The sequence below is a fragment of the Brevibacillus choshinensis genome (assembly GCF_001420695.1).
Taxonomy (GTDB): Bacteria; Bacillota; Bacilli; order Brevibacillales; family Brevibacillaceae; genus Brevibacillus; species Brevibacillus choshinensis.
This window is the reverse complement of the sequence record NZ_LJJB01000007.1, coordinates 1,281,814-1,338,686: the sequence shown is the minus strand read 5'-3', so window position 1 is coordinate 1,338,686 and position 56,873 is coordinate 1,281,814. Positions and strand designations below refer to the sequence as shown.

The window sequence follows — 56,873 nt, the reverse complement described above, 5'->3', positions numbered from 1 at the left end:
GTGCTTGGTTTGAGTCAAATCCCAAGTTGCCATTTGTTCTTTCCTCCTTTAAACTATTAAAACGTAATAATTACGATTTATGTACATGCTTACTATATCTTGCCAGGAAAGCGTTGTCCATAGAGCAATTAACAATTCCCAGACTCTTTTGTTTCTGCTAGAATATATGTTCGTATACACTTCACTTGATTGGTGGTGCTAGCATGTCCGTGACCAAGCAGCGCGACGCTCTGCAGCTTTTGCAATCCATCGGTGCCTATCCATGGTACGTAGAAAAATTCATCGATCATAAAAAGACGAAAAAAAATTCGCCGTCCACGCTGCTCGGCTACTTGCGTGATTTCTCCTTTTTCTTTCGCTGGATGATGACCGAGGGATTGACAGCCACAACCGATATGCGAGATATCCCTTTGTCAGATCTGAACGAGCTCAAGAAGGAAACCGTAGAAAGTTACATCCTATACCTACAAGAGTCGCATCTCTACGAGCGTGCAGCCTTATTGACCAATCCAACCAAAAGCTCTCGAAAAGAATACAGCGACCGGACAATCAGCCGCAAAATATCCAGTCTGAAGTCGTTGTTTCATTATTTGGCTGCCCTTGCAGAAGACGAACATGGCGAATCGTATCTGACACGCAATGTACTCGCCAAAATCGAAGTAGAAACGACAGAGATGACGCCACTTGCCCGCGCTCATGCGATACGTGCAAAAATTTTGATCGATGATGAGATTTACCAGTTTGTCGATTTCGTTTACAACGGGTACCTCTCCCACTGTCACACGACCAAAAAGCAACAATACCATATGCAAAACCGGGATCGAGATACTGCTATCGTCGCCATGATTTTATCTGGAGGCTTTCGTGTATCCGAGATCGTCAGTCTCAATTTATCCGACATCGTACTGGAAAAGAACCAGTTGAAAATGATCCGGAAAGGCAAAAAAGAAGATGCCCCTTTTTTCAGTGACTGGGGAAAAGAGTACCTCGGACGCTATTTGCAGCTGCGTGACAAGTACCACCCCGCCTCGCAGGAGGATGCCGTCTTTCTCGCGATTTCTCCTGCCAATCCCAACGGACACAGAATCGAGGTCCGCTCCGTACAGAAGCTGGTCAAAAAATACGCCAAAGCCTTTGGGATACCTGACCTGTCCGTGCATAAGCTACGACACAGCTTTGCCACCCAATTTTTGCGCATGAATCCCGACCCGCATCAATTGCAAGCACAGCTTGGGCACTCAAAAATCGAGACGACGATGCAGTATGCACACGTCTTGGAAGATGCTTTGAGTAAGGCCGTCAATCGGACTACTTAATCCCGAACCATGCGACTACCCTAACAGTGGGGTAGTTTTTGTATTCGTGCATCTTTTTGAGCAGATTGGCTTATCTTTTGTTGGGATCACAATCCGCTGCATTCTATCTGCACGTATTTCTTCTATGAGACAACCTCCTTCATTCTTTCTTCCTTTTTCGCTAAACAAAGAAAACTTCCCTGCCTGCTGTCAGAGAAGTTTTCGTGAATTACGATGCGGGTGTCAGAGTTCGTTCCGTTGCCACCGTGTCCGTCTGTGCTTGCTGCTTTTGCGCTTGCGTAATCACTCCCAGTTCAACCATGCGCCCAAGTACAACAGCTTGACGCTGCTTTGCTTTTTGCCAATTATTCAATGGTGAGTAGGTTTCCGGTGCCTTCGGGAGGGAGGCTAGGATTGCGGCTTCTCCCAACGTGATGGCTGTAGAGGCGGTCCCGTTCATTTCTTTCCCAAAATACAGCTGAGAGGCAGATCCGATCCCATTGCGCCCATGACCAAAGTAAATAACATTCAGGTAAATCTCCAGCAGTTCTTTTTTGCTATAACGCTGTTCTAGCTGATAAGCGATCGCGATTTCTTTTGCTTTTCGCATGACCGTCTTATCCTGCGTCAAAAAAAGGTTACGCGCGAGCTGCATGGTAATGGTGCTGCCCCCTTGCACGTAGGAGCCTGCCTGAACATCTGTCCAAATAGCGCGAGCGAATGCCACGAAGTCGACTCCATGATGCTTCCAGAACCTGTGATCCTCAATCGAAACAAAGGATTGCCACACGTAGTCCGGCATCTCATCGAGCTTTACATAAGCGCCAGATGCCAATTGTTCGACATGGTCCAGCTTCTTTTGGTCGATCCACAAGTTCCCCGCCCACCCTACCAGGACCGGTATCGAGAGAGCTGCGACGAGCATGAGGATGACGAAGGACAGGAACTGTCTTTTCCACGTTCGCTTTGCTTTTTTAGCTATATCAGTAGATTTGATTTCAATGAGAGGTTCGGCTTTCCGAACAGCCGACGCTGAAAAGTGATTCATGCTGCATTCCCCCTACCTTACTTCTGACACTCATTGTAGGGGAAATACAGGCATGCTCCCATCGAATCCACTTACAGCAACCTTACATTTCCGTAAGGGTGTTGATCAAGAGCGCAGCTGCTCTTTTTCTGCTTGACGCAGTTCGATTCTGCGGATCTTACCGGACGTAGTTTTTGGCAGTTCTTCGACAAACTCGATTTTTCGCGGGTATTTGTAAGGAGCCGTCAACGTCTTCACATGTTCCTGCAGCTCTGCTATCAGCTCGTCAGACGGTGTATTACCTTTTTTCAGGATCACGAAGGCTTTGACGACATTCCCCCGCTCTGGATCAGGACTTGCTACTGCAGCGCACTCAGCCACTGCAGGATGCTTCACCAGTGCGTCCTCTACCTCGAATGGTCCAATCGTATACCCGCCAGAGATAATGATGTCATCCGAACGGCCTTCAAACCAGATGTAACCGTCTTCATCCATACGCCCTTGATCCCCAGTGACGAACCAGTCACCCCGATATGCTTTTGCTGTGCGTTCTGGATCGTCTAGATACCCTTTGAACAACGCTACCATATTCCGGTCAATAGCGATGTCGCCTACTTTACCGGTTGGCAGCTCTATGCCCTCTTCATCCACAATGGCGATACGCACAACCGGAGACGGACGTCCCATAGACCCCGGCTTTGGCTCCATCCCGACGAAAGTCCCAACGAGCAAGGTGCTTTCGGTTTGTCCATAGCCGTCACGGACGGTCAGATCAAATACTCGACGGAAGGTGTCAATGACTTCTCGATTGAGCGGTTCTCCAGCCGAACAAGCAGAGCGAAGAGCCTGTAGCCTGTATTGATCTAAATCGGTTATTTTAGCCATCAGCCTGTACTCTGTCGGAGTTGCGCACAGGACAGATACAGGATACTTTTGCAAAATATTCAAATAAGTCTCGGCTCCAAATCTCCCTTTGTAGACAAAAGCAGTTGCCCCCATTCCGAGCGTAGAGACAAATGGACTCCATATCCACTTCGCCCAACCTGGTCCTGCTGTAGCCCAAACGGCGTCGACCTCACTGACATCCAACCACTGTGCCGCCGCAACAGCCATGTGCGCGATTGGCCAACCGTGCACGTGCATGACACCTTTTGGACCACCTGTTGTGCCAGAAGTGTAGGACAAGAAGGCTAGTTCTTCTGAGCGAGTTTGGGCGCAAGAGAATTCCTCATCCTGATCTTGCAGCAAATGCGTCAGGCTGATCCAACCATCCTTGCTCTCACCAATCGTAACGTAATGCTTCAGTGTCTCACATTGTCCACGCGTCGGCTCGACCTCTTCCAAGATACCGTCAAAAGCGATGACGGCCTTGGCCTTCGCATGGTTGACACGGTACTCGATATCTTTATACCGGAGCATCTCTGATCCAGGCATGATGACAGCTCCGACTTTCAACAGACCGAGGTACAGCCCATATGCTGTGGTTCCCCTAGGTACAAGGACCAACACCTTGTCTCCTTGTTCGATTCCAATAGAGCTCAGCCCATTTGCGATTCGATTGGAGTAACGACGCAGCTCCTCATAAGTCAGGATCTGTTCATTCCCTTGCTCATCTAGCTCCCAAACGGCTCGCTTACTAGGGTATTTGACAGCCCATTCATCTACCTGTGCAGCAAAATTATAAATCTCTGGTATGTTCAATTCCACACAACACACCTCCGCTTTTTTTAGATATACAGAATTATCAGTTCGACGTTCTTGCAATTTTTCCTCTTCACAATGAAAGATTTGGCAATGCTTTTCGCGAAACTATTAGGCTCTGGCTGCGTCTTACATTACACAAGGACAAAGGCCCTCCTGCTTTTGCAAGAGAGCCCTATGACACTAGATTGGCAAGATGAAAACGATTTAGATGACACGTTTGATTTTGACTACGCGTTTTTCCCAGTTAGTGCCATCGAACTTGGAGTAGGTGACACCTGGACTGCCATACGTATGCAAAATTTTCCCGTTCCCTGCGTAGATCGCTACGTGCGTGATTCGATCGGAAGAGCTGTTGACAGACGCCTTCATGAAGATCAAATCGCCTACTTGCAGGTTCTTTTTGGATACGGATGTACCCACAGTGGACTGCTGACGTGAGTCGCGCGGCAGAGTAATGCCCGCTTCTTTAAAGACGCGTTGGGTAAAAGAAGAGCAGTCAAAAGACTTGGTGGTAGTGCTGCTCGAACCGTATTTGTATTTGGTTCCCAGATACTTCTCTCCGTTTTTGATGACTTGGCTAGCAGTAGCTGATGCTGATGGGTTTCCGGATGAATTGGATGAATTATCTGATGACTCTTCCAAAACTCGTCGTGCACCCAGGAACTTCTTGCTATAGTCGGAGAGGTTTTTCTGAACGACCTTGCCTTCTCCTTCAGAAGAATAGACGTACTGATCATTTCCTATGTATATCCCCATAAAAGTAGGGCTACCGGCACCGTTAGAAGAGAAGAACACCAAATCTCCAGCTTCTACTTTGCTCATGGAAGATATTTTCGTTCCGGTCTTGTATAAACCACTAATGGTACTGCCAATTTTCACGCCAACTTGTTTGTACGCATAAGTAGCCAGCTCTGCCGATCCAAATTGGTTCGGTCCAGTAGCTTTGTACTTGTATGCTTTACCCATGAGAGATTTGGCGATCGAGGATACCTCTTTTGTTTGCTGCGAATAACTCGTGGTCGCGGCCTGTGCTTGTCCAACTTGACCACCCATTAACAGGGACGTACTCAGTAGGACTGCTACTGTTGACTTCATTACCCAATCTCGTTTCGTCACTTTCTTTTCCTCCTTGTCATGTTGTGGCACCCGTCGTGGGGTACACCGACAGATTACCTCAGGAGGAAACAGGAGGATAAGACCGTAAAATTTACCAATAACGAATTTGGTATCATTGGACTAGTTGGAAAACAAGTGGAAAACTAGACGGTTGCAGTCTTTTAGTGCAAATGTACCAGAAGAGTTGAAAATCGTTTTCAAATGCTCGTTGGAACCATAAAAAAGCCAACTTCTGTCATGATCAGGCAGAAGCTGGCTTTTTCTTTCTATCATCCTTGCCCTTTTCTCACCGCAGTCGAGCCGTAAATTCTCCCCAATTATCGTCTCCCCACATAAAGCTCAAGACATCCCCATCGGACACAGGACCCACTCCTTCTGGTGTCCCTGTATAGATGATGTCCCCCTTTTCCAGCCCAAAATGCTCCGAAATGTATTGAATCAGCGTCATCAGATCAAAAATGACGTTGCGAATATTCCCTCGCTGAGCCTGCTCCCCATTTTTCAACAGGGTGAAATCTGTTTGCTGGCATGCTTCCAGTCCTGGAAACGGGTGAAAGGAAGTCAAAATTGCTGAATTTTTAAACCCTTTTGCGAGCAACCAAGGATGCCCTTTTTTCTTTAGCTCGCTTTGGACGTCACGTAGCGTAAAATCGATGCCCAGTGCAATCTTATCGACCATTTGGTCCAAGGTCACACCCGCTTCATAAGGACGTGCAATATGAATGATCAGCTCTGTTTCATAATGCAGCTCTCCCCGTGTGCCAGGGAGCTCGATCTCTTCTCCTACCGCTTCGATCAAAGAGTGAGTGGGCTTGCCAAAGATCATCGGCTTCGTAGGAACATCATTGCCCAGTTCCTCTGCATGCAGCTTGTAATTTCGTCCCACACAATAAATATTCCGGATCTGTTCCATTGTCTCTCTCCTTTTGCGCAATCGCCTGCCTGCTATTCTTCCTTTTTACTATAACATGGTGTGTCAGACGCGCAATAGGGTTCAGGAACCGCCAAAATGTCTGTCAGTACGAGGCCACAATCTTGCATTTCCTCTCGCCTCTACCTCAAATACCGTGTCGCAAATGGCCTCTAGGGCGCCCTCCAGGTCAATCGCTTCTTTTTGTTCCCAGCCAAACTCATAGCGAATCGTCGACGTCTGTTCGCTAGATTCATACTCGACTCCAAAAAAGCCTTGTTGTTGATCCAGTACCTGCTTGCGGGCCAAAAGCGTGGCTTCCAAAGGAAACAAACCATCCCACTCCTGAGCTTGGTATGTGGAAGTCACGGTAATCCACATAGACCCGTGCTCTTTCTCTCGCCGAAAGACAACTAAGTCCTCTGGGTAAAATCCATATCCAGATGGAAGAGAGCCTTCCAGCTTAAATCTGATATCTGGCGGCAGATCCTCTGGCTTGAGTGCTTTCACCAGTCTTCCTGGCAGCAAATAAGGTCCATCCAGTTGCCCTGAAAGAGGCTCTCCCATCACAATGACGGACAGATTGTCACGATCTCCTGTCACTTGAACGTACATGGCGGTGCACCTCCCTTTTTCAACCAGTATGGTCCTGCACCATTACATTTATGAATGATTCCCTGGCACATTTCCAGTAGAAATGCCCTCTTTTTGTCCCATTTTTTAAAAATGGATAAAAAAAACAGGAAAGCCCCCCTAGAAAATGTGGGTCTTCCCTGTTTGTCGATCTGTTATTCGGTTTTCCTATGCTCGTACGATTGCAATTACGACTTGGTTGTCATTGTATACTTTCGCTTTGATTTTCACATCAAAGTCGTACGGGTTCACAAATTGAAAATCCATATAGCCATATGCGACCGTTGCATCCATACCAACGGGAACGTAACCGACGGTCTTACTGTGGGTATGACGCTCTACCACGGTCATCCCCGCTTCTACCACTGCATTAAACAACGTGCTGGAGACTTGACAGATGCCTCCACCGTACCCTTCCACCAGTTGTCCATTCGCTATGACTCCAGCCTTTTGCCAGCCTTCTTCAGCGAGATTGGAATTCCCAACTGTTTTATTATATGAAAAGCCTTCGAGAGGTTTTACTTTCGTCCCATTCAATCGTTTCATTGCCTTCTTAATGTTATGAATACGAGCATCGGTACTCCTATCCATTGTCGTATAAAAAAAACCTAACACGTTCTTTGACTGAAGGTCCATCTTATCCACATATTTTCCACGCATTTCCATAGGCGTCAGTTGTTCTGGCAAACCCGTGAAACCATTCGCCGAGACTGGTGCTACAGTAGCGAATAAAATCACAGAAGCTAACACGCTAACGGTCAAAGAACTGGTTTTTTTCATCGTTCGTTCCCTCACTTATCATCGCTGTTGGCAGTAAAACATGCCTTGTCGATTTCTACTCTACAGTACGAGGAAAGCTACCATCAACCTGCAAATGTTGGACATGCTACCTAACAAAAAAAACCGTCACGGAGATGACGGTTTCTACTTGAAAAGACCTACTTATTCATTCGTTTCGAGCGCTTGTTGAAATGCCTTCAAGAAGTTTTCAGGTGGATGCGCTCCAGACAAAGCAAGCTTGTTGTCGATTACGAAAAATGGAACACCAGTAATTTGCAATTCACGGGCATACGCGATATCTTCTGCGATTTCCTCTTGCTTCGCGTCCGACTCAATGGCTTTGCGAACCTCTTCCCCATTCATGCCCAATTCCTCGGCAATCGCGACGAGCACCTCTGTATCTCCAATGTCTTTCCCGTCTTCAAAATACGCCTTGTAAAGGGCATCCACAGCTTTTGTGGCTACTTCCTCAGGAGCGCACTTGATGACGGTATGCGACGCGAGTGTATTGGGCCATGACGTTACTTTTGCAAAATCAAACGGGATACCCGCTGCCTCGCCAGCACGAGCAGCATGCTGAACCATTTGTTCGACTGCTGCCCTTCCCCCTTTGTTCGCAGCCATTGTTTCCCAGAAAGGCTGGCCGCTTTTCGGCGTGTGAGGATCAAGCTGATAGGTGCGGTAGTGAATTTGTACAGGTTCTCCCTGCCATTGGCTGATCGCTTCAAACAGATGCTTTTTTCCAATTCGGCACCATGGGCAAACCGTATCTTGAAATACTTCAATAATCATAGGTAAATCTCCCTTCCTGTCTCTGTTGTCATTGTACAGGATACCAAATCATTTTGTAAGTAATTATGATTCGTAAGTGCATGGATGATATTCAATAATCAAAGACCCCTCTATGGAGGACTATACCCTTTTTAAGACAATAAAAAAAGCCCTGACGGATGTCGGGCAAATCCACAAGAGAATGCGAAAGTTGGTGCGGTCGAGAGGACTTGAACCTCCACGGTGTTGCCACCACTAGAACCTGAATCTAGCGCGTCTGCCAATTCCGCCACGACCGCATGAAATTAGAAAAGGACAATCGTATTCGTCTGTATGGTGCGGTCAAGAGGACTTGAACCTCCACGGTGTTGCCACCACTAGAACCTGAATCTAGCGCGTCTGCCAATTCCGCCATGACCGCATACGAAGACAAAAATGGTGCCGGCAATAGGACTTGAACCCACAACCCCCTGATTACAAGTCAGGTGCTCTACCAATTGAGCTATACCGGCACATTACAAGTATTTACGCCTTTTTCTCGTTCCTAAGAACAAATTCTCGGGAGAGAAAAATGGCGGAGCTGACGGGACTCGAACCCGCGACCTCCGGTGTGACAGACCGGCGTGAACTCCAACTTCACCACAGCTCCATGCTTTTATTCGCGCCATTTCGCGTTACGCTCGCGACGACTCTTTTAATATAGCATGATTCGATATAAGAATGCAATAGTTTAGAAAAACTTTTGCTATTCCTTATTTTTTCATAGATTTACCATTCAAAATCCGCTAGAATTTTATCTAGATATGCAGAATTTAGTAGATTGGTGGAGACGATGACATGAAACATACTTCGAGGCTATTCACCTTCCTCGCCCTCTTCACTCTGCTGCCTACTGCTGCCCACGCCGCCTCACCGGTCTATGTGGTTGCAGCAGGTGATACGTTGAGCAAAATCGCACGTGAGCATCAGACCACGGTGAGCCAACTTATGCAAGTGAACCAATTGAATACAGATCGACTGGCTATTGGTCAGACGCTTACCTTGGCAGGGGTCGGTGTTTCTGATGAATCGGTTGGCGCTCCTCCTGACTTGGCAGCGACTTCGGATGCAAAGCATGATGAAGATTCTAGTCCAGCTGATGTGAAGCCGGAGTCATCCGATCACAAAGCCCGTATTACCGGTGATGTTGTCAACGTCCGCAGAAATCCTTCTCTGGATGCAAAGATTCTCGGGAAGCTGCACTACGGTGACACGGTTGAGGTCGTAGAAGCTGGAGATGATTGGACAAAGATCAAGTACGAGGACGATAAACATGCGTATGTATCCTCTACTTATCTGAGTTCTACCCCGCTTCCTGATCTCCCTGAATTCTCCGGAGATGTGGATACGGCGAGCTTGCGTCGTCTTGAGTCCGTTATCCAGCCTTTACTGAACACTCCATATGTACTCGGTGGAACGACAACTAGTGGATTTGACTGCAGCGGCTTTACCTCGTACGTCTTTCAAAAGCTAGGCGTCACTCTCCCGCGTACATCCGAGGATCAATTCGGCGGAGGCAAGAAAATTTCGTTGGATGAAGCACAGCCTGGCGATCTACTCTTTTATGATGCGCTTGGAAAAGGGCGCGTATCCCACGTCGCCATTTATATGGGCAACGGAGTAATCGTGCATGCCAACGGAGACGATGTCCGTTTTGGCAAAGTCGAGTACATGCACAAGCTCTATCCGTTTTACGGAGTCAAACGCTACCTGGACTTTCAGTAAGTAACAGTTAATACGTAGAAAAGCAGCTTACGTTTCTGTTTTTGCAGATCGTAAGCTGCTTTTCTTTTTACTTAATGAGTCCCTTGAACCTGAGATGAAGATTGCGCTGATTGTTGATTGGTGCTGATCTCCAAGTTACCTAGTGCCTGTTTCATTTTGTCCAGTTGAAGCTGGTAGTCTCTGACTACTACCGTCAAAACGCTCACTGTCTCCTTGAAGTCCGGTTCGCTGCTCACCTTGTCAATGGCTCTATGTAAATGCAGCATTTTGTTCTCCGTCTCCCGTAGCAGGTCCAGCAACTGCAATCCGTTCACCACGTAATCACCTCATTTGTTTTTCTTACTTTCTCCTAGCAGGTTCTATGCTATGCGCAAAAAAAACGCCCAGATATCGATAGGCGTTTTTTTGCGTCGGTCCTTTTATTTTCGGGTGGAAGCCAGCTCTACAAAGGTGTCGATGTCCTTGCCGATCAACGACAGGGAATTGCGCCAGAAGTCAGCCGAACGAACATCCACATCCATGATTGCAGCGACATCAGCGATACTCATTTTACCGGTCACCGAAAGTAATTGATCGTATTGTTCTACGAACGCGTCTCCCCGCTCGAGGTAAACTGCATACAGTCCTTTTGCAAACAGCAGCCCGAATGCGTATGGGAAGTTGTAGTAATTGTAATCAGCACTGTAATAATGCGGTTTGCATACCCACATGTACGGGTGCAGGATCTCTGGATCCAAGCCAGTTCCATAAGCAGCTTTTTGTGACTGAAGCATCAGTTCCTTTAGCTCATTGACCGGCAGAGAGCCGTTTTCCCGACGCTCAAATAGGGCGGATTCAAAAAGGAAACGGCTGTAAATATCTACGATCACTTGGCCAGAACCAGAAATGTCGTTCTCCAGGATGGCAAAGGCTTCTTCAGGTGAAGCTTGCTGCAATGCGGCATTGGCAATGATGGTCTCGCACAAAATAGACGCTGTTTCTGCGATCGGCATCGGGTAGTCACTGTTAAAGAATGCTTCATTCACCAAGCAGTCCCCATGATAGCCATGTCCCAGTTCATGGGCCAATGTGCTTACATCATTGTAGCTGCCCGTATAATTCGCCATGATGCGGCTTTCCCCGACGATGTGCAGATTCGCGCAGAATGCTCCGCCCCTCTTGCCCTCACGAGTCTCGGCATCGATCCACTGGTTGTCAAAAGCACGCGCTGCATAATTTGCCAGCTTTTCACTGAAGCTACCGAAGTGCTTGACGATAAAGTCACGCGCTTCTTGGTAGGTGAAACGCATATCGGCATCGCCTACAGGAGCGAACATATCGTAAAACGGCAACTTACCATTTGCATGTCCGAGTAATTCCGCTTTCTTGCTGTAATATTTGTGGAACGTCGGTAGGCTCTCACGAATGGCTGTCATCATTGCATCGAGAGTTTCTTTGTCCATACGGGAGTCTTTCAATGTTTTGTCCAAAGCAGATTCATAGCCGCGCAACTTGGCAATCGTAATCACTTCGCCTTTGATACCGTTCAGGCTAGCCGCGGAAGATTCTTCAATCTTTTTGTAAGCAGCCAGCTCCGCTTCATAAGCTTGTTTGCGTAGCTCTGCATCCTTTTCATACGCCATGTTACGAACGACTGGTAAAGGTAGCTGCTTTTTCTCGCCATCCAACGTCAAATCCACCAGCAGCGTCGAGCTGATCATCTCTTGCAGCTTGGTCCATGCGTTGGAGCCGGTATTTTTCATTTTGGCGAGGATGATTTCTTCTTTTTCACTGAGCATATACTTGCTCTTCTCAGACATTTCCGTAAGCATGAAGCGATGGGTCTCCAACAGCTCTGATTGGCTGATCAACACATCTAGATTGCGGATCTCACCCAGCCATTTTTGAAATTGCACGTCCGGCTCGACTAGCTCGACTGCCTGATTCTGAATCCGCTCCACTAATTGCAGGGCCTTTTCATTTTTCGCATCTACGCTAGCAGTGAGCTCTGCATAGCTGTACAAGCGTGTTTGTGTTTGCAAAATGGAGGTCATTTTTGTGATGTACGCTTCCATTTTCGCGATCGCATCTTCTTGTGTTTGCAAGTGCTCCGCCGCCCAGCTTTTTACCTCTTCCATCTCGTGGCATAATTTGTCCCAATCTTGTTGACATTCTGGCGAATCAAAAGACGTGTACAAAACATCCAAATTCCAGCGCATATTCACAGGCACGTGCCCCCTTCATCTGTTTCCATTCATATTTATGTAGAAATGGTGGAGACAAATCTCCTGCTAGTATAAAAAAAATTGGATAGATTAAGCAAGTTTTTGACAAAAAAATACCCCGCCGTTCATTGGCAGGGTATCGCACTCGTTTTACGCACGTACTGGCTGTGCCAAAAACGTCAGTGCGGACAAAGCAAACAGTTGGGTAGATTCCACTAATTGATCTATGTCAACGTACTCATCCGCATGGTGCGGAATGTGGCGATCACCGGCGCCAGTGGTCAGAATCGGGATGCCCGCCTTGTGTAAAAACGTGCCGTCTGTTGCCCCAGGAACTCCATTGTATACTGGTTCTTTCTTGGTGATCTCGCGGTACGAATTGGCCACCGCCTGCACAACCTCTTCCTCCATCCCTGTCAGGGTCCAAGGACGCTCCTCAATCACTTCCAAAGTCGCTTTGAACTTGTCGTCTTCACGGCCCAGTGCCTCGAGGATGGCAGACATTTCTCGATGCAAGACTTCATGTTCCTGTCCAGGAACCGTGCGAATATCCAGAGTCGTCATGCACTGATCCGGCACGACGTTGATCTGGGGATCTCCTTTTACGGGTGCTTGCAAAATAGTCGGAGTGATACTCGGCCAGCCAAGCATCGGGTGTTGTCCCAGACGAGCCATTTCTTTACGCTCGAGCTCTTCTAGGGCCACGATCGCCCTTGCCATCCGCGTATTGGGGTTGATCCCAGTTAGAGGCATAGCACCATGCGCCATTTTCCCATACGTACGCAAGATAGCCCGCATTGCTCCTTTTTGGGTAATGCATAGTTGATTTTCCTCAGGCTCACAAATAATCGCCGCATCGACATTATTGGCCCAGCCGCGACGGATAAAATCTTTGATTCCAATCATCATACCTTCCTCGTCACATGGGATGCACAAAAGAATCTTGCCTGTGAACTCTTGCTTGGAGCGCTGGATCGCCTTGACTGCACAGATGGCTGCCGCAAGATTGCCTTTGGTATCGCAGGAACCTCTCCCGTAGATGCGCCCTCCGGAAATCGTCGCTCCAAACGGATCATAGCTCCAGGCATCCCGGTCTCCTTCTGTCACCACATCCGTATGTGCCTCAAACAAGAGCGTTTTTCCCGGCCTGCCCGAATCGTAAAATGCGATCACATTTGGCCGCCCCGGCACGACTTCCTCATAATACACCTGCATCCCCATCTTGCGCAGATAGTCGGCTACAAAGAGGGCCACGCGCTCTTCATTCGCTCCTGGTTGTTCAGGGCGGTACACACTGTCGATGCGTACCAGCTCCTGAGTCAGGCGTACTACCTCCTGCTCATCAACAAAGGAAACTACTTGGTTCATCTGACAATCACTCCTCTGCATCCATTTGTGTGAAAGCTAGCGTGCATGCTTATTGAGAAAGACTGCTGTAAGAAGGAAGTCCCCCGGCGGATTCTGCGTGCTCAATTGCACATATCACCGCTGCAGCTAATACATCTGCCGAGAGAGAACCAATTAGGTCAACGGTTGCTTTGACTTCGCCCGTAGCTACGGCAAAAATGGTATCTCCGTCATTCATTGTGTGAATCGGTCGAATGGTCCTGGCCAGTCCGTCATGAGCCATTTGCGCTACTTTTTTCGCTTCCGACTTGGTTAACATCGCATTGCTTGCCACTACCGCTATGGTCGTATTGGTACCGGGTGGAATCGGTGAAAACGTGTGCGTCTGCATCACCTCAACACTGTCGAGGATATTTCCCTCTTCGTCGCGGGGACCCGCCAAGATTTTACCGGACTGTGGATCAAATACATGACCAATAGCGTTTACAGCAACGAGAGCTCCGATTACCAACCCGTTTGCCAAGGTGATAGACGCAGTTCCCAAACCGCCTTTCATCGCGTTGGAGAAGCCATTCAGCTTTCCGACTGATGCTCCTGTCCCAGCTCCTACATTTCCTTGTTCGTCGAGGTCTTTGCTCGCTTTGGCTGCGGCCTCATATCCCATTTGTCGATCGGGACGAATCTTATGATCGCCGATAGCCAAATCGAACAGCACAGCACCTGGTACAATTGGCACGACGCCAAACATCACGTCTAGACCGATTCCCTTTTCCTCCAGATATTGCATCACCCCTGTCGCCGCATCCAGTCCGTAGGCACTCCCTCCGGACAAGCAAATGGCATGGACCACACTCACCATATTCATCGGGTCCAAGAGGTCCGTCTCGCGGGTGCCCGGGGCAGAACCCCGGACATCCACGCCGCACACGGACGGCTGCTCCAGCAAGATGACACTGCATCCTGTCAACGCTTCGTTATTTTGCGCATTCCCGACTTTTACGCCGGGCACATCCGTGATTGTTCCTGCCATCTTTTACAAATCTCCAGAAATTTTAGATTTTTGCTTGCCAGAAGATCCTAGTTTCTTCCACGCAGCTACGACAGCCAATGTCACGATGACAGATACAATCGCTTCAGGCAGACCGCTGGTAATCGCCACTGTCGCAGCTACTCCAGCCGCCATGTAACCGCGGATGACCGCCATCCCAAGCACGAGCAATGTATTGGTCATAGAACCAACGAACCCTGCTACCCCAATCGCAACGTATTGGTTGACGTTTTTCAGCCCCACGTAAGTCAGGTACGCCGTCACCCCGATAAAGAGACGAGGCAATATCGCGACGAGCGGGTCTTTAAACAACGGAACGGTGGCGTTTAAGAAAGAAGAGACTCCAAAAATGAGACCGATGATCATGCCAACGCCCCAGCCTTCCATGATTCCGCCAATGACTGCCGGGATGTGCAAGATGGTTGCATTCCCTGCCGCTGTCGGTACCGGGATGTAGCCCAAGCGCGTGACTCCGAGCAAGATAGCAATCGCTCCCAATACACCTGCAATGACGATCCTGCGCACTGTCAAGCCTTTTTCCATGCATATTCCTCCTTTATTTCTAATTCTCTATGGAAATCCCGTATAGGGAGACTTCCCGGACTTACTACCAAGGTATGGCAAGCATGATGACAGAAATGACAATACTCAGAGCGACAGCCACATAATCCTTGCCAGTGGCCGTGTAATGAGCAAATCTCGTACGTGCAGCCCCCGGAATATAACAACGGGCCTCCATCGCCAATATCAGATCTTCTGCACGGGCAAGCGCCACGTTAAAAAGAGGGATAATGATCGGAAACATGTCTTTCGTGCGTTGGACGATTCTCCACCATTCCCCTGTGCCAAAGTCTGCTCCTCTAGATGCCTGCGCTTTCATCATCTTCTCCATCTCCATCGCAAAAGTAGGAACGAAACGGATGGCGATGGTAATGATCAATGCAAAAGCGTGGACGGGAAACTTCACTTTTTCCAATGGCCCCAGAAGTCGCTCCATGCCGTGTGTCAGCTCCGTAGTGGAAGTGCTTAGTGTCAGGACACTGGATAGAAAGATTACTTCGACAAAGCGCATGGCAGATACAAGCACGAGACGGACACTTTCGCTGGTGATTTTGATAAAGCCATATTCGAAATAAACAGCTCCGCCGTTCGCAATCCCACCGTAAAAGAGGAGCTGCAAAATGGCCAGGATAATGATAAAAGGAATGGCAGGCTTGATTCCGGAAATACCGTAATGAATAGGGATCTTGGAAACTTGAAACAGCCACGTGCACATCAAGATGGCAAACACGTTACCAACGTACGTGTTGCAAACGGCGATCGCGAGAATCAGGATGACAAAGGCAGCCAGTTTAAATCGCGGGTCCAGGCGGTGTACGATGGAGCCCGTCGGTAAATACTGGCCTATGGTTATATTGCGCGTCAATTCGAATTCTGCTGACATCTGGCTCCCTCCTTAGCGCTTGAGCAGTTTCAAGATTTCGTAAGCCGTTTCTTCCGGCAAAAACGCTTCTGGATTAATTCCATATCCTTCCTCACGCAGCCTATACAATATGTCGACAGATTCTGGCGTCCCGATATGGTGCTGGCGCAGCAGTTCCTCATTGCCGAAGATCTGGCGTGGTGTCCCATCGCATACGGCCTTCCCGTTCGCCATGACGTAGACCCTGTCAGCCAGCTGAGCTACCTCCTCCATGTTGTGGGAGACAAAAATGACCGTCAAATTTTCTTCCCGATTGAGATGGCGAATTCGCTCCAAAAGTTCTTTGCGTGAGAGGGGGTCCAGCCCTGCCGTCGGTTCGTCGAGCACAAGTACCTTTGGCTGAAGAGCAAGAACGCCAGCAAGTGCGACCTTTCGTTTTTGCCCGCCGCTAAGTGCGAACGTGGGACGATCCCTCATATCTTCGAAAGAAAGTCCTACCAGTTCCATCGCCCAGTGCACGCGGCGGCGCACTTCATCTAGCGGCAGCCCCATTTTAAAAGGACCATACGCAACATCGTCACCTACCAGCTTTTCAAACAGCTGGTCTTCGGGGTTTTGAAAGACCAACCCAACCTGACGACGAAGGCTTTTCATATCGACTTTCGGCAAGGAAACGTCCAGTCCGCTAATAACCACTTTGCCAGACTGCGGACGTATCAAACCGTTGAAATGCTGAATCAGCGTCGATTTCCCTGAGCCTGTATGACCGATGATGGCCATGCATTCCCCCTGCTCTACCTGCAAGGAGACGCCGTCCAGTGCGCGATGCTCGAGCGGAGTACCTTGCATGTAAATATGAGACAAGTTTTGGATGTCTACCATCAGCTGTGTCATGAACCGCTCGCCTCCGCTTCTCGGACATTCACGCGATTGACCTCTGCGACGACTTCTTCGTTATGGATCAAATCAGGAGAAAACGCTGGATATTCCGAATATACCAACTGAGCAATGCGGCTCGCATCTGGAACGTCGAGGTGAAGCTCACGCAGCTTTTCCTGATGGGAAAACACTTCGCGCGGTGTACCTTGCAGCACGATTTTGCCACCTTCCATGACGACTACACGATCCGCTTCCGCAACCTCTGACATGTGGTGCGTGACGGTTACGATCGTCATACCCTCGCTGTGCAGCTTGCGAACGACAGCTAAGATGTCTTGCCTCCCGTAGCTGTCCAGCATGCTCGTCGCTTCGTCCAAAACGAGGCATTGCGGCTTCATGGCCAGGATGCCTGCGATCGCGATACGCTGTTTTTGTCCCCCGGAAAGGTGATGGGGTGGGCGATGACGAAAGGCACTCATCCCTACAGCGTCCAGAGCAAAATCAATACGAGCCTTCATTTCCTCTGGTGAAACACCGATATTCTCCAAACCGAATGCAACGTCATCCTCCACAATGGTCGCCACAATCTGGTTGTCAGGATGCTGGAAGACCATGCCCACACGGCTTCTTACTTCATGGATACGCTCTTTTTCTCGCGTATTAACCCCGTTCACCAAGACTTTTCCTTCGCGTGGAGTGAGGATGCCATTGAGATGCTTGGAAAGTGTCGACTTACCGGAACCGTTGTGACCGATGATCGCCAGATACTCTCCGGGAAAGACTTCGAGGGAGACGTTCTGGAGCACGGTAATTTGCTGATCCTGGTTTACCTGATAGGCAAACGAGACGTCTTCGACACGAATAATAGGTTGGTTCGACATGCGCTCCCCTCACTTTGTGTGTGATTTTCCGTAGCAGTAGAATGAACAAGCAACTCCCGTGCCAAATCAGTATGTTTAAAATTTTCAGTTAATTATGCCTATGAACCCGAATGAGCCTGTTGAGGAATGCACCATAGATGTTGCAATCGCAACAACAACAATCGTTGCACATGCAACAATACGTTCACTCGCCTTCTCCATAGCGCCGTCCGGTCCATACCCAAAATCTTCGCCGCTTCCCCTCGGTTTCCCTTTGTATCTGCCAAAACCTTCCGTATTAAATCCGTTTCCTTTACCCGTGGTCTGAATTGCAGTCGTTGATTGAGCTTTTTTGCGAAGAAAGACAAGTCATCCAGGACCACCTGATCGTTTTTGCTTAACAGAACCATTCTCTACTACATTGCGAAGCTCTCGCAAATGAAATACGTCTACGTCTCCCACACGCAAAGGTCGATTGTCTCGCTCTGCCATCTCTGCGATGATCGATGCAACGTGGAAAGGGATTTTATTGACTCAGGTGATTCTATAGTCTCGATCGACGGAGATAATGCCGTCGTGGGATACATCCAGGATAGCGTGAATGTGGATGTTGTCATTACTCATTTGCCCGGCTCACCACCTTCTGCCCGATCAAGCATCGTCGTCACCTCGATTGGTGGTTTGCGCGCACGGCGTTTTGTTTTGCGCTTCTTTTTTCGCAGGACGAATATGGCGGTCAGCAATAAAGCGAGTGTCGCGAGTTGAATCGGTTGTGCCATGGTCGAAACAACCCATCCGCTCATGCCCAGCAGATGAAAAATGACTGCCAGATACAAGAGAATCGTCGCCACATTTTGAGCATTCACTTGAGTCACTCCTCTCTGGTTGCTGTTTGGTGTTTGGAACAAAAAACTCCTATGAAGCTCTTTGGATAGCTCCACAGGAGTCGGTTCTTCGGTGAGGTTTGTTTAGATCGGCAAAAGCTCAACCGATTCTTTTCCAGACAAGCCCTCTACCATATCCAGCCAAGCCTGTGGCTTTTGCGGTAGTACTGAGTAGTAGCGCTTGAGGAAAGTAACGATCAAGTCAGCTTCCAAAGTCGTTTGCTCTTCGTTAGTTGGCATGAAGCCCAGATCCAGACCAGTTACAGCTTCCCCGTCATTTTGCCAGGAAGGGTGGACATACGCGATATTTGTGCGCTTGTAGCCTAGATGGGACAGGACTTCACGGCGTACAAACGGGTCCATCGGCTTAATTCCGCCGAATGCATGCTCTTCTACCCGATAAGGATCGTAGATTTCAGCAAACATGCCGTACAGCTCTTTGCCGTTTGCCTTTGCCAATGCGTTCAAATCCTTTTGGCGCTCTCTCGCCAGAAAACGGCCCACACCGAGCCCTTCACGTCCAACGATAGTAAAGTCCGTCATCGCAACGTTCAAGTCCGAATAGTAACGATATTCGGTGGTGCCTACTACTTCTCCTTCGTGTACGGCGACAAATACTCGGATGCCTGGATCTTCGAGTGGCTCTCTCCACAATTCGTAATCCAGAACTTCCTCGGGAGGAAACACCTCTTGCATCAAGCGGTGCATTTTTGCAAAGAGCGGGTTGTCAATATGTTGAATACGTACGAATTCCATGGATAATAAGTCCTCCTCAAAATGACAATTTTCACTTTCCGGGTGAATCCATACGCAGGCTAGCCGAGCAAAAACGGATTTTTCCATTCCATCAGGGTGGCGTAATTCCGTGATTCTTCATCCTCTAGATAGTTCGCGACGACTTGCACAGGGGTACGCCCACAACGCATAAGGAAGGTGATGACAGGGTCCTTGACTTCCCCTGCAACGACACGCTTCACATACTCCTCAGGCTTCCACTCATCCGCATGGCGACCATAGCCTGGCATCCGACCTCCGCCTAGCAGTCGCTGTAACCCACGATACACGACCAATTCGTACATGGCCTGCATCATGAGCTGACCCAATCCGAGCTTGCGGTGGCTTGGGCGTATACAAATGTCGACGATATACAAGGTGTCGCCATCAGGTTTATGGTTGCGGATGTAGCCATTGTCCGTGATCTCTTCCCATTTGTGCTCGGGATGGGCGGGATCAAACGTGACTAGCAGCCCTGTCATCGAGCCAGCAAGTACACCTTCCACTTCAACGCAAATCGCACCTTCCGGGAACAAAGTGACGTGGTTCGTCAACTGCTCCCGATTCCACCACAGCTCGGAAGGGAATGGCGGTGGAAAGCTTTCTGCCTGGATCTGAATCAACTCGTCAAAGTCCTGCTCGGTGTAGTTGCGGACGACTGCCGCGCGCGGCTTGTCTTTTTCAAACACGTACAGTTCTTTTCGGTACATCCTCGTCCTCCTGCCGAATTACATTTATTTCCAATCGGTGTAGAGGTCAGTACGGCGATCTCGCCAGGTGGTGACTGAGCCTTTTTCCCGCACATCGTACAACAGCTGGATATCCAGATCAGCCGTGACTAACATGTCGTTGTTGATTTCCCCTTCAGCCAGAATGCCTCGCGGTGGGAAAGGAACGTCGTTGGGTGTAAGGATAGCCGCCTGTCCAAAATTGGCACGCATGAAATCTACTGTTGGTAAGGATCCCACGGTGCCTGTCAGAACGACGTACACCTGATTTTCAATGGTTCGTGCATGGCTTGTATACCGTACTCGATGGAAGGCATGTCGATCGTCTGTGCAAGACGGGCAGAAAATGACGTCGGCACCTCTCGCTTTTGCGATCCGTACCCATTCTGGGAATTCGATATCGTAGCAGATGATCATCGCTACTTTCCCTTTATCCGTTTCAAAGATTTGCAAGGAATCCCCTGCCCCCATATTCCAGCCTTTCACTTCCCAAGGCGTGATGTGGATCTTTTTCTGTTGACCTACGCGACCATCAGGATAGAAGAGGAAAGCTGTGTTGTACAGCTTGCCGTTTTCCTCGATAATATGGGTTCCACCGATGAGGTGCATGTCATATTTCGCTGCCAAAGAACGAAACAGTTCAACATATTGCTCCGTAAAGGAAGGCAATGCTGTAATAGGCAGAGCATTCCCCTGCTCGTCACCAATGGACATCAATTGTGTAGTGAACAGCTCAGGGAACAACAGGAATTCGGTATCGTACTCCTGTGCGTTTTTCACGTAGTGCTCTACCTGATGGGCAAATTCGTCAAAGCTATGTATGGTATGCAGATGATACTGCACAGCGGAAACACGCATTTTCAAGGCCACTACACTCCTTCTTTTTTGTATGACTAAAATATAGCAAAAAGCTACCATAATGTCTCGCTTATGAGTGTACAAAAAATCACCCACCTTTTCGATAAGATGGGTGATCTGATCTTTGATTATGTCAAGGGATTTGTGATACGCAAGACTGTTTTGTACAACAGCTCTGTGCCTAGGGCTACGTCCTCATAGGAGGCAAATTCCTGTGGGTTATGGCTGATCCCGTCTTTGCACCGGACAAAAATCATCCCGTAATCACATACATACGACAAAGCCAATGCATCATGGAAAGGCCCGCTCATCAATTCACGAGCGTCGATACCCATCGTTTTGCTCTCTTCTCGGATGATGTCTTTGATCCATGCAGCACAATAACGGGGATCACTGTTCGTATCCTCAGTAATCGTGTATTGCAGACCGCCCTCCATCGCCGCCAGCTCGATGACTTCACGCAAAGACTGCTCGCGCTCGTTCCTCCGCTTCAGATTGATATCTCGCAGATCGACTGTGAATCTCACTCTCTCCGGAATGATATTGCGCGAATCCGGGAACACCTCGAGATGCCCAACGGTTCCGACTGTAGGCGCTGTAGGATCCAGCTTTGCCAATTCATTGACCGCCATAATCACTTTTGCCGCCCCCAGCAGGGCATCCTGACGCATATTCATGGGAACAGAGCCGGCATGACCTGCAAAGCCTGTCATCTCCACCGTCCACCACAACGGCCCGGAAATGGCTGATACAATGCCGATCGCTTCTCCTGCCCGATCGAGAATGGGCCCTTGTTCGATATGCAGCTCCAGGAATGCTCCTATGCTTCCCTCCGGGTATACGGAAGCTTCGAGGCCTTCAGGATCACACCCAAAGTCGAGCAATGCCTGCCTGCGAGTCACCCCATTCTTGTCCGTCCGCTCCAGCTCCCCTGATTCCAGACGATTCAAAATGCCCCGAGAGCCGAACAGTCCTTTTTGAAACCGGCATCCTTCCTCATCACAAAACGCGATCACTTCCACACTTTGTTCAGGTATGACACCTTGTTCCGTCATGGTCTGCAATACTTCTAGCGCGCCCAGGACGCCAATCACGCCATCGTATTGTCCTCCATATGGCTGTGAATCGATGTGGGAACCGACTAACAGGAGGGGAGCATCAGGATTTCGTCCGTCCATTCTCCCGATCAGATTGCCAAAGTTATCGATACGCGTCTGAAGACCCGCTTCTTCCATCCATCTACGGACCAGATCCACTCCTGCCCGATCCTCCGGCGACAATGCCAAGCGACATACTCCTGTCTCACCGATCCTCCCAATCTGTGCCAAGTCCTGAATCCGTTTTTGCAGTCGATCCTGATTTATCGTGAGTGTCCTCGCTTTTACGTTCAAGACTGCATGACCTCCTCGTCTTGTTTTTGATAGACTAACTCCCCGTCAATCATGGTCAATTCCACGTGCAAATCCTTGATCTTGTCTTTCGGCGTATCGAGAATGCTTCCATCGATCACGATCAGATCTGCCAATTTACCGATCTCGATGCTTCCCTTCACCCCTTCCTCAAAACTGGCGTACGCTCCGTTCCAGGTAAACATTCGGATCGCTTCCATGACACTTACTCGTTGATTAATACCGACTTCCTGACCCGTCTTGCTCAAACGGTTGACCGCAGCATGAATCCCGATCAGAGGCTGGAAGTTTGTCACCGGACTATCGGATGCACCGGCTGCAATGATGCAATTGTCGATCTGGTCTCTCGCCGGGAACATATGGCCTACGCGCTTCCCGATGTTCTTCACGTAGGTATGACCGTAGTCGTAAATAAAAGCGGGGTTGGGAATCGGAACTACTCCTATTCTAGCCATCCGTTCGATCAAATCAGGAGCTGATACACCCGCATGCTCAATCCGATGTCGATGATTTTCACGTGGATGAGCCGCCAGTGCTGCTTCGTAGCAATTGAGGAGCATCTCTATCGCCCGGTCGCCCTGAGCATGCGCGGTAATCTGGAAGCCCTTTGCATGAGCCTCTCCCAAAATCGTATTCAACTCGTCCTGTTCATAGTAGAGAATTCCACAATCATCCGGTCGGCTGTCGAATGGTTCTCTCATCGCCATGGTTGGTGCAATGCTGGCACCGTCCGTAAACACTTTGGCTGGACCGATCCGAAAGCGTTCGTCCCCTGTACCGGTTACCATACCTGCATCGATCATCTTGCGGACGAAATCTTCCGACTGATTGAGCGCACATATCATTGCATAAATTCTTACTTTTACATCCCCTTCTTGCACTGCTTTTTGCATAGCCCGATAGTTGTCCGGTCCGTAGCCACCTGCGTCATGTACACTCGTGATCCCATGTGCGACAAAATCTTCTGAAGCCAGGCGAAGTCCCTGCTTGTACTCCGCTTCCGTAAAAGCAGCAAGTTCAAACATCTTCATATGTGCAGTTTCTACCAGAAATCCAGTCAATGCACCACTGTCATCTCGATCGATCCGTCCTCCCTGTGGATCTGGCGTATCCCTGTCGTATCTTGCGATTGCCATCGCCACGCTGTTCGCAATCGAATGATGCGCACATGTTCGCATGACAAAAATCGGATGCTCGATTGAAATCTCATCCAGTTCAGCGATCGTCGGGTAGCGTTTCTCCATCATGAGACTTTCGTCGAAGCCGCATGCCCTGACCCACTCCCCCACTGGAGTCTGTTGTGCCTGTTCTTTGAGAGCATCAAGCAGCTCGCTGATCGAAGTGATCGATCGCGCTTTGCAATCGACTCCCAGCTTGTTTGTGCCATAGATGGTGATATGCAAGTGCGCATCGATGAAGCCCGGAAGCAGGCTCTTTCCTTGCAAGTCAATCACCCTGGTCTGTGCTGTGATGAATCGCTCCACTTCTGCGTTGGTACCTACTCCAACGATGCGGTTGTCTTTGACGGCCACTGCCTCCGCTACCGAATTATCTGCATCCACTGTAATTACCTGTCCATTGAGAAACACTGTATCTGCCATGTGATTGCCTCCTTCATCCTTTTCAAATGTCTGTGCTTTCTTTTAAATCGTCGATGATCCCTCTGAGGTTGCTGTCTGTCGGCTCGGTACGAATATGATTCGGGTCACCAGCGTCACTCCAAACATCACGAGGATATTCACGAGCAAGGCAACGACACCGACGTTCAAATCTTTTATGGCTGCTGGCCAGTCTGGAAATACCGTAGCGATCGTCACTTTGGAAACGGTGACATACGCCACCATCAGCACACCTGCTAAAATGCCAGCGAAAGCTCCGTATTTATTCACCCAAGGCTGTGGCCGGAGACTGAACAGTAACGCGGGAAATAACTGTGTGACCAAGCTGTAGCCCATCAGTAGCAACGTAACGAGTGTATCCCCTCCACTCAACGTAAAGTACAGCGAGATCAGCGATATGACGGGAACCAGCAATTTGGCGACACGAGCAATGCGCATTTCGGAAGCGTCTGGAGCCATGACCTTGTAGACGTTCTTTGCCAGCAGAGTAGCCGCTGTCATCAGGAGCATCGAGCCTGGTACGAGTGCAGTCAGTAATCCAGCCGCACCAATAACGCCAACGATCCATGGATCAAACGTTTGTAAAGACAACCGCAGCAACGAAAGGTCGCCATCCGCTCCTTTCAATCCAGGAACTTGCAGGATCGCCGTAAAACCCACGAAGAACACGAACAGGAGCATGATCGTATAAAGCGGCAGCATCACCGTATTTTTGCGAAACACATTCGCGTTTTTTGCAGAAAAGACAGAGCCAAAGGTATGCGGCCACATGTAAAAGCCAAAAACCGTGATCAACACCGTGGAGATGTACCAGGAGACACTCAAGCCTTCATCCGGAAACTTCAGGAACCCTGGATTGGCGGATTCCACCGCTTCAAACATGGGCTGGATCCCGCCGTAATAGTGATACGGCAAATACAGACCCATAAAGACCACCACGAAGAAGATCAAAATATCTTTGATGGCTGCGGTCCACGCTGAACCATGAATGCCCGAAATCATGACGTAGATCGTGACACCGATCACACCAATCCATACGGCTGCCGCTGGAGTTATCGAACCATAGGATGCTTCGGAGACGATGATGCCAAGGCCTTTAAACTGTAAGACCAGATACGGAATGATTGCGATGACACCCACTGCCGCAACCAAAATACCGAGAATCGGGCTATTGTATTTGCTGACAAAAAAATCGGATTGAGACACAAGTCTATGCTGTTTGGCATAGCGCCAGATCGGCGGCAAGAGCCAGTAGGAAATCACGTAAGCGAGAGCAATATAAGACAGGACGTAATAGGATGGAGCCCCTTTGGAGTAAGCCCAGCCACTGCCGCCGAGGAACGTAAAGGTGGTGTAAATCTCGCCAGCTACGAGCAGGAAAATGAAGATAGAGCCAAATCCTCTGCCACCAACGGACCACTGCTCCATATTCATGTCTTTCCCCTTTTGAGCACGAATGCCGGAGTAAATCGCCAGCAGAAGAACGGCAAAAATGATGATTAAGGCAATATTCATCCGTTGTTCTCCTCCTCTCGCGTAGCGGGATCCAATCGGTTCACAATAGCCATGATGACCGAAGTCAGAACGACCCACAGCACGATCCAAAACAGGACAAATGGCATACCGAGCACATACGGTTCTACTTGATTGACAAACGGTATGCCTCCTAGCATCCCAACGAACGGAAGTACGCCCAGCCAGTCTCTAGCTTTCATGCAAATCCCCCTGTTTTGTTCAATTTGTCCCATTGCAGACATACCAACGGGACATGTAATCTAAGATTATCGAAAGATTCGCTCTTTTCCTTTGTTCGATTTACCAGAAAAGCTGTCTACTCTTTGTCCATTTACGATAAACCGAGAACGAAAAGGAGGCGTCGCATGATCACGGTGCGCGAATTGATTGCAGTCGGAGGTTTTGATGAACATGCCGTGCTCGCAGGCGAGGCTTTTTTGGACAAGGAACTGCAGGGGGTCACTTCCTTTGACTCACCCGATGGACACAGGTGGCTTCGACCTGGAGAATTTGTTTTGACGACCGGGTTTCCTTTCATCGCCCAAAAAGAACCGAACGAAGCTGGTTTAATTCGACTCATCGACTCCTTGTACGAAGTAGGAACACCCGGCCTATCGATCAAGCTGGGACGTTATATTGAATCGCTACCAGACGCCGTCACCCAGCACGCCGTCCGCAAGCAAATGCCCATCCTCTCTTTTCCCATGGAAAAAGCTTGGTCGGACGTGATCGTCCCAGTCGTTCGCTACATCAATGACAAGCAGCGAACGGAGCTTGACCAGACCCATGCCATCTACGAACGATTTCACCAGCATTTGACGTCGGGTGCGCCCGTAAGAGAACTTGCTTATCTGCTCCAGGAGATTCTTCAGACGCCTGTATGCGTCTATTCCCCCTCACTACGCTGGAAATGGGCTTCCCCAACAGCTGCTCTCTTTCCCGATCTCGATTGGATTGACAAGCAGTGCGGACAGCAGTCTCCCCTTTCCTTGTTAAAACAACCTCTCGTACCGCTCGAGAATGGCTCATATGTCCGATGGCTCCATTTGGGGCAGCACATACAGGGCGGAATCCTGCTCAAAGAATTGCATCGTGACTTGCATGGATGGGAGAAGGTCGCCATCGAGCAAAGCGCAGCTCTCCTCTCCCTCGAAATGGAGCGGCAACGAACAGTAAGCGAGACGTATCAGCGCTTTCGCAACGATTTTTTGCACTGGCTTGTCAGTGGACATGCGGGTCCCGAGGATGTACTTACACGCAGGGCCGAAGAAGTAGGCTGGGAAATCCATGATCACTATGTCGCTGTCGCGATCAGCGTTGATGTGAATGACCAGACGAGCATAACCTCGTGGAAGGAGAATCATTCGCTACTGGAAATGATCAACAGAGCCCTTTCCAAAACCGTACGGAGTATTCTCTCTGGACTCGACCGTGATAATCATATTTTGTTGCTCGTTCCTACAGAGTCCAAAGAATCTGCTTCTGTGGAAGAACAGATCGACTGGTTGATGAGCGTCCTGCCGTCGTACAGAACTTATCCCGTTTCTATTGGTGTCGGGCGATGTCATCTCGGTTGGACAGGGATCCCTCAGAGCTATCGAGAAGCACAAATCAGCTTACGCACCTCTCTGCAAGCGCATCGCTACGCACATTTGACGCCGGGCTTTCCCTCCTTTCATATCCAGCATTATCGTGAGCTTGCTCTCGAACGGATTCTTTTTGCCGAGCAACCGAACTCTGAGGCGAAAGTGCTGGCCCAGGAATGCTTGGGTAAAATTACACAATATGATGCAGAAAAAAACGGACAGCTGCTGCAAACGTTGCATGTCTTTCTACAAGCGGACGGAAATCATGTGGATGCAGCTACCCGACTCTTCGTCCATAAAAATACGATTAAATATCGGCTCCAGCTCATTCGCGAGTTGACAGGACTACACCCCGAGAATGGACAGGATCAACTGTTATTTCGCATCGCGCTGACTGTACATACAATTGGGCGTCATGCCCGAGTCTGATATAATGGGAGCATGTAACGAGCAGGAGGAAAGTACGCATGGACGATTGGTTGAACAAATCGGTGAAGACAATCGAACGACCGAAAAAACGGGGCATCGTTGAATATGTAGATGATCAGTACATCGTGGTGTATTTTACGGTCCCTAGAAAGGAACGGCTCATTTTTACGAGCAAAGAAGCATTTTTACACAAACTAGAATTCATCGAGGAAACACCATCGTAACCAAAACAAAAGAGCCCTTGACTCACGATTTTTGCAACGTGGTCAAGGGCTTTTTATACTATCTGAAAGTATTAAAAATCTAAGGTAGATAGTATAAGTGCAACTAGTGCTTCACCAGCACAAAGGCTTGGCAAAGCCAAGTTTTCTAATCATACGCAGGTAGGCTTACGCGTAGTGCTCATCGCGAAGACGCTTGATTTCATCGCTCTCCAAGTATTCATCGTAGGTCATCATTTTGTCGATGACTCCTTTTGGCGTGAACTCAATGATGCGGTTTGCGATTGTTTGTACGAATTGATGGTCATGTGATACGAACAGCAGCGTGCCTTCGAAGTCGATCATTCCGTTGTTCAATGCGGTGATGGATTCGAGGTCCAAGTGGTTCGTCGGTTCGTCCATGATGAGGACGTTTGCGCTTGCCAGCATCATTTTGGACAGCATGCAACGAACTTTTTCTCCCCCGGACAAAACGTTCGCTTTTTTCAGGGCTTCATCCCCAGAGAACAGCATGCGTCCCAGGAATCCGCGAATAAAGGTCTCGTCTTGCTCTTTGGAGTATTGACGGAGCCAGTCAACCAGACTGAGCGTTGTATCGAAGTACTCGGAATTGTCTTTTGGGAAGTACGCTTGGGAAGTGGTAACGCCCCACTCGAATGTACCGCTATCCGGTTGCACTTCACCCATCAAAACTTGGAAGAACGTAGTTTTTGCCATCTCGTTCGGTCCGACAAATGCGATCTTATCCCCTTTATTGATAGCAAGGTGCAGCTTATCAAACAGGTTTTCCCCTTCGACGGTTTTGCTCAGGCCCTCAATTTGCAGCAGGTTTTTCCCTGCTTCGCGCTCAGGCTTGAAGTTGATGAACGGATATTTGCGGCTGGACGGACGAATGTCATCCAACGTAATTTTCTCCAACAGCTTTTTACGCGAAGTCGCCTGCTTGGACTTGGAAGCATTGGCAGAGAAACGCGCGATAAACTCTTGCAGTTCCTTCATTTTTTCTTCTTTTTTCTTATTCTGATCACGAACCATTTTCAGTGCCAATTGGCTGGACTCGTACCAGAAGTCGTAGTTCCCTACGTACATTTGAATTTTGCCGAAGTCGATATCGGCGATGTGCGTGCACACTTTGTTCAGGAAGTGACGGTCATGGGATACCACGATAACGGTGTTCTCATAATCCGCCAGGAAGTTTTCCAGCCAGCGAATGGACTCGATGTCCAAGTGGTTCGTCGGCTCGTCAAGAAGCAAAACGTGTGGATTTCCGAACAACGCTTGTGCCAGGAGTACGCGAACTTTCTCAGTACCGGACAGATCTTTCATTTGCTTGTCGTGCAAATCTGTCGTGATGCCTAGACCGATCAAGAGGCTCGCAGCATCAGCCTCCGCCATCCAACCGTTCAGTTCCTCGAACTCCCCTTCCAGCTGGGATGCGCGGTTGCCGTCCGCTTCAGAGAAGTCTTCTTTCATGTAGAGCGCCGTTTTTTCTTCCATGATCTCATAGAGTCTTTTGTGACCCATGATAACGGTCTTCAACACTTCGAATTCGTCAAACTCGAAATGGTTTTGTTTCAATACCGCAATCCGCTCGCCTGGTGTGATAGAGACATGTCCACTGGTCGGATCGATCTCTCCGGAGAGAATTTTAACAAATGTGGACTTACCCGCACCGTTCGCGCCGATGAGGCCGTAACAGTTACCCGGGGTAAACTTAATGGATACATCTTCAAACAGTGCGCGCTTGCCGTAGCGCAGCGTCACGTTCTGAGTGCTTATCATCGTCGCAATACCTGCCTTTTTTGAATCGTTCAAACACTTATCTTATCAGAGTTAGCCTCATAATGCAAAAAGCAAAGCCGCTTTTATCAATAGAAGAAAGGAAATCTGGGAAAGCTAGCACAGAACTTCCATTCCAGCATGTAAGAAAGAGGTAGGGAGAATGTCCAAGAAAAACGGCGTAAAAAACGAAATGGGCAACAAGGAGAATCCTTCGCAGACCCGCTCTTCCACGACAGTCGGAAAAGAAGAAACACGTTCGAAACAACGCGGCGAGTAAGGCCGTATCGGACACAAGAAGAACCGGATTGCTCAAAAAGCAGTCCGGTTCGTTCCGTTTTCTTTACATACTGACTCTCAGCGGTACGAGCATGGGAGCCGGAGTCATCGCAGGCTGTGAATCCACGTAAAAGGACACATTGTGCAGCGTAACGTATACCATGCTGTTCTCCTCGAGCTGCAGCTCCATAAAGCGTTGGCGAGTCAGCTCGGCCTCAAACACTTCTTCAGTGTCCAACCTCTTTAGATCGAGTCGTATAATCGGACCGAGCAACGAAATATGCCTGATTTGCGCTTTGACAGACTGGCCCAATTGTGGGACCAATGAGATTTCCACATCATGCGGTCTCATATATCCGATCGTTGGATACTCTCCCGCTTTTTGCCCCCACTGTGTTTCAAATTCTGCCTCGCCCAGCTGTACCTTCCCATCACGGATTCTCCCGTGAAACAGGTTCACGCGCCCTAGAAAGCTGTAGACAAACGGATTGGCGGGGCGGTTGTAGATCTCCTCAGGTGAGCCTACCTGCTCGACTCTGCCTTCGTTCATGACCACTACCTGATCCGCCAGCTCCATCGCTTCCTCCTGATCGTGTGTGACGAACAAAATGGTCAGGCCGAGCTTGCCGTGCAAATGGCGCAGCCACCGCCTCAGCTCCTGTCTGACCTTTGTATCAAGCGCGCCAAACGGCTCATCGAGCAGCAAAAACTTGGGCTCTACCGCTAGTGCACGAGCCAAGGCAACGCGTTGACGCTGACCACCAGACAGCTGTGAGGGATAACGGTGTGCCAGTCCCTCGAGCTGCACCAGCTTCAAAAGTGAATGCACCCGTTCGTGAATTTCCTGCTTGCTCGGACGAGTCTTGCGTGAACGTACTGTCAAACCAAACGCAATGTTGTCAAAGATATTCATGTGCCGAAACAAAGCATAGTGCTGAAACACAAAACCAACGCGCCGCTCCCGCACGTCGCGATCGGTATTGTCTTCCCCGTTAAATAGAATACTTCCTTGCTCTGGCTGCTCAAGACCCGCAATTAAACGCAGCAAGGTCGTTTTCCCAGATCCGGACGGGCCCAGCAGAGCTACCAGCTCACCCTCGGGTATTTGCAGGCTGACGTCACTCAACGCCGTAAAGTTTTTATACGATTTGGTAATGTTGACGACCTCTATACTCATACGGCTCTCTCTCCTGATCCCTCGTAGTGGTGTTGCTCTTCCTCCACGCTGTGCTGTTTCTCCGTCTTCCACTCGATCAAGCTCTTGACGATTAACGTGACGAGCGCAAGTACAGCGAGGAGTGTGGCCACGGCAAAGGCGGCAGCAAACTGGTACTCGTTATACAAGATTTCCACATGCAGTGGCAGCGTATTGGTCATTCCCCGAATGTGGCCGGAGACGACAGATACCGCCCCAAACTCGCCCATCGCACGAGCGTTACACAAAATAACGCCGTACAGGAGTCCCCATTTCACATTGGGTAGCGTCACACGAAGGAATGTTTTCCATCCGCTTGCGCCCAGAGATACAGCTGCCTCTTCCTCGTCTTTTCCTTGCGCTTCCATGATCGGTATTAATTCTCGGGCAACGAAAGGAAAAGTGACGAAGGTCGTCGCCAGCACAATGCCAGGAACGGCGAAAATGATTTTGATGTCTGTTGCCTCTAACCAAGGTCCCAAGATCCCCTGACTCCCGAACAACAGGACAAAAATAAGTCCGGCGATAACAGGCGATACAGCAAAGGGCAGGTCAATCAGGGTGAGCAACACATTTTTACCACGGAAGGAAAATTTGGCGATGGCCCAGGCTGCCGCAATCCCAAACGTTACATTGAGAGGCACACTGATGGCCGCAACAAACAATGTCAGTTTCACAGCAGACAATGTCTCAGGCTCTGCGATGGAAGCAGCGAATACTTGTGCTCCCTGCTTGAACGCTTCCGTAAACACAGCGATGAGCGGCAAGATCAGAAACAGCGCGAGAAATAACAGAGCAAGGCCGATTAGTAACCAGCGTATATAGCGTGGCTCGGTCAAATGCTTCACGCATGGCACCTCCTATCGAGCGGCATCAAATTTGTTGATTCTCCATTGCAGGTAGTTGATGATGAGCAGCATCACGAAGGAAGCCACCAGCATGACCGTCGCGATTGCAGTTGCTCCAGCGTAGTCAAATTGCTCCAGCTTCGTCATGATCAACAGGGGGACAATTTCCGTCTTTAGCGGCATGTTCCCAGATATAAACACGACAGAGCCATACTCACCCAGTGCACGAGCAAATGCGAGCGCAAATCCAGTGATAATCGCAGGTAGCAAATGAGGCAAAATGACGCGAATGAACGTACTCCACCGTGTCGCGCCTAGCGTGGCAGCTGCCTCCTCCATTTGGAGATCCCAGTCTTGCAAGACAGGCTGCACCGTACGAACCACAAAGGGTAGACCGATAAAAGTCAGGGCGACCCAGATGCCTAACGGAGTATACGCGACCTTGATCCCCCACTCGGCTAAATACTGTCCGAGCCAGCCATTCTCTGCATAAATCGAGGTCAAGGCAATCCCTCCGACTGCCGTTGGCAAAGCAAACGGAAGATCGACGATTCCATCAATGATGCGCTTCCCAAAAAACTGATAGCGAGCCAACACCCACGCCACGAGTACCCCAAATACCGCGTTGACACAGGCAGCAAAGAAGGAGGACAAGATGCTTACGCGGATCGAAGCGAGCACCCTGGTATCGAGGATCGTTCCGACGAACTGTTCCCAGCTCATCGTCGAGGCCTTTAAAAACAAGACAGACAGAGGGATGAGCACTAACAGGCTTAGGTAAATGATGGTGTAGCCCATGGTCATGCCAAAGCCAGGCAGAAACCCTCTGTTGCGCAATGATTTTCTCATGGAGATAACTCCTCTGATGGTTAAGAGTGGTTATGGCTTGTAAATCTGGTCGAAGATGCCTTGATCGGAGAAATGATCTTTTTGAGCTTTTGTCCATCCTCCAAACCATTCGTCAATCGTGTACAGCTTGATCTCAGGAAAAGCTGGGGTATGGGCTTTGAGCACTTCTTTATCACGTGGACGGTAGGAATGTTTGGCTGCCAGCTCTTGCCCTTTTTTACTGTACAAGAACTGCAAATACGCATCGGCAACTTCTCTCGTCTTATGCTTATCCGTATATTTGTCTACGATGGTAACTGGGGGTTCAGCCAGAATACTGAGCGACGGGTTCACGATTTCAAACTTGTCTTTCCCCAGCTCATTGACCGCAAGATAGGCTTCGTTTTCCCATGCGATCAGGACATCCCCAATCCCACGCTCAACAAAGGTCGTGGTTGAACCCCGCGCACCGGAGTCAAGCACAGGTACATTTTTAAACAGATTGGTCACGAACTCCTTGGCTTTTGCTTCATCATGGTTGTTCTTTTCCAGAGCATAGCCCCATGCGGCCAAGTAATTCCAACGTGCACCGCCAGATGTTTTCGGATTCGGAGTAATGACTGAAATACCAGGCTTGATCAAATCGTCCCAATCTTTAATCTGCTTTGGATTTCCTTTACGCACGAGAAAGACGATCGTGGAGGTGTACGGTGAGCTATTGTCCGGCAGCTTCTTTTGCCAATCGGCGGGAATCAATCCGCGCTCGGCCATCGCATCGATATCGTACGCCAACGCGAGTGTCACCACATCCGCTTCCAAGCCATCAATCACTGAACGAGATTGCTTCCCAGACCCGCCATGGGATTGCTTGATCGTAACAGTCTGCCCCGTTTTCTGCTTCCATTCCGTAGCAAATTCATTGTTCACATCCTGATAAAACTCGCGGGTAGGGTCGTAGGAAACGTTTAATAACTCAACAGCTGGAGCAGCACCTGCCTCCGTTGATTGATCTTTGCCAGTACTAGGAGTCGTACTCGTTGCTGCCGAGCATCCACCGATAGCAGCTGCTATTGCGATGAACCCGATTTGTTTCCACAACGCTTGGATCGTGATAGGCGTCTTGCTCATGTAACATTCTTCACTCCTTTTAATTCACACTTATTTAATCGGATTACTTAGCTATTTAGAATTATACCTTCCTTTTCCTTCCTGTCAACGATATTTCCATCTACACTATGCCCAAAAGGTAGGCTAAGTTCGGGGGTCATTTAGCTATGTTGCAAAATTGGGCACTCGACTTGCGCAAAAAAGCCCTTCCGATACGGAAGGGCTTGTGATGCTAAGCCTTGCTACTCATTTGCAGAGCGTCCTGTAATTCTCGGATTTCTTTTTCCAACTGAGGAAATCCGTTTATTTCCGGAATCTGTTTCTTCCCCAGCGGTATCTTTTGTTCGGCCGATTTGGCCATAGTCTCAAAGACGAGTAACAGCTGAGAGAGCGTCGTGTCGGGTAAAATGGGACAGCGTGAGGATTTCAGGCTAGACTCGAGCAAATATCCGACCTGCTCGATGGAGAAAATGACGGGCCACATGTATTCCAGCTTCGTTTTATTGCTTGGAATCTCGCCAGTAGCTGTCGTATATACGATTTTTAAGTTACTGAGATTCGTCTGCATTTTTCTTCGTTCCAGCGATTGTTTGAGTTCTAAGTTCTTTCTGTGATCAGAGAACAGCGTCAACAAGTACTGCTGTTGGCTCCGGATCGTTTTGGCAATGAGATGCGGGAGAAGGCTCGATGCCTTTCGTCTACCGATCAGTAGCGTCCCCACCAGGCCAATCACACAACCTATGATGACATCCGTCATTCTCGCGGAAGCAAAGAACGACAGGCTGTGGTTTTGCCCCATGCTATCTGCCAGAATCAGTGCGTTTGGCGTAATAAAAAAGGCAGCTAAGCCATAGTTGAGAACAATGGCAAGCTCAGTTAGTGCTGTCAAAAGCATAATGAGAACCGCAATGATCAATCCGTGAGGCTGTGCAGCCAAAATAATGGTCGCTACCATAATCCCAACGAGTGTGCCAATTGATCGTTGGATCGCCCGGTGAAAGGTGGCGATGATCGTCGCCCCTGACATGACAGCAGCGCAGGATAAGGTGACCCAGTATGACCGATTCAATTCGAACGAGTAAGCAACAATCGCTGCTACTGTGAGAATCAAGCCGTAGCGGATCGCAGTAAGAAATACGATCGAGTTTTTATCAAAGGAACCACCGAGAACTGCCCAAAGAGACAGTCTTTTCTCATTCTGTGATGGTTCCGGCGGGAAAGGATCAGACAATATATCGTTTGCCTCACGTACGTTGGCTTGAAGTCGCTGTATGGTTTTGTCCTCCTCTTCCGTCTCCTCCACCTGTATGTGCCAATCTTTCCTCTTCCTCTTCTCATTCAAGGATCCGGCAATGGAACGAACCGAACGCCCAATCTGTGGTGGGAGCCTATCCCCCGTTTTTTCCGAATATTCCAGTACGTCGAGAAAAATCGCGTTCGCTTGATCATTTAACAACAGCAACCTTTGATATTGCCCGGAGCTTTGCCACGGTACTTGACCTGCTGAAAGGGTCTCTTCTGCTGCTTTCAGTACAGGTACAAGCCTTTGCCTTCCCTCTTGTGCTTTTCTGCTTCCCACAGAATCGATATAAGCAGCAAGCTCCTGATAAACAAGTCTCACGGCGGTCGTCTCTGGACCATGTGGATTGCGTACCCATCCCATCATTCCCAGGATCCAAGCCAGGGCTCCTCCTAGAAAAACGAGCCCTGTACGCAGAAGAGCGGCAGACGGATCGAGTGGCATCCCAGTAGACAAGGAGAAAGCTAGGACAAAAAAAATAGCCGCAGGTCCCTGGACTTTGTAGGCTCCAAAGAGGAACGTGACCATCGCACCGATCAATCCAACGAGGAATGCTGATGTGAGCGGGTGTGGAGCGACCCATGTACCCAGTCCTACTGCCAAGGCTAGACCAACCATGACGAAGAACAGCTTTTTCGCTCGCTGGGCGTACGGTATATTGGCGACATACAAATAGGAAAAGCTTCCGATACCAGCAAGCATCCCGTACTGCAAATTTCCTGCCGAGAGCCCCATCAACACCGGGATGCCCGAACAAATGCCAGCAGTGATAGCCTTTGGCCATGGAAGAGGGTTTTTCTTCAGTTGAAACGCTTGTTGAATTGTCTTGAGGAGTGTGGGATACAGAGGTTCGGACGTCTTCATCGCACGTCTCTTCTGCATGCTCTTTTGCATAGGCTGATCCCCCTTCTCCTGTAAGAAGATAGGACTATCTTGACTCATTCCAACTCTTTCTATGCACGTTGTACCTTCGAGTATCCTTAACGAAAAAACCAGCGTACCCGGGAGAATCCCAAGATACACTGGTTACTCACAACTTTTCCGTCTAGTCTCTTACCGTTTTCCACACATTAATGAAGAAAAATACGATGCCAAGTCCCAATACTAATGACCCTATAATTGTCCCTACGACGAAAGACTCTGTGCCGGTTAGGATCATTAAGAACAAACAGCCTTGCATGAGCGGTAGACCAATGTTGTGCAGCCAAAAATGCCAAGTAGCCAGCTTGTTTTGGGCTGCTTGTGGATAAGCTCGATATATTAATCCAATGATCGCAAGTGTGACCCACCCCGCGAGATTAAGATGTGCATGAACTGAAGCGTACTGAAATGCTTTGGTAATTCCCATTACGATCCCCAAAATAATGGCGAGAACAAAGTAAACAGTGGCAATTTTCAAAAACTTGGAAGCCAAATGTTTCACCTCCTTTCTTTGTCACACTCTAACCATATTTTCAGAATTAGGAACTAAGTACTAAAAAAGAAAACGGGTTGTCACCATTGACAAGCCGCTTTCCGAACGAAATTACATAGGTACGGTTTCGTGTTCGCTGCGTTGAAATGAAAAGAGTTCCGCATCCGGATGACTCCCTTTGAGAATCATATCAGCGATAATCTGCCCTCCGATCGTAGCATACACAGTTCCATTCCCGCCGTAGCCGAGAGAAAATAGACAGTTCGGATATCCATCCTGTTCCCCAAAAATAGGTAACCCGTCATGAGTCCCAGCAAAGGTACCAGACCAGTAGTAGTCTGCCTGAAGTGGAATCTGCGGGAAAAGCTCTTGTACCTTTTTAAGTAGTTGATCGCGTTTACCCAATAGGGATGCATCTCTCTTTTGCGGTTCAACATTGGGTTCATCCAATCCGCCTACGATAATGCGACCTTCCCAACTGGTACGTATGTACAAATAAGGGCGGGCCGTTTCCCAGATCAGACAGGTACCTGGCCACCCGAGAAACGCCTCCACCGGATTGGTGACAATAGCTGAGCTGGTGGACAAGATCGCATTTGGGTTTCGTTTCATGGTCTGAGTCTCGTATCCCGTAGCAAAGACAACCCTCTTACATCGAATTCGATTCCCTTTCTTCGTGAGAATTACCGTGTCTCCAGCCTCAACCTTATAATTCACAATCTCTGTATGATTAAAGACACGCGTACCTTTGCGTGTTGCATCCTCGATGATTCCATTGGCCAACTTGTACGGATTGATTTCTGCATCGCCAGTTGAATAAATGGCCCCAGACTTTGAAAAAGAAAAACGCTTTTCTACTTCTGTCTGTTCCAAGTAACGGACGGGAAATCCGTGCTTTTTCAAGTTCTGATATTCAAGCTGCAACGCTTTTATGTCGTCTGTCTGACTTGCGTAGTAGAGGCAATCTCGTCTCCTATAATCAGGAAAAATACCGATCGACTGCGATATCCCTTCCAGTTGATCCACCGCTTGTTTGCACAATTGATAAAATCGGACCCCTTTTTCTTCTCCAAAAGAATGCATACATGAGGTTAATGATTTGTCGTTGGCAAATTGCAGCAGACCCGTATTGGCACTGCTGCTGCCTTGAGCAATCTGACGCTTATCCACCAGTACAATGTCTACATCATGCTGCATTAAATAATATGCGCATAACGCTCCCGCTTCACCTCCGCCGACAATGACAACATCGCACATCATATCCGCGGAGAGTTCAGGATACCGGGTTGGATTAGGCAGTGTTTCTGGCCAATACAACTTCCCTGTCACTAAGTTCATGTCCATGTCCCCTCAACAGTAATCCCCATTAGGATATCCAGTGAACGATACCCCATCCGTTGTCCTGTCGCGTCTAATCGCCGTATCGGTTATGATGAAGAAAGAGGAGTGATGGTACATGATTACCGTATATGTAAAGCGCCCGCATGAACCAGCTGTCGCTGCGGAAGTAGAAGGAATGGATGATCTGCAGGATCTGGTCGAAGGGGATTATGAGGTAGTGGCAGACGATCATCTCGAGGGGATCTCCCTCATTGTGAACGAAGATGCAAGAGGAGTAGAAGCAAACAACTTCCCTATCACTTCTGATGGATATTTGGATTGGGTGTACGGCGCTTGTGTGTTTGTAAAAGCAGATGGCCGATCCCTCACTGAAGAGGATCAGTCGCGCATCGATCGGTTTTTAACCGCAAAAGTGTAAAAACGAATGAAAAAGCCCCTTTCCTCCCTGCGGTCCGAGCACCGAATATGGGGGAAGGGGCTATTGTTGCTTCCTTTATCTATGACGCTTATCCTTTGATACCGCTGCTACCAAATCCTCCAGCACCCCGCTCTGTTTCATCCAGCTCATCCACCACTTCAAACAGAGCGATTGGAACAATTGCAATGACGCCTTGCGCTATGCGGTCGCCTTTTTTGATCAGATAGCTGTTGCTATCGACTACCTGCTCGACTGTCGTTTCTTTCTCACTTGCATCCAGACATACGTTTGTACGCTCCTGGCTTGGAATACGGATATTGTCAACAAGGACACACACCTCACCGCGATAACCAGCATCGACGGTTCCTGGTGAATTCGAAAGGCGGAGCTTTGTTTTGGCACTGATACCGGAGCGTGGACGGACTTGTAGTTCAAAGCCTTCTGGCAAGGCAAATGCCAAACCCGTTGGCACTTTGGCAGACTGTCCTGGGGCAATAATGACGTCCTCTACCGCCACCAAATCAAATCCTGCATCCATCGCACGAGCGTACTGGGGGATCACTGCATCGGGATGGAGTTTTTTTATTTTCACCTGAGCGGTTACGCGATCACTTGTCATGTTCATTATATGTCTCTCCTCTTTTCACCTATCATCCTTACATAGTTTACAAGAAGTCACTCCTTCCAGCAAGGAAACAAAACGGTCATGACCGTTTTGTTTGACCGCATGCGGCCACATCCACGTTTATGAAAAACGTCGAGACGTTTTTCACAGATAAACAGTCGTTTTTTCATAAAAAGCTCACAATTCCCTTTCATTTTCTACGCATCACTTTTTTCAATATGTTATAATCACCGTTGCATGAAAAAATCAATATTGGTTAAAGAAAGGGTGGATTGTACATTGCAAGTACAAAAACCATATCGCATTCTGTTGTATTACAAGTATACTCCTATTGAAAATTACGAAGAGTATGCAGCGGAGCATCTGCAATATTGCAAGGATAACGGCCTCTTGGGACGGATTGTCGTCGCTCCAGAAGGTATTAACGGAACGGTATCCGGTACCATCGAACAGACAGACGCTTACATGGAATACGTACGCAAAGACCCGCGTTTCGCGGATATGTGGTTTAAAATAGATGAGTCGGATGAGCACGCGTTTAAAAAGATCTTTGTTCGCCCGAAAAAAGAGCTTGTCACGTGGCGCTTGGAAAACGATGTAGATCCGAACGAAAAAACGGGTCAATATCTGAATCCAAAAGAGTTCTACGAATTGATGCAGCAAGATGACATCGTGATCCTGGACGGCCGCAACTATTACGAATACGACCTCGGTCACTTCCGTGGCGCGATTCGCCCAGAAGTGGACTCCTCCCGCGAGTTTCCTGACTGGATCCGCGATAACATGAGTCAGTTCAAGGATAAGAAAGTCCTCACGTACTGCACAGGCGGGATTCGTTGCGAGAAACTGACAGGAGTTCTCCTCGACCAAGGCTTTGAGAACGTGTACCAACTGCACGGCGGAATCGTTACTTACGGAAAAGATCCGGAGGTACAGGGCCGCTTGTGGGATGGCAAATGCTACGTATTTGACGAGCGCATCTCTGTCCCGATCAATCACACGGAAGAAGATGTCGTCATCGGACGCTGCCATTACTGCGGGAAAGTCGAAGACCGCTATGTAAACTGCGCGAACCCATTCTGCAACAAGCAGCACTTCTGCTGCACAGAATGTGAACAAACATTTAAGCGCTCCTGCTCGGACGAATGCCGCGAGCATCCTCGCAATCGTTTCGTTGAAGCAGGAGAAAAAGCAAAACTGCAGGCAGCAGCTAACAACGCCTAAGAAATGCCCAAGCTGATTCCTTCACGGAGTCAGCTTTTTTGTTTGTGCCAGATAGCGTCGTCGTTTGTTTGGAGGTTTCCACCGTTACAATGTCCCTACTATTTAGTAAAATAGAAACTATCAAAACTGAATGAAAAGGCGGGATACCATGGACCTCAACCATGAATCAACGATACGTGAATGGCAACAAGCAATGGAACAAGGAACCACTACTTCGCGGGAATTAACCCTCACCTTTTTGAAACGGATTGCGCAATTCGACAAACAAGGGATCGCAGTCAATGCCATTAGTGAGGTCAACCCGGATGCCTTGCATATCGCCGAAGCACTCGATCGAGAACGGTCAGAAAAAGGCAGCCGTGGACCACTTCACGGCATTCCTGTCCTGATCAAGGACAATATCGCTACTCATGATCAAATGCATACGACGGCTGGTTCGCTCGCACTTGCAGACTCCTATGCTTCTGCCGATTCGTTCGTGGCTACTCGCCTTCGCGAAGCAGGAGCCATTATTTTAGGGAAAACGAACATGACTGAATGGGCGAACTACATGTCCGACCATATGACAAATGGCTACAGCTCCCGTGGTGGACAAGTGCTCAATCCATACGGCCCTGGCCACTTTGACGTCGGAGGATCCAGCTCAGGATCAGGATCAGCCATCGCTTCGGGCTTTGCGGTAGTAGCTGTCGGTACAGAGACATCCGGCTCGATTCTCCATCCCTCTATCCGCAACTCAGTGGTCGGAATAAAACCGACAGTTGGCCTGATCAGCCGTCGCGGTATTATTCCGATCTCGACTAGTCAAGATACAGCTGGCCCCATGGCTCGCACGGTAGAAGATGCGGCTATCCTACTGGGTGCTCTCACTGGTGTAGACGAGCAGGATCCAGTCACAGGCAAAAGTGTCGGTCTCGCTCATTCTGACTACCAGCCATTCTTAGATAAAGATGGACTGAAAGGGGTACGGATTGGAATCATCCGCTCGCACTATCTGGAGAAATGCGAGGAAGAAGAAAAAAGTCTGTACGAGGAAGCAATCGCCCAATTGAAAGCAGCAGGCGCAACTGTCATCGACGCTGTAACGCTTCCTTGTGAAAATACAGAATGGGGACCAAACGTACTCCTGCATGAATTCAAATCAGGCGTAAACGCGTACTTAAAGACGCTTCCTGCTTCCTACCCAATCCGTACGTTGTCTGATGTGATTGCATTCAATCGTGAGCACGAAGAACAAGCCCTGTGCTTTGGCCAAGTCTTGCTTGAGCGCGCTGATGCTACTAGTGGAACACTGACTGAGGCAGCTTATCTGAACCAACGCGTGTTAGATCTGGAAATGTCTCAGGGAAAAGGCATTGATGCTGTCCTAAAGGAGCACGATCTGGACTCCATCCTGTTCCCAAGCGTTCAAGGCTATGGGATTGCGGCACGGGCAGGCTATCCTTCCGTCACGGTACCCGCTGGCTACACGTCATCGGGCAAGCCTTTTGGTGTGGTCTTTACCGGCACAGCCTTCTCTGAGCCTGCTTTGATTCGCTTCGCGTATGCGTATGAACAAGCAAGCCAATTGCGCGTCCCACCCAAAATGACAGTAGAGGAATAAAGCTATCAACGAAAAGACGCAGCACCCGCTTGGTCAAGACCCCATTTAGTGGACACTAAAAAAAGAGCTAAGCAGCAAGCTGGCGCCGGTACTCAATCGGCGTCAGCTTGTTTAATTTTCTTTGTGGCCTCGTAGAGTTGTAAAAATGGATATATTCCTCAATTCTCCTTTGTGCCTCGTCTACTGTTCGGATATCATAAGGGTAGAGCGCTTCCGTTTTGAGATGCGAGAAGAAGCTCTCCATAGAGGCATTGTCGTAACAATTGCCTCGGCGTGACATGCTGATTTGGGCTCCAACCTTTGGCAGCATGTCGTGATACGCATAGGACGTGTACTGGAATCCCTGATCGCTGTGAACGATCAGTCCAGACATGTCCTCTTTATTTTGAAAGGCTTTCTTGAAAGTCTGCAAAACAAGATCATTGTCATTGCGCTGCGCTAGATGGTAGGCCACGATTTCGTTATTAAACAAATCCTTGACGGCAGACAGGTACAACCATGTATCTCCGATACGATATTGGGTTACGTCAGTAACCCACTTTTGATTCGGTAAGTTGGCATGAAATTTCCGTTGCAATAAGTTTTCAACTACACGTGTCCCTATAGAAGAAGCATAGTTGCATCGATGTTTACGGCGTACTCGGGAGCGTAGTCCCATCTCTTGCATGAGGCGTAGGACCTTTTTGTGGTTAACCCATATCTTGTAGTCTTGAAGTAGAAAGAGCTGCGTTTGACGATATCCGTATTTCCCATCATATTTGCTATAGATCTTTTGAATGAACTCCTTAATTACAAGGTCTTTGTCTTGTGAACTCCGCTTTCTGTAAGCATAGAATCCACTTCTAGAGACCCCGAATAGCTTACATAACTCTGTTACATGGTACCACTCAGTCAATTTCACGATGGCATTGTACTTCTCTTGGACACCTCCCGCATCCAAATTTGTAAACACTTTTTTAGCATCGAATTCTCCCTCTCTAATTTTTGGACATATCGATTTTGATCCATGTATTCGTCACGTCGACCTCTCTGATCCAATAAGCCGAATTCACCCAACTGCTTGAACTTCTTTGTCCATGTAGTGACTCGGCCTCTGTCTGGGATCCCTAGATGTTCCATTATCTTTCGATTAGACCATCCTTCCTCCATGTACAAGCGAATTGCTTCCATCTTGATTTCATGACTATAATTCGTAAACTTTTGCCCCATTTTTGCCATAACGAAAAACACCCCCTATAGGAATCATCGGTTTAAAACACTCGTGTTTTTTCCAATGTCCACTATAAGGGGTGCACTTCAGCTTGGGCCTGCGTCTTTTTGTGCTCTGTCCTTCTTACATGGTGGTACCTTCTTGTTCAGCCTTGCCGAGACGGTCCTGGAACATCTTGCCCAATTGACCGATATCCACTTCCCATTTTTCGTCTTTGTAATAGACAGTTGCCTTCGACTCGCCTTTCTTCCCTACGATGCGAATACTCGCTGTCCTTACTTCATAGCTGCCATCTGGCTGAAACGCAATATCTGCGTCCTTCAGCTCTCCGTCCAATACAGGCTTGATCGTCTTATCGACGACCTCCTGTGTGGCCTGCACAGCTTGACGACCCATTTGGATAACTTCTTCAGGACTGAATTGGAAGAAGAGGACAAGAACTACCCCAATCACCACAAGCAGGGAAATAATACGAACCAGACTGCGCACCATCCATTGAGCTAACATGATCACGACGATGATGCAAAGTGCAACCGGCCAGTAATCTTTCGCAAGTTGAAGCAGTTGTTCCACGTTCATCACTCCTTCTCTCCCCATTCTCGCCAACAATCAAGGGGGTATAATCATGTGACAGAACTATTACGCCGTCACAATATTAGACTACTTGGCTGCACCCAGCTTTCCGGCCGAGCCTTAGATGCACATCTACTTTCACCCTGTAACACGCCACCGAAATTTATTATTTTCGAAAGTAGAAAAAACCGTCACGAGAATCGGACGGATACTTTTCTCCAAGTCGTTTGTATGCTTATTCGAGATGGTGGTAATCATCTCCTGCTTTTCTGCGTTGAATTCATTGTTCAATATACCTTTGTCCATTACAATGAAACAGGAAAAGGCTGGATTTGGGACACAGAAGGACACATACCAAGGTGGTGCATTCATGATCAAGTACACGATCTGCTTTCTCAAGCAACAAACCCGTTTTCTCTTGTTAAATCGCTTCCATCCCCCTACCATGGGTCTCTGGAACGGCGTCGGCGGCAAGCTGGAACCAGGAGAAGCGCCGCTCGCTAGTGTGCTGCGTGAGGTCCTCGAGGAAACGGGCATTCATTTAGCGTCGGCAGAATACAAAGGAATCGTTTCCTGGGATCTTGAGGGTGAGTCTACAGGTGGGATGCATGCTTTTATCGCAGAAGTACCGGAGGACGTGACATTTGCTACCCCGATTTTGGTCGATGAAGGGATTTTAGCGTGGAAAGAGCTGGACTGGCTGCTTCATCCGGACAACGCCGGGGTACCGGAAAATGTCCCCCTCTTCTTGCCTGCGATGCTCTCTACCACGGAATGTTATCAGTATCACTTCTATTACAAAAACCAAAGAATTACCTCGCATGAAATGACTCTCTTGTCTGAACCGATAACCAACCGGTAGCCAGACAATGGTGAAAAGGAGAAAATAAACATGATCATCCAGCCATTAGCCTTCGAAACCACTCCCCCTATGGAGTTACTTTTACTTGCAGATCCCTCTCAGACGTTGGTAGAAGGTTACCTCAAACGGGGCTCGTGCTACGTCGCTATCGATGAGGAAATGATGGTCGGAGTGTACGTCTTGTTGCCCACCCGTCCTGACACGATCGAGCTCGTCAATGTCGTTGTTGATGAAGCTCATCAAGGGAAAGGAATCGGGAAGAAATTAGTGTTGCACGCCATCGAACAAGCGAAGCAACTCGGATACCGGACCATTGAGGTAGGAACAGGAAATTCAAGCGTGGACCAACTCGCGCTTTATCAAAAATGCGGGTTTCGTATGACTGGAATTGATCGGGATTTTTTTCTTCGTCATTACGATCAACCTATCTTCGAGAATGGCATACAGGTGGTTGACATGGTGCGTATGTCACAAGATGTCTAATGCTTTGCTAAGCGAATCATTTAGTTTACATAATAATCATTATGTTATCCAATATAAAGAGCCGGACCTCATCAGATCCGGCTTGTTGTCTTACGTACACCAACGAGTTATCGCCTCGACGCCACTTTCGAGTACTTGCTCTCTTTTTCCTCGCGCCCTTTGGTCCTGGCCAGATACATCGCGTATTCGAGAGGCCTTGTGATTGCATGTTTGTACTGTTGGAGTGCCCCCATTTCGCGGAACACTTCTCGGGCAGGCTTGGGGTTTACCTCGATCAACCATGCACGTCCGTTCACATCGATCCCGATGTCCAGACCGAATTCTACCATACGTCCAAAATGGTTCTCTAACGACTCTGCCGTCTGATAAGCGAGCTGCTCACAGTCACGTACGATTTCGGCAGTACGTGCTTCTCCAAAGCGCGGTCGTAAAAACTCAGGAACGGCAATCGCCTTTCCTCCCCCGTGCAAATTGGAAGTAGCGCTGCGCTCTCCGCCCACCCGCATCCCGTGACCCGTGACTTTCCAATCACCCTCGCCATCTTTTTGAATCAGCAGTCGCATATCTACTGCTCTTTTCGGAACAAGCTGCAATCGGAGCCCTTGCTGGACGATGTATTTCTCCTTCTTCGTCCAGTTATCTACCCACCGTTGGACAGAATCGACCTGTTTCAGGACCGTGGATATTTTGGCTCTCTGCTTGTCTCGTCCCAATAGTCGGTAGCCTTGCACTGTTTTCTCAATGCACAGGATATTACGTCCACCTGTACCGTTCAAAGGCTTTACGTACAAATACGAGTGGCGACCCAGCATTTTTACGAAATTGGCGCGATTGTACAAGACGGTCTCCGGGAGCCACCTGTGCATTCTGGTATCCCGATCTAACACCTCATGAACACGCCATTTGTTCGCCAGACGATTGTTTGCATACAAAAAATTACTCGTGCGCCGAAACGCTACGTAATCCTTGAAGGCTTGGGTCGGGGTATAACGATAGCGGTCAAAGACAGCATCCGGTCGTTCAAAAATGCGAGCTTGCCATTTTCCATTACTGTCCAGGACGAATCCTCTCACCTGTTTTCCGGCAGCCAGAACATCCTTTGGCGAAAAAAGAAATACGGTACTACCCAGCTCTTGTCCTGCCCGGTGAAGAAGTCGGAAATAGGCAGGTTCTGCAAACTTCTTGCCTTCCCGCCAGGTCAGAATACCGATTGTGGGTCGTTTCATCACACCACCCTCTCATGAGTCCTCCCTGGCAGTTTATTCACCTAACGATGCATTGGCACTTATCGCAATCTCTTTTCCAAATCAAGCAAATCAGCAGGCAGCGATGCACGCACCTCGATAGACTGACCTCCAAAGGGATGCTCGAACCGCAGTACTTCTGCATGAAGGGCCTGGCGGCTAATCAGATCACGCTTGCCTCCGTACAAGACATCCCCTAGGAGCGGATGACCGATGTGACTGAGATGGACACGAATCTGATGCGTCCGCCCTGTCTCGAGTCTGCATTCGACCAGCGTACTGTTGCGATACCTTTGTCGCACTGTGTAGTGAGTGACGGCTGCGTCTCCATTAGGCGCAACTCTTCTTCGTGTGGCATGATTGCGGTCTTTACCTATTGGCTCATTGATCTTTCCGCTATCTTTTGCCAGCTGTCCATGGACAAAAGCTACATACGTGCGTTTAATATCTCGTTCCCGCAGCATCTCGTCCAGGATGGCAGACGCCCACGGATGCTTGGCATACAAGACGACTCCTGATGTATCCTGATCGAGTCGATGCAAATGCCGTACTTTTGCTTGCTGTCCAGTCCGAAAAAAATGACCTGCGACCATGTGATCCAAGGTCAAATGATGGTGTGGTTCAGTCGGATGCAACAGAACCCCTGCTTCTTTTTCGACGATGAGCAGATGGTCGTCTTCGTACAAGACATCTACAGGCTGATCTACTGGGTCCATCCCGAGAGGCTCCGGCTTACACATGTGCAAGCGAATTTCTTGTCCTTCTTTTCCAGTGAAGTGTTGTGGTACAGGCTGACCATCAATCAGCACTTCTTTATGCTGAAATAAAAGATGGACCTGCTTGCGAGGCAGCTTCCATCCCTCTCTCAGCAGGTTCCCAATGGGAACAGCAGCGTCTGCAGCAGTCAAGCGTGCAACGAGCCATTCCCCTTCTTTTTTCATGACTTGCATGATTCGCATTTCTCCCTGCGTTTAGTACCTTCTTTACGCTTACTCCAGCCCTTTGCCCACTTGAATGGCACGATCTAGAAAATGTTCGATTTCTTCACGATTTTTGCCCAGTTTACTTACGAAGCGCACGAGCTCTTTTCCTTCTTGAAACGCAATAAAGCTAGGAATCCCGAACACATCCAGCTTTTGAGACAGCTCTGGCAATGTATCGCGGTTCACCGAAATCATGTCCAGATCGGCTTGATACTTCTCTTCTACCGCTGGCATGAAAGGATCGATCCGATGGCAATCCGGACACCAGTCGGTGAAAAATTTAACGACGACTGGCTTGGAAGCTGCGATCGCTTGTTCGAAATCTGCTTCGGTTTTTACTTCTCTCATGTGTGTTCCCTCCCAGAATGATTTGGAAATAGTGTACCATATCCGCGGTGCTTATGTGTAACTTGAAGTGCTCACATGACACTTGGAAGAGAGTGGTTCTCTATCCTTAGATACTCATTTCTGCTCCTTTTCCCAGTACTTAAACCAAGCAGTTAGGAAAACCTACTTCATGTAAGTCCAATACCAATAGGATGGTGACACCATGAAGAAATTAGCTGCTTTTGCTCTGGCACTCTGCGTTGTATGCTCTGCACTCCCTGTCTCTGCTGCGACCCATGACGGTCACAAGAAACATCACAAAGTGCATACGAAAGCCCACCACATGAAAACCAAAGCGCACAAAATGCATACCAAAGCAGCGAAAAAAGGCGCTCATATCAAGGCAATGCCGAAAACAGGTATGGGTGGAGCTAGTGACTAAAGAGGGGATTTTTCCCTCTTTTTATCTTTTTGTGAAGGCATTTGGAGGTATCCGATGAAACCCTTTTTCATGTCCATGATTTTGTTTTGCCTGATTGCCACCGGATGTGGTCAAAACGCAGAACCTCCCATTCCTCAACCACCAGTGATCGAGAAAACAGTCGAAAGCAAAGCACCTGATTTGCCTATCGTCATCGACAGTACCAAGCAGATCAAATATGGTCCGTTTCTACCAGCGAAAAAAATACCTGCTACACCGCTCGTCCAAGGAATTATACCCAAAAAGCTGCAGATTCCCGCCATTCAACTCAGTACCCTTGTAGAACCCGTTGGCGTATTGCAAAATGGGCAAATGGATGTTCCGAAAGCGTTTGATCGCGTAGGAATTCTCGCTCCTTGGACACGACCAGGCATGAAGGGAAATGCCGTCATCGCTGGGCATTTTGATCATTACACAGGCCCTGCCGTATTTTATAACCTCCGAAAGCTACAGCCCGGGGATCACATAAAGGTAAGCGACGCTGCTGGGAAGATTCTCACCTTCCAAGTCAATCGGGTGGAGAGTTTTCTTGCGGATCAGGCACCCATTGAAAAAATCTTCGGCGATACGGACGGCTCTCACCTCAACCTCATTACATGCTCGGGCAAGTTTAACAAGAAAAAGCAGGAGCATGCACGCAGGTTAGTCGTTTTTTCTGAGCTCGTACAATAGCGACAAGATAGATGAAAAACCCAGTAAACTCGTCGCGGCGAGTACTGGGTTTTGGCGTTTTCTAGACTCCGTATTAGACATGCGCACCTTGCTCGACGAGATTCTGTACGAACGCTTCAGCCGGACGTGACAACGGCCTGTCCTTGCGATAGGCAACGACTAGTGTCCGGTAAGGCTTTGCTGACAGTCTTACATAGATAGGCGGTTCTACCGTTCCTGGTGCTAATGTAATCATCTTTGGAGCAAAAGACAGTCCCATCCCTGCGGCTACAAGCGATTGCACGGTCTGGATGTTGCTGCTCTCAAAAACGATTCGCGGACGGAATCCCGCCTGTTCACAGAGCTTCAAGGAAATGGTGCGAAAGCCTTGCCCTTCCTTCAGCAAAATAAAAGGCTGATCCGCCACTTCAGCCAGATCAACTTCCTCCCGATCTGCCAGTGGATGCTGAGGAGGCAGCGCCAGGAAGATATCTTCGTTGATCGCTGGAATGATTTCCAGAGACGGATCGCTGATCGGCATCGTCAGCAAGCTCACATCAATCTTCCCTCTGACCAGCAACTGCTCCAGATGACTGGAGGTGTCCTCCATCAATTGCAGCTCGACACCAGGAAACTGCTTCGTGAAGGCCGAAATGACACGTGGAAGAACGTAGGCACCAGTGATTGGCAGACTCCCTACAATCAGCTTCCCACTCTCTCCCACAGCATAGGCGCGCATTTCCCGCTCAAGCCCTTCAGACATGTCAACTAGCGTTTGCGCGACTTGAACAAACCGTTGACCCGCATCCGTCAGTTCCACATGTTGGGGCAATCGGTGAAACAAGCTCACTCCGAGCAGCTTTTCTAGTTTGGCAATCTGTTGACTAAGCGATGGCTGAGCCAGATGTAATCGGTTTGCTGCGCGTGAAAAACTGCGTTCTTCCGCAACGGCAATCACATAGCGAACTTGTCGTAACTCCATAAAAACCTCCCGATAGGCAAAAACTATCCTTCTCATAATTATTATATCTTTGAACTATTTTCTTTGCCATGATACAACCTTGGTAAGAGTTTCGCACGAAGGAGGAATCATTATTATGAAAGCCCGCACGATGTTTGAAAAGATTTGGGACAATCACGCGATTCACGAAGAAGCAGGTAAGCCTAGCCTCTTGTACATCGACTTGCACCTGGTTCACGAGGTAACCTCTCCTCAAGCCTTTGAAGGACTCCGCCTGGCAGGACGACAAGTTCGTCGCCCTGAATTGACTTTCGCAACCATGGACCACAACGTTCCTACCGCTGACCGCTTTAACGTAAAAGACCCCATCTCCCGTCAGCAAATGGAAACATTGACGGACAACTGCAAAGAGTTTGGCATCACACTAGCTGATCTGAACAGCCCTGACCAAGGTATCGTGCACGTTATCGGTCCTGAGCTCGGCCTGACTCATCCAGGGAAAACCATCGTTTGCGGTGACAGCCACACCTCTACACACGGTGCTTTTGGTGCACTTGCGTTCGGGATCGGTACTAGCGAAGTTGAACACGTACTGGCAACTCAATGTCTCCAACAGCTCAAACCAAAAACCATGGAAGTTCGCGTAAACGGCGACTTGCCTTTCGGTGTTAGCGCAAAAGACTTAATTTTGGCGATTATCGCAAAATACGGTACTGATTTTGCTACAGGCTATGTCATCGAGTATACAGGTGCTGCCATTCGCAAGCTCACGATGGAAGAGCGCATGACCGTTTGTAACATGACGATCGAAGGAGGCGCTCGCGCCGGTCTGATCGCACCTGACCAAACGACGTTTGAATACTTGAAAAACAAGCGCTTCGTTCCGCAAGGCGAAGACTTCCTGTCTGCAGTAGAAGCTTGGAAACAACTGTGCACGGACGAAGGAGCCCAATACGATACGGTCGTAGAAATCGATGCGACACAGATCGCTCCACAAGTCACATGGGGAACCAGCCCCGGAATGGGTACGAATATCACCAGCACCGTTCCAAACCCAGAGTCCTTCGAGACAACCGCTCAGCGTAAAGCTGCGCAAGACGCTCTCGCTTATATGGGTCTGACACCTGGCACACCAATGAACGAAATTAAAATCGATCGTGTGTTTATCGGCTCCTGTACGAATGGTCGTATCGAAGACCTGCGAAAAGCAGCTGAGGTAGCGAAAGGACGTAAGGTCTCCCCTTCTGTTCATGCCATGGTCGTTCCTGGTTCGCAGGCAGTGAAACAAATTGCAGAACAAGAAGGTTTGCATCTCATTTTCCAAGAAGCTGGCTTTGACTGGCGTGAATCAGGCTGCTCGATGTGTCTGGCGATGAACCCGGACATCCTGTCGGAAGGCGAGCGGTGTGCATCCACTTCCAACCGGAATTTTGAAGGACGCCAAGGACGCGGTGGACGCACTCACTTGGTCAGCCCCGAAATGGCTGCTGCTGCGGCAATTGCTGGTCACTTTGTTGACGTGCGTGAATGGAAAAATGAGAACGCAAGCCAGGAGGTATTCCAATGAACCCATTTGTCATCCACACGGGTCAGGTAGCACCACTCGACCGTGTAAACGTAGATACAGACGCAATCATTCCCAAACAGTTTTTGAAGCGTATCGAGCGCAGCGGCTTTGGCCAATTCCTGTTTTACGAATGGCGCTTTGCCGTTGATGGAACCCCCATCGACTCGTTCATCCTGAATACGCCAGAGTACAAAGACTCTACGATTCTGTTGGCTCGGAACAACTTTGGCTGCGGTTCCTCCCGTGAGCACGCGCCTTGGGCTCTGACAGACTACGGGTTCCGTGCGGTCATTGCACCGTCTTTTGCTGATATCTTCTACAACAACTGCTTCAAAAACGGCTTCTTGCCGATCACACTAAGCGAAGAACAAGTAGATGAACTGTTCAAACGTGCACAAGAGAATGAAAATTATCAATTGACAATCGACCTGCAAGAGCAAGTCGTGAAAGACAATGAGGGTCTCTCCTATCCGTTTGAAGTGGATTCCTATCGTCGTTACTGCATGTTGAATGGTCTGGACGATATCGGCATTACCTTGCAATACGAAGACAAAATTGCAGCTTATGAGGCAAACCGCTAAACGGATACCTTCTAGCAAACGCATATAAAGAGAGGCGAAGGCAGGTACTTTCCATGCCTTCGCTTTTTTATGATACAGATGATCGACTCTTTATTCGAACAGGAGGTACATCAGCGCTTCGTCGAAATACTGATCCCCTACTCTGAGCGCACGCTTTTCAAAGCCATATGTTGCAAATCCCATTTTTTCATAGAAGCGGACAGCGGCGGGATTCGTCGTGACGACTGCCAGCTGCACCTGATCTACATCCCCTAATCCACGTAAATAATCGATCGCCGCGTTCATTAACCCTGCTGCCAGCCCTGAGCCCCGGTGGGATTCTCTTACGTACATGGAGACAATCGCTACTTTGTGTCGCGCTTTCGTCCCTTTATGTCGGAAGAAACCGATCGTCCCTACGATTTCCCCATCAGAAAAAGCTCCAAAAAAACCACTTTCGCTGGGTGATGTTTGTGACAATCTCTCTTTCCATTCCTCCAGCGTGCGCTTTTTCTCGTCCTCATATGTAGCTCCGAAAGCATCCGGATCTTTTTGTAATGCCTCGAGTCTCACTACAGAAAATGCTTCTGCATCCTCGGGACCTAGTCGTCTAATCTCCATAGCTTGCTGCCCCTCTCCCTGCATTTCCCACCATCATAGAGGAGACATGTTCGAATGTAAAGAGTAGCTGTTCATAATATTTTCCATTATCCCCATAGTGTTCGATCCTCGAAAAGAGAATACCTAACCTTAATGCTCCTAGCTATAATCAAAGTTTTCAACAAGTAAAGAGTATTCCTTATACCATTTTTCCCATTCTTTTTCACGCGAGTCAACGATACGGTCGTCCAGCAATGCTTTGATTACATCCAAACATACATGCCAGCCTGCAAGATCTTTCGGAGTGTCACCTGTCATTTTATTGATCTTTTCAAACAGGACCAACCGACATCCATCGGATTCTGAATATAGTTCAAACCGAACTCGGTCTTCTCCATTTATACTCCAGTTTAGAGTCTCAAAACGAGCCACATATCCATCCTTGGTTTTTTGCAAAACTGCTAACATGCGTATTTCCTCCTTTTCCGGAGATGAAGAATGCAAAAAGCAGCCCTTCCACGGCCATGTGCCGCTGAGTGACTGCTTTCACCACTTTTAGGCTGTTTCTGTACTCCCCGCTCCAGGTAATCCAAAAGCGTGAATCGCATACTCGCGCAATTTGAATTTCTGGATTTTTCCTGAAGCGGTCATCGGATACTCATCGATAAATTGAATGTACTTGGGGATTTTATAGCGAGCTATTTTTCCCTCGCAATAGCTGAGTACGTCTTGCTCTGTCAACGTTTCGCCTGGTTTGACACGGATACATGCCAATACCTGCTCCCCGTATACGGTATCGGGAACACCTACGATCTGGACGTCTAAAATGTGTGGATGGGTATAGAGGAATTCCTCAACCTCGCGCGGATAAATATTTTCTCCACCTCGGATAATCATGTCCTTGAGTCGACCTGTGATTCGATAGTAGCCCTCTTCGTCCACAGTGGCGAGGTCTCCGGTATGCAGCCAGCCGTCAGAATCAATCGTCTTTGCGGTTTGCTCTGGCATGTTGTAATACCCTTTCATAACCAGATATCCCCGTGTGCACAATTCCCCCTGTACTCCCGGCGGCAAGGTTTCGCCTGTGATCGGATCGATAACCTTCGCCTCCACCCCTTCATGGACTCGCCCGACTGTCTCTACTTTTCGTTCAATGGAATCATTCGGAACGGTCTGTGTAATAACGGGAGAGGATTCCGTCTGCCCATACGCGATGGTAATATCCCGAATGCCCATTTTATGAACGACGTTTTTCATGACTTCGATCGGGCATAGCGAGCCTGCCATGATTCCTGTTCGCAAGGAGCTCAGATCACGCTCGGCAAACGACGGGTGGTTCAGCTCCGCGATAAACATCGTCGGAACACCGTATAGAGCCGTACAGCGCTCTTGTTCTACAATCGAGAGAACCAGTCCGGGATCAAAGGCCGTTACAGGGACCATCGTCGCTCCTGTCGCAACACACGCCAGCGTCCCCATCACACATCCGAAGCAGTGAAAGAAAGGAACGGGAATGCACACCCGGTCTTCCATTCCCAAACGTTGGCACTCTGCAACCTTGATGGCATTGTTGACGATATTGCTATGGGAGAGCATGACACCTTTGGGAAAACCGGTCGTCCCGGAGGTGTACTGCATATTGATGACTTCATCGGGGAGCAAGGTTTGTTGTCTCGCCTTTCGCTCTTCTTCAGCGACCTGTGCGGAGCGTTCCAGCAAATCACGCCATAAAAACATACCGGGCTGACGTTCTTCCCCGATATAGATAACGTTTTTCAAATGAGGCAGTCGAGCTGATTGGAGGTTTCCTGGCTCACAATTCGCTAGCTCGGGGCAGATTTCCCGAACCATTCCAACATAGTCCGCATCGCGATACGAATCTATCAATAGCAACGTCGTGGATTCTGACTGGCGAAGTAGATATTCTAGCTCATGTGTCCGATAACTCGTATTGACCGTCACCAAAACGCCGCCCATTTTCGCGGTGGCGTATTGAGAAATGACCCATTCAGGAACATTCGTCGCCCAAATCGCGATGTTTTCCCCTTTTTGAATCCCTAGTGACATGAATCCTCTGGCTGCCTGATTACAAATTTCCTGGAATTGCGCAAATGAATAGCGTAGCCCTCTTTCCTGATATACGAGAGCCTCTTTCTCCGGGTATCGACCCGCTGTCTCATCCAGTAAATCTCCAATAGTGATCTGACGCAGCATACAAGCACCTCCAAAACATTCAGACTATTCTGCCTTGCAAAAGTATGATTCTCCTTCCTCCAACATATTCCTCCCATTAGCAAAAAAGAAAAGCGTCCCACAATCGGAACGCTTACCTATCACTTCACAACAAACTTTTGGATGGACTCCACTTTGTACGGGAGATGGTTGCTGTAGTTCAGTTCTACTCGCAGCTCATGCTCACCTTTTGGCAGCTTCTTCAAAAGGAACTCCGGATGATAGATCATGCCTTTTGCTTCCCCATCGAGGTACAAATGAGCGTGACCTTGTCCGAATATCGCCTGTTGACTCATATCACCATTCTCTTGGACAAACTGAAAGTTCTGTGTGAGCAGTGATACTTCTGCCGTGCTACCGTCTACCTGAATGTCTAAATTCAACGACGGCTTTTCCGATCCGACTGGTTGCGTCATTGGAGTCGTGGATGCTGTTACACTTTCTTCTCCCGGTCGATACGAATCTGAGACGTGCAATGGATCTTTTACTAATAACACGATGCCCGCCACCAGTACGATCAGGAAGACGATTCCACCCAAAATGAGATTGCGCATACTGACGATAAAGACCTTCATGTCTCTACTCTCCCTTTCGCTAGTGCTTGTCACTTATTTGTACATGCATACGCGAAAATATTGAGAGTTAGAAGCAAAACTTTTCTAGCATTTATCGATAGTTGATAAATTGCACATCCAGAGGAAGGTCTGACTCGCGTATCGCAATGATGATTTGCTGCAGCTCATCTTTACTTTTTCCTGTCACGCGGATCTGATCGTCCTGAATTTGCGTCTTCACTTTCAGACCAGCATCCTTGATGATGTTGTTAATTTTTTTCGCATTTTCCTTATCGATACCCTGGACGAGCTTGACGCGCTGGCGAACGGTACCACCTGAGGCAGGCTCAACTTTTCCATAGTCCAGGTTCTTGATAGGCACTTCCCGCTTGACCAGCTTGCTGATTAGAATATCCTTGACCTGTCCGAGCTTGAAATCGTCATCTGAGACGAGCACGAGCTCTTCTTTTTCCAACGTAATCTTGCTTTTCGTCCCTTTGAAATCAAAGCGGTTCTCAATCTCCTTGAGGGCAGTCTGGATCGCATTGTTTACCTCAGACAGATCGACCTTGGATACAATATCAAACGAGCTTTCTTTGCTCATGCGAAGACCCCTTTCCTACATTTTTTCTTCGTATCTTTAAATAGCCCGTACCAAGCCACCATCTACCAGGAAGGACTGTCCTGTCACATAACTGTTGGCAGGTGATGCGAGAAACGTCACCATGCGTGCAAACTCATCCGGCTGACCGTAACGACCGAGTGGGATCAGCTTTTCTGATTGAGTGCGCACAGAATGGGCATCCGTACCCTTTTTCTCCGCATCCATTTCATCCAACTGCTTCACGCGATCTGTTGCGATTCGCCCTGGTCCAATCGTATTGATCAGAATGCCGTCTGGCCCAAGCTCTGCGGACAAGGTTTTGGCCAACCCCAGCACGCCTGTGCGGAATGTATTGGAGAGAATCAGGTTCTCCAGAGGTTGTTTGAAAGAAGAGGATGCAAAGTTGATGATGCGGCCGAACTGATTGGCGCGCATGTGCGGCAAGACTGCTCGAATCGCACGTACATAGCTGAGCAGGTTCAGCTCGAATGCTTTGATCCAATGCTCGTCACTCAACTGATCAAAGGAACCCGGCGTAGGTCCACCTGAATTGTTAATCAAAATATGTACGTTGCCGAAATGTCGAACCGTTTCGTCTACTACGCGCTTAATGTCTTCTCCCTTGGTCACATCGACTGTAACCGCTAGAGGTGCCTTGCCTGTCGCCTGCTCAATTTCAGCGCGCACACTCGCCAGGGCCGCTTCATCACGCCCGCAAATCGTCACGTTCGCTCCTTCTTGTGCGAGACAAATTGCAGTGGCTCTTCCAAGTCCTTTTGACGATGCGAGTACGATTGCCGTCTTTCCTTGCAGTTGCAAATCCATATCCATTCTCCCTTCAAGATGCCCATCAGTCTATCCTTATGGCTTTTTCTTTATTCTACAGAACTTTCTGATGAACGAAAAGGAAAAGAGAAGGGGAATCGCACACTCCCCTTCTCCTACCACGATGGTTTTACATTTGAGTCGGCTGTAATTTCGCCTTTTCTGTTTTCTTCTCCTGACGCTTGGCTTGACGAGCCAGTTTGCGAGCCAAACGTCTTTCTTTTGCCCCTTCAAACAGCGAGTACAACACGGGAACCAGTATGAGTGTCACGATCGTGTGGAAGACAAGCCCCGAAATCACAGCGGTAGCAAGCGGCGCTTCAAGATCGGAGCCTTCTGCCATGGCCAAGCCCATCGGAAGCATTCCCAGAATAGCCGTCAGCTTGGTCATGATGACCGGACGTACGCGTT

At 48.8% G+C, this 56,873-nt stretch carries 61 protein-coding genes and 4 tRNA genes (2 of these 65 only partly in view); 13 read left to right on the top strand and 52 right to left on the bottom strand.

The features are described from left to right. Positions 1 to 33: the 5' end (the start) of a (2Fe-2S) ferredoxin domain-containing protein gene (locus AN963_RS06530; protein ID WP_055743705.1), read on the bottom strand. 345 nt of this gene lie to the left of the window's left edge; the window shows 33 of its 378 coding nt (coding positions 1-33); it begins with the start codon at positions 31 to 33; its stop codon lies off the left edge, out of view. Between the two features lie 170 nt (positions 34 to 203). Between AN963_RS06530 and xerS the strand changes: the two genes are divergently transcribed. Next, a complete protein-coding gene (gene xerS / locus AN963_RS06525) occupies positions 204 to 1,316 on the top strand; it encodes a tyrosine recombinase XerS (RefSeq protein ID WP_055743704.1) in 1,113 nt (370 codons plus the stop codon). A gap of 208 nt (positions 1,317 to 1,524) precedes the next feature. On the opposite strand, the gene AN963_RS06520 is transcribed toward xerS, so the two are convergent. The 11 genes from AN963_RS06520 to AN963_RS06470 all read right to left on the bottom strand — a co-directional run bounded on the left by AN963_RS06520 (position 1,525) and on the right by AN963_RS06470 (position 8,885). Beyond that, entirely contained in the window at positions 1,525 to 2,343 is an 819-nt protein-coding gene (locus AN963_RS06520) for a transglycosylase domain-containing protein (protein WP_055743703.1), read from the bottom strand. A 105-nt stretch (positions 2,344 to 2,448) separates the two neighbouring features. After that, positions 2,449 to 4,029 carry an acyl-CoA synthetase gene (locus AN963_RS06515; protein ID WP_055743702.1) on the bottom strand — a complete coding sequence of 527 codons (1,581 nt, stop codon included), beginning with the start codon at positions 4,027 to 4,029 and terminating at the stop codon, positions 2,449 to 2,451. A gap of 201 nt (positions 4,030 to 4,230) precedes the next feature. Continuing rightward, positions 4,231 to 5,142 (bottom strand): C40 family peptidase, encoded by a 912-nt coding sequence (locus tag AN963_RS06510; protein ID WP_055743701.1) that lies wholly within the window; start codon positions 5,140 to 5,142, stop codon positions 4,231 to 4,233. Between the two features lie 286 nt (positions 5,143 to 5,428). Continuing rightward, the gene (locus tag AN963_RS06505) at positions 5,429 to 6,055 is read right to left on the bottom strand and encodes a fumarylacetoacetate hydrolase family protein (protein ID WP_055743700.1); all 627 of its coding nucleotides are present in this window, start codon (positions 6,053 to 6,055) and stop codon (positions 5,429 to 5,431) included. Positions 6,056 to 6,136: 81 nt separating this feature from the next. Next, complete coding sequence (locus AN963_RS06500; RefSeq protein WP_055743699.1) at positions 6,137 to 6,667, bottom strand: hypothetical protein; 531 nt, start codon at positions 6,665 to 6,667, stop codon at positions 6,137 to 6,139. A 186-nt stretch (positions 6,668 to 6,853) separates the two neighbouring features. Beyond that, positions 6,854 to 7,465, bottom strand: coding sequence for a VanW family protein (locus AN963_RS06495; protein ID WP_055743698.1), 612 nt, complete (start codon positions 7,463 to 7,465; stop codon positions 6,854 to 6,856). Positions 7,466 to 7,627: 162 nt separating this feature from the next. Then, positions 7,628 to 8,257 carry a DsbA family oxidoreductase gene (locus AN963_RS06490; protein WP_055743697.1) on the bottom strand — a complete coding sequence of 210 codons (630 nt, stop codon included), beginning with the start codon at positions 8,255 to 8,257 and terminating at the stop codon, positions 7,628 to 7,630. A 191-nt stretch (positions 8,258 to 8,448) separates the two neighbouring features. Continuing rightward, a tRNA-Leu gene (locus AN963_RS06485) sits at positions 8,449 to 8,535 on the bottom strand. Positions 8,536 to 8,570: 35 nt separating this feature from the next. Then, positions 8,571 to 8,657 (bottom strand) — tRNA-Leu (locus tag AN963_RS06480). 15 nt (positions 8,658 to 8,672) lie between these two features. Next, positions 8,673 to 8,748 (bottom strand) — tRNA-Thr (locus tag AN963_RS06475). 60 nt (positions 8,749 to 8,808) lie between these two features. Next, positions 8,809 to 8,885 (bottom strand) — tRNA-Asp (locus tag AN963_RS06470). 188 nt (positions 8,886 to 9,073) lie between these two features. Here AN963_RS06470 and AN963_RS06465 point away from each other — a divergent pair. Beyond that, the gene (locus AN963_RS06465; protein WP_055743696.1) at positions 9,074 to 10,000 is read left to right on the top strand and encodes a C40 family peptidase; all 927 of its coding nucleotides are present in this window, start codon (positions 9,074 to 9,076) and stop codon (positions 9,998 to 10,000) included. A 71-nt stretch (positions 10,001 to 10,071) separates the two neighbouring features. On the opposite strand, the gene AN963_RS06460 is transcribed toward AN963_RS06465, so the two are convergent. From AN963_RS06460 to AN963_RS06380, 17 genes are all read right to left on the bottom strand, one after another. After that, complete coding sequence (locus tag AN963_RS06460) at positions 10,072 to 10,317, bottom strand: hypothetical protein (protein WP_055743695.1); 246 nt, start codon at positions 10,315 to 10,317, stop codon at positions 10,072 to 10,074. Between the two features lie 102 nt (positions 10,318 to 10,419). Further along, positions 10,420 to 12,204, bottom strand: coding sequence for a M3 family oligoendopeptidase (locus AN963_RS06455; RefSeq protein ID WP_055743694.1), 1,785 nt, complete (start codon positions 12,202 to 12,204; stop codon positions 10,420 to 10,422). Positions 12,205 to 12,354: 150 nt separating this feature from the next. Further along, entirely contained in the window at positions 12,355 to 13,572 is a 1,218-nt protein-coding gene (locus tag AN963_RS06450; RefSeq protein WP_055743693.1) for a M20 family metallopeptidase, read from the bottom strand. 49 nt (positions 13,573 to 13,621) lie between these two features. Continuing rightward, positions 13,622 to 14,581 carry a P1 family peptidase gene (locus AN963_RS06445; RefSeq protein WP_055743692.1) on the bottom strand — a complete coding sequence of 320 codons (960 nt, stop codon included), beginning with the start codon at positions 14,579 to 14,581 and terminating at the stop codon, positions 13,622 to 13,624. Positions 14,582 to 14,584: 3 nt separating this feature from the next. After that, a complete protein-coding gene (locus AN963_RS06440; RefSeq protein WP_055743691.1) occupies positions 14,585 to 15,142 on the bottom strand; it encodes an ECF transporter S component in 558 nt (185 codons plus the stop codon). A 64-nt stretch (positions 15,143 to 15,206) separates the two neighbouring features. Then, complete coding sequence (locus tag AN963_RS06435; protein ID WP_055743690.1) at positions 15,207 to 16,043, bottom strand: energy-coupling factor transporter transmembrane component T family protein; 837 nt, start codon at positions 16,041 to 16,043, stop codon at positions 15,207 to 15,209. Between the two features lie 12 nt (positions 16,044 to 16,055). Continuing rightward, complete coding sequence (locus tag AN963_RS06430; RefSeq protein ID WP_055743689.1) at positions 16,056 to 16,916, bottom strand: energy-coupling factor transporter ATPase; 861 nt, start codon at positions 16,914 to 16,916, stop codon at positions 16,056 to 16,058. Beyond that, on the bottom strand, positions 16,913 to 17,782 hold the full coding sequence (locus AN963_RS06425; protein ID WP_055743688.1) for an energy-coupling factor transporter ATPase: 870 nt from the start codon (positions 17,780 to 17,782) through the stop codon (positions 16,913 to 16,915). Before AN963_RS06425 ends, AN963_RS06430 begins: the two co-directional genes overlap by 4 nt. A gap of 98 nt (positions 17,783 to 17,880) precedes the next feature. Next, positions 17,881 to 18,171, bottom strand: coding sequence for a helix-turn-helix domain-containing protein (locus AN963_RS06420; protein ID WP_055743687.1), 291 nt, complete (start codon positions 18,169 to 18,171; stop codon positions 17,881 to 17,883). A gap of 210 nt (positions 18,172 to 18,381) precedes the next feature. Then, on the bottom strand, positions 18,382 to 18,627 hold the full coding sequence (locus AN963_RS06415; protein ID WP_055743686.1) for a hypothetical protein: 246 nt from the start codon (positions 18,625 to 18,627) through the stop codon (positions 18,382 to 18,384). 102 nt (positions 18,628 to 18,729) lie between these two features. Beyond that, positions 18,730 to 19,401 (bottom strand): GNAT family N-acetyltransferase, encoded by a 672-nt coding sequence (locus AN963_RS06410; protein ID WP_055743685.1) that lies wholly within the window; start codon positions 19,399 to 19,401, stop codon positions 18,730 to 18,732. 59 nt (positions 19,402 to 19,460) lie between these two features. Beyond that, the gene (locus tag AN963_RS06405; RefSeq protein ID WP_055743684.1) at positions 19,461 to 20,129 is read right to left on the bottom strand and encodes a GNAT family N-acetyltransferase; all 669 of its coding nucleotides are present in this window, start codon (positions 20,127 to 20,129) and stop codon (positions 19,461 to 19,463) included. Positions 20,130 to 20,153: 24 nt separating this feature from the next. Next, positions 20,154 to 21,011: a carbon-nitrogen hydrolase family protein gene (locus AN963_RS06400; protein ID WP_055744473.1), complete on the bottom strand. Its 858-nt coding sequence runs from the start codon at positions 21,009 to 21,011 to the stop codon at positions 20,154 to 20,156. Between the two features lie 122 nt (positions 21,012 to 21,133). Then, on the bottom strand, positions 21,134 to 22,396 hold the full coding sequence (locus tag AN963_RS06395; protein ID WP_055743683.1) for a M20 family metallo-hydrolase: 1,263 nt from the start codon (positions 22,394 to 22,396) through the stop codon (positions 21,134 to 21,136). Next, positions 22,393 to 24,015 carry an amidohydrolase gene (locus tag AN963_RS06390; RefSeq protein ID WP_055743682.1) on the bottom strand — a complete coding sequence of 541 codons (1,623 nt, stop codon included), beginning with the start codon at positions 24,013 to 24,015 and terminating at the stop codon, positions 22,393 to 22,395. Before AN963_RS06390 ends, AN963_RS06395 begins: the two co-directional genes overlap by 4 nt. A gap of 42 nt (positions 24,016 to 24,057) precedes the next feature. Continuing rightward, positions 24,058 to 25,548: a sodium:solute symporter family protein gene (locus AN963_RS06385; protein WP_055743681.1), complete on the bottom strand. Its 1,491-nt coding sequence runs from the start codon at positions 25,546 to 25,548 to the stop codon at positions 24,058 to 24,060. Further along, positions 25,545 to 25,748, bottom strand: coding sequence for a DUF3311 domain-containing protein (locus AN963_RS06380; protein ID WP_055743680.1), 204 nt, complete (start codon positions 25,746 to 25,748; stop codon positions 25,545 to 25,547). The genes AN963_RS06385 and AN963_RS06380 overlap by 4 nt, the downstream gene beginning before the upstream one ends. A gap of 165 nt (positions 25,749 to 25,913) precedes the next feature. On the opposite strand from AN963_RS06380, the gene AN963_RS06375 reads away from it, so the two are divergent. Both AN963_RS06375 and AN963_RS06370 read left to right on the top strand, forming a co-directional pair. Next, the gene (locus tag AN963_RS06375) at positions 25,914 to 27,563 is read left to right on the top strand and encodes a PucR family transcriptional regulator (protein WP_055743679.1); all 1,650 of its coding nucleotides are present in this window, start codon (positions 25,914 to 25,916) and stop codon (positions 27,561 to 27,563) included. Between the two features lie 38 nt (positions 27,564 to 27,601). Then, positions 27,602 to 27,787, top strand: coding sequence for a hypothetical protein (locus AN963_RS06370; protein WP_055743678.1), 186 nt, complete (start codon positions 27,602 to 27,604; stop codon positions 27,785 to 27,787). Positions 27,788 to 27,952: 165 nt separating this feature from the next. Here the strand turns inward: AN963_RS06370 and AN963_RS06365 are convergent, their stop codons facing one another. From AN963_RS06365 to AN963_RS06330, 8 genes are all read right to left on the bottom strand, one after another. After that, positions 27,953 to 29,566 (bottom strand): ABC-F family ATP-binding cassette domain-containing protein, encoded by a 1,614-nt coding sequence (locus AN963_RS06365; RefSeq protein ID WP_055744472.1) that lies wholly within the window; start codon positions 29,564 to 29,566, stop codon positions 27,953 to 27,955. Between the two features lie 340 nt (positions 29,567 to 29,906). Then, positions 29,907 to 31,019: a sulfate/molybdate ABC transporter ATP-binding protein gene (locus AN963_RS06360; protein WP_055743677.1), complete on the bottom strand. Its 1,113-nt coding sequence runs from the start codon at positions 31,017 to 31,019 to the stop codon at positions 29,907 to 29,909. Further along, positions 31,016 to 31,885 (bottom strand): sulfate ABC transporter permease subunit CysW, encoded by an 870-nt coding sequence (gene cysW / locus AN963_RS06355; protein WP_055743676.1) that lies wholly within the window; start codon positions 31,883 to 31,885, stop codon positions 31,016 to 31,018. The genes AN963_RS06360 and cysW overlap by 4 nt, the downstream gene beginning before the upstream one ends. Positions 31,886 to 31,897: 12 nt before the next feature. Beyond that, positions 31,898 to 32,734, bottom strand: coding sequence for a sulfate ABC transporter permease subunit CysT (cysT, locus tag AN963_RS06350; protein ID WP_055743675.1), 837 nt, complete (start codon positions 32,732 to 32,734; stop codon positions 31,898 to 31,900). Positions 32,735 to 32,764: 30 nt separating this feature from the next. After that, positions 32,765 to 33,841, bottom strand: coding sequence for a sulfate ABC transporter substrate-binding protein (locus tag AN963_RS06345; protein ID WP_055743674.1), 1,077 nt, complete (start codon positions 33,839 to 33,841; stop codon positions 32,765 to 32,767). 211 nt (positions 33,842 to 34,052) lie between these two features. Beyond that, positions 34,053 to 36,014 carry an FUSC family protein gene (locus AN963_RS06340; protein ID WP_055743673.1) on the bottom strand — a complete coding sequence of 654 codons (1,962 nt, stop codon included), beginning with the start codon at positions 36,012 to 36,014 and terminating at the stop codon, positions 34,053 to 34,055. A gap of 151 nt (positions 36,015 to 36,165) precedes the next feature. Further along, complete coding sequence (locus AN963_RS06335) at positions 36,166 to 36,534, bottom strand: hypothetical protein (protein WP_055743672.1); 369 nt, start codon at positions 36,532 to 36,534, stop codon at positions 36,166 to 36,168. A 111-nt stretch (positions 36,535 to 36,645) separates the two neighbouring features. Then, positions 36,646 to 37,872, bottom strand: a complete 1,227-nt coding sequence (locus AN963_RS06330) for an NAD(P)/FAD-dependent oxidoreductase (RefSeq protein ID WP_055743671.1) — start codon at positions 37,870 to 37,872, stop codon at positions 36,646 to 36,648. A 118-nt stretch (positions 37,873 to 37,990) separates the two neighbouring features. Between AN963_RS06330 and AN963_RS06325 the strand changes: the two genes are divergently transcribed. Further along, positions 37,991 to 38,293, top strand: coding sequence for a DUF3846 domain-containing protein (locus tag AN963_RS06325; RefSeq protein ID WP_055743670.1), 303 nt, complete (start codon positions 37,991 to 37,993; stop codon positions 38,291 to 38,293). A gap of 88 nt (positions 38,294 to 38,381) precedes the next feature. Here the strand turns inward: AN963_RS06325 and dut are convergent, their stop codons facing one another. Continuing rightward, a complete protein-coding gene (gene dut, locus AN963_RS06320; RefSeq protein WP_055743669.1) occupies positions 38,382 to 38,918 on the bottom strand; it encodes a dUTP diphosphatase in 537 nt (178 codons plus the stop codon). Between the two features lie 279 nt (positions 38,919 to 39,197). Here dut and trhO point away from each other — a divergent pair, with 279 nt between their 5' ends. Both trhO and AN963_RS06310 read left to right on the top strand, forming a co-directional pair. Continuing rightward, positions 39,198 to 40,142 carry an oxygen-dependent tRNA uridine(34) hydroxylase TrhO gene (gene trhO / locus AN963_RS06315; RefSeq protein WP_055743668.1) on the top strand — a complete coding sequence of 315 codons (945 nt, stop codon included), beginning with the start codon at positions 39,198 to 39,200 and terminating at the stop codon, positions 40,140 to 40,142. A 148-nt stretch (positions 40,143 to 40,290) separates the two neighbouring features. Beyond that, positions 40,291 to 41,745 carry an amidase family protein gene (locus tag AN963_RS06310; protein WP_055743667.1) on the top strand — a complete coding sequence of 485 codons (1,455 nt, stop codon included), beginning with the start codon at positions 40,291 to 40,293 and terminating at the stop codon, positions 41,743 to 41,745. Positions 41,746 to 41,812: 67 nt separating this feature from the next. On the opposite strand, the gene AN963_RS06305 is transcribed toward AN963_RS06310, so the two are convergent. The 3 genes from AN963_RS06305 to AN963_RS06295 all read right to left on the bottom strand — a co-directional run bounded on the left by AN963_RS06305 (position 41,813) and on the right by AN963_RS06295 (position 43,528). After that, on the bottom strand, positions 41,813 to 42,646 hold the full coding sequence (locus tag AN963_RS06305) for an IS3 family transposase (protein WP_161827248.1): 834 nt from the start codon (positions 42,644 to 42,646) through the stop codon (positions 41,813 to 41,815). Beyond that, the gene (locus AN963_RS06300) at positions 42,643 to 42,915 is read right to left on the bottom strand and encodes a helix-turn-helix domain-containing protein (RefSeq protein WP_269084401.1); all 273 of its coding nucleotides are present in this window, start codon (positions 42,913 to 42,915) and stop codon (positions 42,643 to 42,645) included. The genes AN963_RS06305 and AN963_RS06300 overlap by 4 nt, the downstream gene beginning before the upstream one ends. A gap of 163 nt (positions 42,916 to 43,078) precedes the next feature. Beyond that, a complete protein-coding gene (locus AN963_RS06295; RefSeq protein WP_055744471.1) occupies positions 43,079 to 43,528 on the bottom strand; it encodes a hypothetical protein in 450 nt (149 codons plus the stop codon). 370 nt (positions 43,529 to 43,898) lie between these two features. Between AN963_RS06295 and AN963_RS06285 the strand changes: the two genes are divergently transcribed. Together AN963_RS06285 and AN963_RS06280 are read left to right on the top strand one after the other, a co-directional pair. After that, positions 43,899 to 44,390, top strand: coding sequence for an NUDIX hydrolase (locus tag AN963_RS06285; RefSeq protein WP_055743665.1), 492 nt, complete (start codon positions 43,899 to 43,901; stop codon positions 44,388 to 44,390). A gap of 30 nt (positions 44,391 to 44,420) precedes the next feature. After that, positions 44,421 to 44,873, top strand: coding sequence for a GNAT family N-acetyltransferase (locus tag AN963_RS06280; RefSeq protein WP_055743664.1), 453 nt, complete (start codon positions 44,421 to 44,423; stop codon positions 44,871 to 44,873). 107 nt (positions 44,874 to 44,980) lie between these two features. Here the strand turns inward: AN963_RS06280 and AN963_RS06275 are convergent, their stop codons facing one another. From AN963_RS06275 to AN963_RS06265, 3 genes are read right to left on the bottom strand one after another with little or no spacing between them, the layout of a single operon-like run. Beyond that, a complete protein-coding gene (locus tag AN963_RS06275; RefSeq protein ID WP_055743663.1) occupies positions 44,981 to 46,099 on the bottom strand; it encodes a YheC/YheD family endospore coat-associated protein in 1,119 nt (372 codons plus the stop codon). 59 nt (positions 46,100 to 46,158) lie between these two features. Then, on the bottom strand, positions 46,159 to 47,067 hold the full coding sequence (locus AN963_RS06270) for an RluA family pseudouridine synthase (protein ID WP_055743662.1): 909 nt from the start codon (positions 47,065 to 47,067) through the stop codon (positions 46,159 to 46,161). Positions 47,068 to 47,106: 39 nt separating this feature from the next. Further along, the gene (locus tag AN963_RS06265) at positions 47,107 to 47,448 is read right to left on the bottom strand and encodes a thioredoxin family protein (protein WP_055743661.1); all 342 of its coding nucleotides are present in this window, start codon (positions 47,446 to 47,448) and stop codon (positions 47,107 to 47,109) included. A gap of 202 nt (positions 47,449 to 47,650) precedes the next feature. On the opposite strand from AN963_RS06265, the gene AN963_RS06260 reads away from it, so the two are divergent. Together AN963_RS06260 and AN963_RS06255 are read left to right on the top strand one after the other, a co-directional pair. Further along, on the top strand, positions 47,651 to 47,869 hold the full coding sequence (locus AN963_RS06260) for a hypothetical protein (RefSeq protein ID WP_055743660.1): 219 nt from the start codon (positions 47,651 to 47,653) through the stop codon (positions 47,867 to 47,869). A gap of 54 nt (positions 47,870 to 47,923) precedes the next feature. After that, positions 47,924 to 48,580 carry a class F sortase gene (locus AN963_RS06255; protein ID WP_055743659.1) on the top strand — a complete coding sequence of 219 codons (657 nt, stop codon included), beginning with the start codon at positions 47,924 to 47,926 and terminating at the stop codon, positions 48,578 to 48,580. Positions 48,581 to 48,653: 73 nt separating this feature from the next. Here AN963_RS06255 and AN963_RS06250 read toward each other — a convergent pair whose 3' ends face one another. After that, positions 48,654 to 49,541 carry a LysR family transcriptional regulator gene (locus AN963_RS06250; RefSeq protein WP_055743658.1) on the bottom strand — a complete coding sequence of 296 codons (888 nt, stop codon included), beginning with the start codon at positions 49,539 to 49,541 and terminating at the stop codon, positions 48,654 to 48,656. 115 nt (positions 49,542 to 49,656) lie between these two features. Here AN963_RS06250 and leuC point away from each other — a divergent pair, with 115 nt between their 5' ends. Together leuC and leuD are read left to right on the top strand one after the other, a co-directional pair. Beyond that, entirely contained in the window at positions 49,657 to 51,087 is a 1,431-nt protein-coding gene (gene leuC, locus AN963_RS06245; RefSeq protein ID WP_055743657.1) for a 3-isopropylmalate dehydratase large subunit, read from the top strand. Continuing rightward, on the top strand, positions 51,084 to 51,668 hold the full coding sequence (gene leuD, locus AN963_RS06240) for a 3-isopropylmalate dehydratase small subunit (protein WP_055743656.1): 585 nt from the start codon (positions 51,084 to 51,086) through the stop codon (positions 51,666 to 51,668). Before leuC ends, leuD begins: the two co-directional genes overlap by 4 nt. A gap of 90 nt (positions 51,669 to 51,758) precedes the next feature. On the opposite strand, the gene AN963_RS06235 is transcribed toward leuD, so the two are convergent. From AN963_RS06235 to AN963_RS06205, 7 genes are all read right to left on the bottom strand, one after another. Beyond that, the gene (locus AN963_RS06235; protein ID WP_055743655.1) at positions 51,759 to 52,268 is read right to left on the bottom strand and encodes a GNAT family N-acetyltransferase; all 510 of its coding nucleotides are present in this window, start codon (positions 52,266 to 52,268) and stop codon (positions 51,759 to 51,761) included. A 138-nt stretch (positions 52,269 to 52,406) separates the two neighbouring features. Then, a complete protein-coding gene (locus AN963_RS06230; protein WP_055743654.1) occupies positions 52,407 to 52,715 on the bottom strand; it encodes an SRPBCC family protein in 309 nt (102 codons plus the stop codon). Positions 52,716 to 52,802: 87 nt separating this feature from the next. Further along, positions 52,803 to 54,461 carry an AMP-binding protein gene (locus AN963_RS06225; RefSeq protein WP_055743653.1) on the bottom strand — a complete coding sequence of 553 codons (1,659 nt, stop codon included), beginning with the start codon at positions 54,459 to 54,461 and terminating at the stop codon, positions 52,803 to 52,805. Between the two features lie 119 nt (positions 54,462 to 54,580). Further along, entirely contained in the window at positions 54,581 to 55,054 is a 474-nt protein-coding gene (locus AN963_RS06220; protein ID WP_055743652.1) for a hypothetical protein, read from the bottom strand. Positions 55,055 to 55,145: 91 nt separating this feature from the next. Beyond that, positions 55,146 to 55,637: a YajQ family cyclic di-GMP-binding protein gene (locus AN963_RS06215; RefSeq protein ID WP_055743651.1), complete on the bottom strand. Its 492-nt coding sequence runs from the start codon at positions 55,635 to 55,637 to the stop codon at positions 55,146 to 55,148. Between the two features lie 36 nt (positions 55,638 to 55,673). After that, positions 55,674 to 56,462, bottom strand: a complete 789-nt coding sequence (locus AN963_RS06210) for an SDR family oxidoreductase (protein ID WP_055743650.1) — start codon at positions 56,460 to 56,462, stop codon at positions 55,674 to 55,676. Between the two features lie 130 nt (positions 56,463 to 56,592). Further along, on the bottom strand, positions 56,593 to 56,873 hold the 3' portion of the coding sequence (locus AN963_RS06205; protein WP_055743649.1) for an efflux RND transporter permease subunit. The gene runs 2,803 nt beyond the window's last position; the window shows 281 of its 3,084 coding nt (coding positions 2,804-3,084); the start codon falls outside the window, past its right edge; it ends in the stop codon at positions 56,593 to 56,595.

Bases quoted from the DNA above. Each gene is read 5' to 3' on its own strand.
- xerS (WP_055743704.1), top strand. From the start codon at position 204: ATGTCCGTGACCAAGCAGCGCGACGCTCTGCAGCTTTTGCAATCCATC.
- AN963_RS06520 (WP_055743703.1), bottom strand. From the start codon at position 2,343: ATGAATCACTTTTCAGCGTCGGCTGTTCGGAAAGCCGAACCTCTCATT.
- AN963_RS06505 (WP_055743700.1), bottom strand. From the start codon at position 6,055: ATGGAACAGATCCGGAATATTTATTGTGTGGGACGAAATTACAAGCTG.
- AN963_RS06500 (WP_055743699.1), bottom strand. From the start codon at position 6,667: ATGTACGTTCAAGTGACAGGAGATCGTGACAATCTGTCCGTCATTGTG.
- AN963_RS06495 (WP_055743698.1), bottom strand. From the start codon at position 7,465: ATGAAAAAAACCAGTTCTTTGACCGTTAGCGTGTTAGCTTCTGTGATT.
- AN963_RS06490 (WP_055743697.1), bottom strand. From the start codon at position 8,257: ATGATTATTGAAGTATTTCAAGATACGGTTTGCCCATGGTGCCGAATT.
- AN963_RS06465 (WP_055743696.1), top strand. From the start codon at position 9,074: ATGAAACATACTTCGAGGCTATTCACCTTCCTCGCCCTCTTCACTCTG.
- AN963_RS06450 (WP_055743693.1), bottom strand. From the start codon at position 13,572: ATGAACCAAGTAGTTTCCTTTGTTGATGAGCAGGAGGTAGTACGCCTG.
- AN963_RS06445 (WP_055743692.1), bottom strand. From the start codon at position 14,581: ATGGCAGGAACAATCACGGATGTGCCCGGCGTAAAAGTCGGGAATGCG.
- AN963_RS06440 (WP_055743691.1), bottom strand. From the start codon at position 15,142: ATGGAAAAAGGCTTGACAGTGCGCAGGATCGTCATTGCAGGTGTATTG.
- AN963_RS06435 (WP_055743690.1), bottom strand. From the start codon at position 16,043: ATGTCAGCAGAATTCGAATTGACGCGCAATATAACCATAGGCCAGTAT.
- AN963_RS06430 (WP_055743689.1), bottom strand. From the start codon at position 16,916: ATGACACAGCTGATGGTAGACATCCAAAACTTGTCTCATATTTACATG.
- AN963_RS06425 (WP_055743688.1), bottom strand. From the start codon at position 17,782: ATGTCGAACCAACCTATTATTCGTGTCGAAGACGTCTCGTTTGCCTAT.
- AN963_RS06420 (WP_055743687.1), bottom strand. From the start codon at position 18,171: ATGGTTCTGTTAAGCAAAAACGATCAGGTGGTCCTGGATGACTTGTCT.
- AN963_RS06410 (WP_055743685.1), bottom strand. From the start codon at position 19,401: ATGGAATTCGTACGTATTCAACATATTGACAACCCGCTCTTTGCAAAA.
- AN963_RS06405 (WP_055743684.1), bottom strand. From the start codon at position 20,129: ATGTACCGAAAAGAACTGTACGTGTTTGAAAAAGACAAGCCGCGCGCG.
- AN963_RS06390 (WP_055743682.1), bottom strand. From the start codon at position 24,015: ATGGCAGATACAGTGTTTCTCAATGGACAGGTAATTACAGTGGATGCA.
- AN963_RS06385 (WP_055743681.1), bottom strand. From the start codon at position 25,548: ATGAATATTGCCTTAATCATCATTTTTGCCGTTCTTCTGCTGGCGATT.
- AN963_RS06380 (WP_055743680.1), bottom strand. From the start codon at position 25,748: ATGAAAGCTAGAGACTGGCTGGGCGTACTTCCGTTCGTTGGGATGCTA.
- AN963_RS06375 (WP_055743679.1), top strand. From the start codon at position 25,914: ATGATCACGGTGCGCGAATTGATTGCAGTCGGAGGTTTTGATGAACAT.
- AN963_RS06370 (WP_055743678.1), top strand. From the start codon at position 27,602: ATGGACGATTGGTTGAACAAATCGGTGAAGACAATCGAACGACCGAAA.
- AN963_RS06365 (WP_055744472.1), bottom strand. From the start codon at position 29,566: ATGATAAGCACTCAGAACGTGACGCTGCGCTACGGCAAGCGCGCACTG.
- AN963_RS06360 (WP_055743677.1), bottom strand. From the start codon at position 31,019: ATGAGTATAGAGGTCGTCAACATTACCAAATCGTATAAAAACTTTACG.
- cysT (WP_055743675.1), bottom strand. From the start codon at position 32,734: ATGAGAAAATCATTGCGCAACAGAGGGTTTCTGCCTGGCTTTGGCATG.
- AN963_RS06345 (WP_055743674.1), bottom strand. From the start codon at position 33,841: ATGAGCAAGACGCCTATCACGATCCAAGCGTTGTGGAAACAAATCGGG.
- AN963_RS06340 (WP_055743673.1), bottom strand. From the start codon at position 36,014: ATGCAAAAGAGCATGCAGAAGAGACGTGCGATGAAGACGTCCGAACCT.
- AN963_RS06330 (WP_055743671.1), bottom strand. From the start codon at position 37,872: ATGAACTTAGTGACAGGGAAGTTGTATTGGCCAGAAACACTGCCTAAT.
- AN963_RS06325 (WP_055743670.1), top strand. From the start codon at position 37,991: ATGATTACCGTATATGTAAAGCGCCCGCATGAACCAGCTGTCGCTGCG.
- dut (WP_055743669.1), bottom strand. From the start codon at position 38,918: ATGAACATGACAAGTGATCGCGTAACCGCTCAGGTGAAAATAAAAAAA.
- AN963_RS06310 (WP_055743667.1), top strand. From the start codon at position 40,291: ATGGACCTCAACCATGAATCAACGATACGTGAATGGCAACAAGCAATG.
- AN963_RS06300 (WP_269084401.1), bottom strand. From the start codon at position 42,915: ATGGAAGCAATTCGCTTGTACATGGAGGAAGGATGGTCTAATCGAAAG.
- AN963_RS06285 (WP_055743665.1), top strand. From the start codon at position 43,899: ATGATCAAGTACACGATCTGCTTTCTCAAGCAACAAACCCGTTTTCTC.
- AN963_RS06280 (WP_055743664.1), top strand. From the start codon at position 44,421: ATGATCATCCAGCCATTAGCCTTCGAAACCACTCCCCCTATGGAGTTA.
- AN963_RS06275 (WP_055743663.1), bottom strand. From the start codon at position 46,099: ATGAAACGACCCACAATCGGTATTCTGACCTGGCGGGAAGGCAAGAAG.
- AN963_RS06270 (WP_055743662.1), bottom strand. From the start codon at position 47,067: ATGCAAGTCATGAAAAAAGAAGGGGAATGGCTCGTTGCACGCTTGACT.
- AN963_RS06265 (WP_055743661.1), bottom strand. From the start codon at position 47,448: ATGAGAGAAGTAAAAACCGAAGCAGATTTCGAACAAGCGATCGCAGCT.
- AN963_RS06260 (WP_055743660.1), top strand. From the start codon at position 47,651: ATGAAGAAATTAGCTGCTTTTGCTCTGGCACTCTGCGTTGTATGCTCT.
- AN963_RS06255 (WP_055743659.1), top strand. From the start codon at position 47,924: ATGAAACCCTTTTTCATGTCCATGATTTTGTTTTGCCTGATTGCCACC.
- AN963_RS06250 (WP_055743658.1), bottom strand. From the start codon at position 49,541: ATGGAGTTACGACAAGTTCGCTATGTGATTGCCGTTGCGGAAGAACGC.
- leuC (WP_055743657.1), top strand. From the start codon at position 49,657: ATGAAAGCCCGCACGATGTTTGAAAAGATTTGGGACAATCACGCGATT.
- leuD (WP_055743656.1), top strand. From the start codon at position 51,084: ATGAACCCATTTGTCATCCACACGGGTCAGGTAGCACCACTCGACCGT.
- AN963_RS06235 (WP_055743655.1), bottom strand. From the start codon at position 52,268: ATGGAGATTAGACGACTAGGTCCCGAGGATGCAGAAGCATTTTCTGTA.
- AN963_RS06230 (WP_055743654.1), bottom strand. From the start codon at position 52,715: ATGTTAGCAGTTTTGCAAAAAACCAAGGATGGATATGTGGCTCGTTTT.
- AN963_RS06225 (WP_055743653.1), bottom strand. From the start codon at position 54,461: ATGCTGCGTCAGATCACTATTGGAGATTTACTGGATGAGACAGCGGGT.
- AN963_RS06220 (WP_055743652.1), bottom strand. From the start codon at position 55,054: ATGAAGGTCTTTATCGTCAGTATGCGCAATCTCATTTTGGGTGGAATC.
- AN963_RS06215 (WP_055743651.1), bottom strand. From the start codon at position 55,637: ATGAGCAAAGAAAGCTCGTTTGATATTGTATCCAAGGTCGATCTGTCT.
- AN963_RS06210 (WP_055743650.1), bottom strand. From the start codon at position 56,462: ATGGATTTGCAACTGCAAGGAAAGACGGCAATCGTACTCGCATCGTCA.